Source organism: Paenibacillus sp. FSL H8-0079 (assembly GCF_037991315.1).
Classification (GTDB): domain Bacteria; phylum Bacillota; class Bacilli; order Paenibacillales; family Paenibacillaceae; genus Paenibacillus.
Window position 1 is genome coordinate 1,095,761 of record NZ_CP150300.1, and the last position, 57,671, is coordinate 1,153,431.

Sequence of the window (57,671 nt, forward strand, 5' to 3'; positions counted from 1 at the left end):
GTTCTTGAAGATTCGTGATGAACTGGATGACTTTCGTGTAAGTATTGGTGCAATGTATGTGTATTTCGTCAAAATAGATGACAAAGGTACGCCACTTATTATGGTGGACGGCATGAAGGATGCAGATAAAGCCTCACCGATTAATGAAGTAACGGATGTGCCACAGGATGCTATTCAGAAGCTGTTGCAGGGGCAAACAGCCAGTTCTTCGATTATTAACAATGAGGAGTACGGCGACTATATTTCCTCTTACGCTCCGATGCTGGATAGTAATGGGGCTGTAACAGGTGTGATTGGTATCGATACGGCGGTATCGGTGATCGGAAGCATTGAGTCAGATATCATGAAATCGAGTATTCCCTTCTATGCCTTGTTGCTACTCATTACACTTATAGGCATTGCTGTTGTCATGTGGTTTATCGTTAGGGGACTGCGACCACTTCAACCGCTGAAGGCGAGTGTTGAAAGAATGGCACAGGGTGAGCTTGCAGAAGCTAACCGAATTCTGACGTCGTATCGTTTGCGGAGTGAAGATGAGATTGGAACCACATACCAAGCGATGATACATATGTCGGGGAACTTGAATAAGATCGTGAGTAACATGGTTGAAGGTGTAGCAGTAACCACAGATATTTTATCGGAATCAACCAAGGAATTTAATCACAGTACTGAAGAGATGCTCAAGATGAGCAAGACGGTTGATCAGTCTGTTGAACAGATTAGGCAAGGGGCACATACTCAGAAGCAGGGTGCGAGCGATAGCGCGCATGCGATGGAAGAGATTGCAAAAGGCATAACGGATATTTCTGAATCCTCGATGATTGTGTCGGATGCGGCAACAAGTGCACTCGCTACGGCGGAGTCGGGTAAACAGAGCATGACACTGATGAAAACACAGATGGAGAGCATCTCGAATGTCTCAGGAGAAGTTGTAGCGATGGTTCAAGTGCTGAACAACTACTCCCAGGAAATTGGTGGTGCGCTGCATACGGTTCGTGATTTTGCGAGTCAGACGAAGCTGCTTGCGCTTAATGCATCCATTGAGGCAGCACATGCAGGAGAACACGGCAAAGGTTTTGCGGTAGTAGCGGATGAAGTTCGGAAGCTTGCAGAGGCCTCAAGCACATCCATGGAACTGATCTCGAACCTGCTGCTTCGCATTCAACAAGAATCACAGCAGATTGGCTCTCAGATGGGCGTTACCGCAACCGAGATAGGACAAGGGGTTACGATTACCGCAGAAGCGGAGCAAGCATTCGCCCATGTGGTTGATGCGTTCCAACTGGTGACCCGTCGTATTCAGGAAGTCTCCGCGGCGGCAGAGGAAATCTCGGCAGGATCGGAAGAGGCGGCAGCCTCGGTCAATACGATCTCCCAGATTTCAGCCGGGGTGTCAGATCATTCGGATGAAATCTATCGATTGATGCGTGAACAATCGGCCATGTTCAACAGGGTAGCGCAGACCTCGACCATGCTGGAGCAGCAGACCAACGAGATGAGCGAAGCCGTACGAAAAGTGAAAGTATAACCTGAGTAAAGTGTAGTAATAGTGACGCAAGAAGTAGTTAGAAAAGTGTTCCGCTCCTTGAGAAGTTGGTGTTCATCCAAAACTTCCTTCAAAGCGTGGAGCACTTTTTTGTGCGTTCATACCATTAAATGATCCAGCTCTATCGCCTGTCTGAAGCGTCGGGCGAATCGTTCTGCGGCTAAGGCGCACTCCTTGGATTCTGTCTGCACGAAGCCAATTTGCATTTTCGGTTGATCAATCCCAGCGATCTCAACCATCTTCACCAGACCTTCTTTCCATAATGGATTTTGGTGAAAGGAAAAGTCATGACCAATCGTGGCGGCAATATCGTTTCGTAACACCATATTGATCGCTTCTGAATTATTTGTTTTGAACAGAATGGACAGAGGCCCATGATCATAGGTGAATTCCTGGATGAAGTCTTCGATGAAACCATCTCGATAGAGTGCCAGCTTGTGTTCTTTTAATTGATTAGGTGTAACGCGGCTGTGCTTGGCAAGTTCAGACAGGTGATGCGTACCGACGACCAGCTTGCCCGAGTACATGGGACTGAAGTGAAGTCCATCGAATTCCCGCAATTGTTTGGCGTAGATCGCGATAAAGCCCAGATGGGTTTTGTTGTTGCGAATATCCTCGATAATTTCCATGGACCCTTTCTCTTCAATGGAGATGTTAAGTTGGGGGTGCTCATGCTTCATATCCGCAGCAGACTGGACAAGATAGGGCATGACACTTGGAAAAGTAGCCACATGAAGCTCTCCGGTAAGAGAGGAGGCTTCGGCGTTCAGGGATTTCAATTCATCAATCCGCTGTAAAATGTCCAGTGCTTTGGCAATGAATTGTTTGCCTTCAGGAGTGGGATGAGTTCCCTGCCGCGAGCGTTCGAACAGGATCAAGCCCAGTTCTTTCTCCAGACGGTGAACCGATTGGCTAATCGCCGATTGCGTGACATGTAGATGCTCTGAGGCGGCGGAGAATGATTGCGTTTTCGCAATTTCAACGACATATTCGAGCTGTTCCAGATTCATGATTTCATCTCCGTTTAGCATTAATATAACTAATGTTAACATTAGTATCTATAAATATGAATAATACATGAACAGCGATATAATATATAGACAAGCTTTATAGTTCTTTACTATATAAGTAGAACTTTAACTTTTACACCAGAAACGCAGAGTGCAGAACCAATCTGAAGAAGCAGAGCGTGCGCCTTTATCACCGGATTTTTCCCTTGAATCAAGGGAATGAAGAAAATCTGGGGATAAGAGTGATCGAAAGATGGTACTGCAATCAGCGTGATCAGGTCTAACATATATAGTTCAACTTATATAGACAATCAGATAAAGGGGATGATCGTAATGAAAGCAGCAGTATGGTACGGCCATAAAGACGTGCGTGTGGAAGAACTAGAGGTTTCAGTTGCTGAAGCAGGTCAGGTCAAAATCAAAGTGGAATATGCGGGGATCTGCGGCAGTGACTTGCATGCCTATCATCATGGTGTAGGGATTCAAGAAGGCGAGAATCATCCGCTCTCAGGACAGAAAGCACCGTTGACATTGGGTCATGAATTTGCAGGAACCGTGAGTGAATTGGGGAGTAATGTAAGCGGTATCAGTGTAGGTGACCGTGTTGTGGTAGAGCCGTTGTACCATTGTGGAAAATGTGAGTACTGTATCCAAGGTCGCTACAACCAATGTACTCAATTTGGATTCGTTGGACTGAATGGTGATGGTGGTTTTGCGGAGTACGTTGTTGTTGAAGCATATATGGTTCATCCCATCCCGGATAACGTCACTTTCGAAGAAGGTGCACTTGTAGAGCCTACAGCCGTAGCCTTTCACGCAGTTCGTCATAGCAAGCTGAAAGTGGGGAACAAGGTAGCCGTATACGGAGCAGGTCCAATTGGATTATTGACCATTCTGTCTGCTAAAGCTGCAGGAGTTTCTGAAATCTATGCAGTTGATGTATTTGAGGAACGTCTCGATCTGGCAGCCAAGCTGGGAGCGATTCCAGTGAACAGTGCCAAAGTCAATGCAACCGAAGTGATTTTGCAACAATCGGGTGGCATCGATGTGGCCTATGAAGCAGCTGGTGTGCAGCCAACGATGGACAGCGCTATTGCGGTTGTCAAAAAAGGTGGAGAAGTCGTTGTCATCGCAGCGATTCCGAATCCGCTTCAAGTGAACTTCTTCGATCTTCTGGTCAAAGAAGCGAATCTAACGGCAACGCTGGCATATCGCCACATTTTCCCTGAAGTAATTTCATTGATTGCGGAAGGATCGCTCGATGTGAAACAGGTCATCACCAAGAAAATCAAACTGGACGATATCGTGCAGGAAGGACTTGAGCTGTTGATGAGCGACAAGAGCCATGCGAAGATTTTGGTGGAGATTGGCGGTTAAAAAATCAATAGCGATGTATCATTTCAAATGCTGATTGAACATATATAAACGTAAAAAAGACCGTCATGATGGTGATCGGTCTTTTTTACGTTTCATTCTCCACTCGCTTACCACGGGTTATTGTTACCCTCCACTAGGAATCATACCGATAGCAAATGGCCTTTCCTCCAGTACCCTCGGAGCTGAATTCCACATCTTCCACAAAACCAAAACGTTCATATAACCGTATGGCATTGACCATTTGACCGCCCGTATATAAATACACCGTATTTTTGCCCATTTCTTTGGCAGAATCTACGCATTGCTGGAGCAATACTCTGGCAATCCCGTGACCTCTCCATTTTGGATCAACACCTAGCAGCCGAATAAACGGATAATCGATTGGCAATTCAAAGTTTGGATAAGCTTTGCGTGCTGTTTCGAATAATTGAACTGTACCAACGATCTGATCATCAATCTTCGCGATCCATAATTGTGTCAGGTACGGATTAACCACAGACTCTCGAATATCTTTTAGGTAGGCCTCCCACCGTTCATTTTTCTCAAATGTCTCCCGATACTCGGCGTAACTTGCAACAAGGATATCTACAATCTCTGGATGGTCTGTTTCTGTGGCAGGATGAATCGTAACGGCAGCCGTTGTCATCTTATAATTCCCCTTCTCTTATGGGTTAAGTGTGAAATAGAGTTTTCTTGCATTTTACCATAACGGATTCAATCCGATTCATTCAAATTTTCTATAGTTAACTCAGTCATTTCTATAGATCAAATCCCATCAGCGATTGAGCTGTATGGAATACAGATGATTGCGATATTCGGTTGGCGTATTGCCCTCGTATTGCTTGAACATACGCAGGAATAGCTTGTAATCAGAGAAGCCGCACTGTCCGGCAATTTCTTTTACACTGGCATTGGTGTTGAGCAGCAACTGTTTCGCCCGGCGAATTCGTTCCGTGAGGATATAGGTTTTGAGTCCGGTACCTTTCTCACGTTTCACCATTTTGGAGATATAGTCTTTGTTGAAATTAAAATTCTCTGCAATCTGACTCACCGTAATGTTCGTATGCAGATGAATATCCACCCACTTGCAAATATGGTCCACAATCGCATTGTGCGGGCGATAATCTGCCTTTATATTGCGCTCCAGTTCCTTGAACAACAGCAACAAAGCAGCGTCGGCTTCCTCCGATGAGAAGGATGACACATGCAGCAACTGCTTGAATAACTGATTGGCCATGGAAGGCACCTGAATGGTGGCATGTGTCCTAAAGCGATTGAATTCTGACTGCATGGCATCATAGTGAACCCAGTAGAAGCTCACGGGGGCGTCGCTGATCTGGTAGCCATAATGGGTACGACCGGCGCTCAGAAACAACAGATCATTGGCACGAACCACGTACTGTTCCTCGTCTTCCGCGATGTACATCTCACCTTCCAGCATCAAAATGATCTCGTGAACAGGCATGCTACGTCTCATGTGGCTCCAGTTACCTTCGGATATGAACTTGCCGCACAGGTAATGTTCCAGTGGCTTTTGCATAGGACGGATTTATCCACCTTTTCTTGGATTATGAGTCTGATGTAATTGTATTTTATTTGATAATATGAGGATATTCAAGCTCTATAGTAGATTGATGAGTATTAGTCATATGGAACAGAACACGGATTTTACCCCTCAAGAATGAATGGATATCTATTACATCCCGAGAAGGAGTGAATGTAATGATTGATACGAAAAAAGGATTTCTGGGACCGAAACATGTAGATCTGCTAAATGGTGTGTTCCAAACATCACAAGAGGTTGGGCAACGTTATCTGTTATCGCTGGATATTGATCGATTTCTGGCTCCATGCTTTGAAGCCCATGGTTTACCTGCCCGAAAAGAACGATACGCGGGTTGGGAGGCACGCACCATTAGCGGGCATTCCCTCGGACATTACCTGTCTGCTCTGGCTGTGACGTATCAAGCAACCGGGAATATTACGTTAAAAGAAACGCTGGATTATGCTGTCACCGAACTGGCGAGAATCCAACAAACGACGGGGAGCGGGTATATCGGCGGTTTGTCCGAAGAAGCGTTCCGCATCGCATTCCGCGCCGAACATATTGGTGGATTCAACATCGGTGAATACTGGGTTCCCTGGTACAGTGTGCACAAAATCTATCGCGGTTTGATTGACGCCTATAAGCTGACTGGCAACGGACAGGCACTAGAGGTGGTTACTCGATTTGCAGATTGGGCAGTAGAAGGCTTGCTTCCGATGACAGAAGAACAGATGCAGACGATGCTTCAAAGTGAACACGGGGGCATGAATGAAGTATTTGCACATTTGTATGGGATTACGGGCAAAGCCTTATACCTTGAGAGTGCTAATAAGTTCACCCATCAATTGATTCTTAGACCGTTGGAACACAAACAGGACGATCTTCAAGGCAGACACGCCAATACCCAGATTCCCAAAGTGATCGGTGCAGCCGAGATCTACAACCAGGATCACTCCCGCGAGAGTTACCGGACAGCAGCAGAATTTTTCTGGGATACGACCATTCATCATCGTTCCTATGTATTTGGTGCGACGAGTATTTCGGAGCATTACGAAGCGAAGGGCATGGAGAGTATTGGGATCAAGACAGGAGAGAGCTGCTGTACCCACAACATGATGCATCTGACGAAACAACTCTTTGCTTGGAATCCCGATAGCGCCTACATGGACTATTATGAAAACGCCATCTATAATCACATCCTCGGCACGCAGGACCCGGATACGGGGAACAAGACGTATTTTGCGTCAACGCTGCAAGGTCACTACAAAATCTATGGTACACACGATACCGCTTGGTGGTGCTGTACAGGATCAGGTATGGAGAACCCGGGCAAATATGCCGAGGCCATCTATTTCGAGGACGAACAGGACCTGTACGTCAACCTGTATATCGCTTCCCAACTGGATTGGACATCTCAGGGAATATCCCTGAAGCTCGAAACCGACTTTCCTTATTCGGAAAAGGTAACCCTGACGATCACCGGAGGCAGCGCCTCGGCCCATCTAAGATTACGCGTACCCTCATGGCTGCAACAGCCAATGACGGCAACAGTTAACGGGGATACGGAACATCCGTATACACGGATGGAACCCGGCTATCTTTCCATCGACCGCACATGGACAGCGGGCGATGTCATCACGATCACACTGCCGATGTCACTCTGCCAGTACACCTCGCGCGATGATGCCCATAAGGTGGCATTCCTGTACGGTCCGATTGTACTCGCCGGTGCACTTGGCAGCGATGGTCTGCCCGAGGATACAATTGTGGACGAAACAGCACTGAATCCCAAGACTGCACCTGTACCTGTGATTTGGACGGAGCAAGAGGATGTACGAGAGTGGATCAAAGCCGTAGATGCAGGCACGTTAACATTTGAACTTAGCAAGGATGTCACTTCCACAGGCGAAGCCGTGAAGCTCATTCCGTTCTATGATGTGCATCACGAATTTTATACCGTGTACTGGCCGTTTAACGATGAAGGTGATGCACTGGAGAAAGAATTAAATGATATTACGATCGACAGGGTCCAGGCGGATGGTCAGCAGGATGAAATTGGACATCAACTGGATAGCAACTGCCGTGGGGAGCATCATAATGGTTCTACCACGGATGGTCGTAAGAGATTGCATATGTGGCGAGAGGCTTTTGGCGTTAGCGGGGCGTACTTCAGTTACCAACTGGCAGTGGAACCTGCCGCAACTAATTATCTATGTGTGGCCTATTGGGGCGGAGATCATTCCCCATTTGAACGGGAAGGCACGTTATACGACAGACAATTCAGCATTATCGTGGATGGGACCGTCATCGGTGAGCAGCAAATTCATATGAACAAAATCGGCGAAGTATTCTATGTGACCTATGATATGCCTGAGACTGTTACATCAGGGAATAACAGCGTTACTGTGTCGTTTCAGGCAAAGGGAGACAATGGCTGTGCCGGGAAAGTTGTAGAGGTACGCACCACGCGAAGCAAACCGAAATCTATCTTTTCGTAATTAGGCACATAAGATAAGTATGGGAATGATACATGTCTACTTCAGAGGGTGAAATAAGGTAGCCATTTTCTAATTTTCTAACGAACCGTACACGCCTTAATTGAGCAATATAGGTGAGGTGGTAAAAAGGGACGAAACCGGATGATCTCCGTTTCGTCCTTTTTGCATGGCTCATTTTTCAGACAAGTCTTATATAAAAAATGACACGCATAGCTATTTTCCACGTATTATCTGATAACATTTCTTTTTCCACCATCTGCTGTTCTAGAAGACGAACTTCTACAGATTGACCACAAAATCACCTGCCAAGTTCCACGTTGTCCCTGAAAATATGAAATGGGATAAGCCCAAACCACGTATATTATGAGTATCCGAATATCCAATGTTATCCACCTGAGAGCGTTAACATCATGTACAATAAGAATAAGTTGATTAGGAAAATTACGACATGAAGCACCAGTATATAACATGAAAGGAGGTCGGATGATTGAACATGATCAAGTACATAAAATTATTGGGGTTGATCTTCGGTATTGTGGCTGTGAATGTTCTGGCATTCTCACCCGGCTTTATCGGGCTGAATTTCGGGGAGGGTGCATTTACAACTGCGCTATCCGTCACCCTTCTATTCGGCAGTGCAATGGCACTCTTATATGGCAGTTACACTTTGCTGTTCAGACAGCCAGTAGTTCTGCCCGTGAAGCATATCGAAACACATGAAGATTATGTGGAAGCCTTATCTTTTTATAGACGCATCAAAGTCCTCGAAGAAGATATTACGCTGGGGCTGTCCCAACTTAGTCGGATGAAAAAGAAAAAGGAAACACTCCTGAACGTGCTTCATCAACGGTTTGATCCCGGGGAACTGAGCTACAAGAAATTCGCTTCGGTCACACTGGAAGTGGAGAAGTTGTTATACCTGAACATTCGCAGTGTACTGAACCGGTTGAATGTATTCGATGAAGCTGACTATGCCAACATGATGAAATCCAAGTCCTCTACACTTCCCCAGAAACTTTTTCAGGAAAAGACCAAGGTATACAACGATTATCTGTCTTATGTGAAAAACGCACTCCACACTAATGAGGAGATTTTACTCAAGCTCGATCAGTTGTTACTGGAGATTTCACGTCTCGACAGCTTTGAAGCCGGAGATATTGAACAGATGCCTTGTATGCAGGAGATTGATCAGTTAATTAAGCACACCAAATTATACAGACAGTGAGGGGTTGCTCGTATGGCCAAGAAGGGAAAGTTTTTTTTCATATCGATTGTAATGCTGGTACTTGTATTCGGTCTGGTCTATGCAGGGATTACACTAACATCGAACTTTGGCAAGACGACCACACAGGTTAGCACAGAGAATGCGGGTAAGGAACTGGGCAAACTGTACGCGGACATTGCGCCGGGGACGGCGGAACCGGTTAAAGGACAGATTGATCTCGATCCCGTTGACGTGGCAGAATCTCTGCCGGATATCTCGAAATTTCCGATCGCTGTAGAGAATACAACAAATGATTACGTCGAAGTCTTCTCTTCTACAGAGAAGTCTGGCAGTGGGGTAGACGGCTGGTTAACCGAGGTGGGTGAGGAATTCAACAAAGCCAATATTACCGTTGGAGGCAAACAGGTATCGGTCAAAATACGCAATATTGCCTCCGGCACGGCTACCGATTATATCAAGTCTGGCAAGTATATGCCGGATGCATTCACACCTTCTAACGAACTGTGGGGCGAGATGGTTGAGGCCAGTGGGGTGAAGACCGAGATGGTGTCCGAGCGACTGGTCGGGAACGTTCCGGGAATTGTTATTTCCAAAGCCAAATATGATGCACTGGTTGATACGTACGGCTCCGTTAATGTGAAGACCGTAACCGAAGCGATTGCGAACAATGAACTTGCGATGGGATATACCGATCCATTTGCCAGCTCTACAGGACTGAATTTCCTGGTGACCGCGCTGAATACGTATGACAGTACCAATCCACTCGGTGAGAAGGCCGTTGAAGGATTCGAAAAGTTCCAGACGAATGTGCCGTTCACCGCTTCAACAACGATTCAGATGCGGGAAGCTGCCAAGTCTGGCAGACTGGATGCCTTTGTACTCGAATATCAGACGTATGTGAATACCGCTGATCTGAAGAGCGGATACGTCTTTACACCATTTGGCGTGAGACATGACAGCCCGCTGTATGCATTAGGGCAATTGCCGCAGAACAAGCAGGAGATTATCCAGAAGTTCGCGGAATTCGTAACCCAGGCGAAGTATCAACAATCGGCGGAAGAGTTCGGTTTCAATGGATTGCAGGATTACAAATCCGAACTGGCTACTGTAGATGGCGGCACGTTGTTGTCTGCACAGAAAGTATGGAAAGAGAAGAAGAATGGTAGCAAACCCATTGCTGCCGTGTTCGTGACAGACGTATCCGGAAGCATGGATGGCGAACCGCTCAACCGACTGAAGGAGTCCTTGCGTAAAGGTCAGAAGTATTTGGGCACGGACAACAGTATTGGCCTGGTCTCTTACTCCAGCGGGGTAACTGTGAATCTGCCGATTGCCAAATATGATACGAACCAGCAGTCCATGTTTGTCGGAACAGTCGATAGTCTGCAAGCTGGCGGCGGTACAGCAACCTTTGACGGGATCGTGGTGGCGATGAAGATGCTGGAAGATTATATGGCTGCTGATCCGAACGTGAAGCCGTTGATCTTTGTCCTGAGTGATGGCGAGACCAACGAAGGTCATACCCTCAAGGATATCCGGGATCTGGTCGAGACGTACAAAGTGCCAATCTATACGATTGGCTATAACGCGGACATCAAGGCTTTGGAGAGCATCTCCAGCATTAACGAAGCCGCAAGTATCAATGCCGATACCGACGATGTCGTGTACAAGATTGGTAACCTGTTTAACGTACAGATGTAATCTAAAGGGGGAACTATAGATGTCATTTTCAATGGAAATACCGAGCCAGAAGGAAATTCAGAAGGTGATCGAAGAAGAGGTGAAACCCGTGCCCGCCGAGGTCGCGGAGCTTCAACAAGTGGCGAATGCCAACGTAGAGATGATCATGACGCTAGATCTCGAATCCCTGGAGAAGCGCAAAGAGATTTTGCAATCCATTGACGGTTTTGGCATGAACACGATGAGATCCTCTTCTGAGAAAAACGCCTTGCTTCAAGTCTCTGTTGGACATCTGTCCAAGACGGGAGACGAGGGCGGTCAGGTCGCCAAAGGCTTGACCGAGCTCCATATGCAACTGAAGGATCTCGACCCGAGCGTGGTCGACTTTGCGAAGACCGGTTTCCTCGGAAAATTGTTCAATCCGCTTCGCGCCTATTTCCTGAAATACCAGAAGGCTGACGCAGTCATCGCTGACATCGTAACCTCTTTGGATAAAGGCAGATCTACCCTGCGTAACGATAATACAACCCTGGAGATTGAACAGCAGAACCTGCGGGAACTCACCAAACGACTGCAAAAGGAAATCCAGCTTGGCGTGCTCATGGATGAGTCCATCGATGGCCAGATTGAAGCCGCCAAGGTCCGCAACGAGGACCCCGAGAAAGTCCGTTTTATTACGGAAGAAGTATTGTTCCCACTCCGTCAACGGGTGATGGATCTGCAGCAGATGTTGGTCGTGAACCAGCAGGGCATCATGGCGATTGAAGTAGTCATCCGCAATAATAAGGAACTGATCCGAGGCGTAGACCGTGCGAAGAATGTAACGATCTCGGCACTGAAAATTGCCGTTACGGTAGCCAGTGCTTTGTATAATCAGAAGATTGTATTGCAGAAAATTGAGTTGCTGAACCAGACAACCAACGATCTGATCGCAGGTACTTCCAAAATGCTGAAGGATCAGGGGATTGCCATTCAGAAGCAGGCGTATGAAGCCAGCATCTCCGTGGATACGATGAAACAGGCGTTCACCGATGTGTTGTCTGCGCTTGATTCGATCAGTCTCTATAAGCAGGAGGCTTTGCCAAGAATGAGGGAGACGATTACTCAGTTCCGTGAACTTGCTGATACCGGGGAGCAGCAGATTCAGCGGTTGGAAAAAGGGCAGAAGCTGGGGCTGTAATCAGAAGAGAGAGAGAAATAAAATTTTTACGTAATAGATTGTTATCTTATTAGTAATTAGAAAAAGCGACCATTCCTCATTAAGCATGGGGAATGGTCGCTTTTTGGGCTTCTATGAAGATTGGTACTAACTGTCATACCCTAAACTTATTGCGTAAGAGTATAACTGTTGTTCGCATTGGTCCATTAGAACACTAGCGGTGTTTACTTTGGCATTACCCTGTTTTAGTAACGTGTAATTCACTTTGTTCTTGGATACTGCCTTTTGATACAACAGGTACCCTTCGAGCTGAGTGTAACTTGCCTTGATAAATGTGGCGTGGATTTTCTTGATTTGCGGGTTGGCAGGCTTGATTTGTTTTGCCTTGGATACCAATTTCGTATAATTGGGGATCACCGTATTCGTAAGTTTAAGGTACATGGACTTGCGGTTTGTTGAAGTTACCTGGGTGTCGATACTTTCCAAAGCGGTAAAGGCTTTGGCCTCATAAGTTTCAAGAGCAAATAACTGATTAGTGTACTCTTTAAATTCTGCATAACTCTGATCTGAATCTGAATATGTAGAGGTTGCTACTTTGGCTGCATTGGCAGAAGTGGCTGGAGAGAGAAGCACTCCGCCAAGCAAAACAAAACTGGTAATCAATGATATAATCCACGACTTCTTCAAATGTATTGTCATCCTCCTTTTGTTTGTATTCTATTGGATAACCTAACATATCAATACCAGAAATTACAGGAATGTATTTACATAATTTTGGTGGTGAAGCTTTCTTAAAATTACTCTCAATAACCCTACTATAGGGAAGTAAGGCGATTCAAAATTTCAGTCTCTCAACACGACATTGTCAGGCTTGTAATGAATGATCTTAAATAATTCCTCGGCCATGTAGGCGGGGCTGTGCTTGAATTCCTGACGAATCCACTCCATAATCATGCCGAATATCGCATGAGATTGGTAACTTGCCAATATTTCATGGTTGATGTGCGGAGGGAAGATATGGTTCAGATCCTGTAAGGCGAGATCCCGAAGAACATCACAGATCATGCGCTGGAAGTTGGATGAAGCTTCGGATTTCACAACCAGCGTATAAAATTGTGCGTGCTGATGCACATGCTCAAATATGGTAATTGCGGAAGATGGCATCAGATTGACCTCGAACTCTTCCTTATCCTGATAAGGTTTGCGAAAAGAAGTCACCAAATCTTGAATCACATCATCGATGATTTCGTTGAACAGGTCTTCCTTGTACTGATAATGTCTGTAGAAAGTTCCCCGATTTAGGTCAGCTCGCTGAACAATATCCGTAATCGATATTTCTTTAAAGGGATGTTTTTGCATTAAATGGATGAGAGCATCTTTCAGTGCAGCTTTTGATTTCTTGATTCTTCGGTCCATCGAATTCAGAGTTTCAGACATCTATTTTCCTCCTTGCTATATAAGTTGAACTAATGAATATTTACACTGGCCACTTCGATGACAGAACAACCTTCCGATCGCTGTTATCCCCAGATTTTTTAATTCCTATTATATATGGTAAATCCGGGGATAGCATATGCTTCCGATGCAGCTTTCTTCCAGAAAACTTTTAGACGAACGCTTGCGCTTCTTCAGGTTATTTCTGTTCTCTCCGTTTCGTGTAAATGTTTAGTTCAATTTATATAGTTCACTTTATTAATTAAAGTACATTCGGGCTTATAAGTGTTGTTTAACGTACAACTGGACAAGCTTTTACTGATTGAAGTGAAACGCTATGACTTATTATACTAAGGATAGGAGTTAATGAACATTTGTTTGTTAACTTATTGTAAACGAATACACAAAGGAGGATACATGGAATGAAACTTCAAGATAAAGTTGCAGTTGTTACAGGTGCTGGTTCAGGTATGGGGAAAGCAATTGCCACGTTGTATGCTCAAGAGGGCGCGAAAGTAGTCGTATCGGATATTAACGAAGAATCCGCACAAGCGGTAGTGAATGATATTAAGGCACAGGGCGGAGAAGCGATTGTCGTTCTGGCCAATGTAGCCAAAGAAGAAGATGTGCAAAACCTGATCGATACGACGGTGAGCACATACGGAACAGTAGATATTCTGATTAACAATGCGGGCATTATGGATGGCATGGAGCCGGCAGCAGATGTGACGGATGAGAAGTGGGAGAGATTGTTCGCTGTGAACACGACCAGTGTGATGCGGACAACGCGTAAAGTATTGCCGATCTTCCTGGAAAAACAAAAAGGTGTTATCGTGAACATTGCTTCGGCAGGTGGTCTACACGGCGGACGTGCAGGAGCAGCCTATACGGCTTCCAAACATGCGGTCGTGGGCTTCACCAAAAATACAGGGTACATGTATGCTGAGCAAGGCATTCGCTGTAATGCGATTGCTCCAGGAGCTGTGGCAACCAATATCAGCACATCCATGGCAGGGATTAGTCATTTCGGTGCAGGGCGGCAACAGCTTGGCATGGCAATTAACCCACGTATCGGGACGAGTGAAGAGATTGCTAAAGTGGCTCTGTTCCTCGGATCGGACGAGTCCAGCTTCGTGAACGGAACGGTCGTTACAGCAGATGCTGGTTGGAGCTCTTACTAATCCATTCAAGTGCAGTCGAGTATGGAAAATGGAAATCGTGAGTACAGTCAGGAACATCAAGGAAGCCGCATGAACATTGCGGCTTCTTTTTTTAATCTCGTCTGATGATGAAATTCAGGTCAATGCGGCCATAAACGAAAAAAAGGCACAACCTCAATTTTTCACGAGGTTGTGCCTTTCGGCAGCATAGACTTCAGCATAAGAAAACACTGTTCTTCCTTAAATATTAGCTGCGGTTACTATTTTTTAAAATTCATAACCAAGCTTATAGGAGTAGGCAGCTAGTTCTTTTTGATACTTTTCGATATTTTTCTTACCAGCAGCAATTTTGGCATTAGCTTGTTTGAGGACAGCGCTGTTTACCGTTGTTTTGGAGACAGATTTTTTAGCGAGTTGGAATCCTTCCAGCTGTGTATAGCTACCTTTGATCAAGTTGGCATGGATTTTTTGCAGCTCTTTATTTTGCGGTTTAATCAGCTTCAGCTTGGATACATATTTGGTGTAATTAGGAATCGCTGTGTTGGTCAGTTTCAGGAAAACGGACTTGCGATTGGAGGATGTAATGTAAAATCCACTTCCCAAAGCATTGAAGGCTTTCTCCTCATATACCGCTGCGCTATCCAGTAGATCCAGATAGTTCAGGAAATCTTCTTCTTCGGCTGTAAGTTCCCGTTCCGGTTCTTGTTCTGACGTGTCAATTTCTTCATAGTATTCGTCTTCCGAATATGTAGTGGTTGAGTCATCCGCAGCAGCGGCATAGGACCCTGCAGGTGCGAATACCCCACCAAGCAAAACAAAACTCATAATAATGGATAGAACCCAAGATTTTTTCACGTTACAATTTCCCCTGTCTATATATGTGATATTATTCCAATGGATAATCTAACATAGTACGACAAGGAATTACAGGTATCCATTTACAGTAATATGGTTTTTTCATATCCTTTCATGCTGTTGCATATTCGCATGCCACGTGTACGTGGAGGTAATGTACATGTGTACAATATTGTTTTGGATAATGCCGATACTTGGGAGATCAAAAAGAAGATTACATCGAGTACGTCCAAAGCGATCTCAGCTAAAGGATATCATTTTGGAATCACTAGTAATGGAGCAATATCTACAGAGGGTGGCGCTGTATTGTTGGAGAAATCCGTCATTATTGGCGTACAGGACCCGCTGAGAAACAATAAAGTGAGTGTGTCCAAGAGTCATTACACGCTGAAAATCAAGGCGATTGATACGGTATACGTATGGAATGGAACAAGCTATAGAGGGGGAAGTGAGGATGCCAAAAGCCCACTGGCACCAGGCCCAGCAGCTGGAGCTTGGAACGGATTTGCATCCTTACCTTATAGCTACGATGCAGTTGACCCAGCTGACTGGCAGACGAAACTGAATGCGAGCGGTGGTGCCGGTGCGGACAGCTTGTATGGACACCCGTTCAATGGCTGACTACCAGCTATAATTAAACGGATTGTTGGAGTTTTTTTATAAGTGATTATGATTAATTATGCAAAGTTGAAGACGCCTTGCCGTAGAGGTATTTACGGTGAGGTGTTTTCAATTCATTCAAAAAATAGTATCAAAAAAATTACATATATGTATTTACGAAGTGTAGATTATATTTACTTATATTATATGTATGTAGGCGAAAGTTCCTTGTTTAAAGCTATTTATGTACCTGACAAAGTTCGACATGACGTGAGAACTTTTTCCAAATAAAATGCTTGTATAATGGATTCATCTCTATTACAATACAATTGATAATGAGATTCAATATCATTTACAGAGAAAAGGGGAGTCGGGTTACATGTTCAAGGTAAAGAAAAAGTTATATATTTATGCAGCACTTATTCTGATGATTTCACTGCTTGCTGGTTGTGCTTCAGGTGGAAGCGCTGAGACAACGAATACGTCCAGTACGGCAGCAAGTAGTAATGAAAGTAATAATGAAAGCGGTACATCGGGTAGTACAACAGATGATCAAGCAAGAGTGATCAAACATGCTATGGGCGAAACCACAATTAAGGGAACCCCGCAAAAGATCGTGACACTGTTCCAGGGTGCGAATGATGTGGTTGTTGCACTTGGCGTGAAACCGACAGGTATTGTCGAATCATGGGTTCAGCAGCCAGTCTATGAATATCTGAGAGCAGACCTGGATGGAGTTCCACAAGTGGGTCAGGAATCCCAGCCCAATCTGGAAGAGATCAACAAGTTGAAGCCGGACTTGATCATTGCTACGAAGATCAGACATGAAGAGATCTATGAGCAATTGTCACAGATCGCCCCAACGGTAGTGACGGAAACGTTGTTTGACTGGAAAGAAACCGTGAAGACGACTGGTGAAGCGATGAATATGGTTGAGCAATCGGATAAACTGTTGTCTGATTGGGATGGCCGTGTAGCTGATTTCAAAGAGAAAATGGGTGATCGTCTGCCAATTGAAGCAACCATTACGAACTTTAGAGCCGATCAGGTCCGTATTTTCTACATGGGATACGCAGGTAAGATTCTGAATGAACTTGGGTTCACCAGACCTGCTGGACATGATGCAGACACATGGGGAGTTGAATTGACTTCCAAAGAAAACATTCCGGATATGAATGCGGACATGATCTTTAACTTTAATTCAGGCACAGAAACCGATGCGATTCAGAAAAATTATGATGATTGGACCAGCAGTCCTCTTTGGAAAAATCTTGATGCAGTCAAGAACAACCAACTGATTCAGGTCGATGAAGTGGCCTGGAACATGGCAGGTGGATACACATCGGCCAACATGATGCTGGACGATCTATATAAGCAGTTCAACCTGAACTAACTAACAGGAGCAGGACCTGCCATGCACCAGGACATTCGTTAACGAAGTGTATGGGCAGGCAGGTCTTTTGTCATTTTACAGATGAAAGAGTGAGAATATGTTTCCCCTTTTTACGAAGGCAAGTGCCAAAGTCTATGGACTGGCTGGTTTATTCATATTACTTCTAATTGCTTGCCTAGCCAGCATGATTCTGGGACGCACGCATATCACGTTTCAGATGGCATGGGAGTCGCTGCAATTCTATGATGAGAGCTCGGTAGAACATGTGGTTCTGTTGACGGAACGGTTGCCACGCACGGTTATTGCTGCTGTCGTTGGTGCAAGTTTGGCCGTGGCGGGTGGACTGATGCAGGCATTAACACGTAATCCGCTTGCATCACCGAGTGTGTTTGGAATCAATGCAGGTGCGATCTTTTTTATTGTCATTGCCATCGTTGTATTGTCCGTATCCTCGCTCACCACCATGATGTGGTTTGGCTTTGCAGGAGCTGCGGTTGCCGCGGCGATTGTATATGCGCTGGGCTCTCTCGGTCGTGATGGCCTGACACCGATCAAAATTGTACTGGCGGGTACGGCAATCTCCGCGTTATTTGCCTCGTTCACACAGGCCATTTTGGTGCTGGATGGAACCGGATTGCAGGATGTACTGTTTTGGCTTGCCGGTTCAGTAAGTGGTCGGACGTTGGAAATGTTATATCCTGTTCTCCCGTACATGACAGCCGCAGCTATTGTCTCTTTGTTCATGGGCAGAGCCATCAATCTGCTGTTGACGGGTGATGATATCGCCAAAGGCATGGGACAGAATGTACTTCTGGTCAAGGTGCTCATGGGAGTGGTTACGGTATTGCTGGCGGGTGGTTCGGTTGCCGTAGCCGGTTCGATCGGGCTGGTCGGTCTGGTTGTCCCGCATATCATGCGTGCACTGGTGGGCAATGATTACCGCTGGCTCGTTCCTTACTCTATTGTAGGGGGAGCGATTCTGCTGCTGTCCGCGGATGTGGTTGCAAGACTGGTGATCATGCCGCAGGAAGTTCCACTCGGTGTCATGACTGCACTGATTGGCGGACCTTTCTTCGTATATATCGCCCGCAAGGGAGTGACGAAAATATGAGGAAAATGTTGACTTTCCGCAACAAAAAAGACACCATCTCGGTGCAAATGGAACGAAAATCACTGGTTGTCATCGGCATATGTATCCTCTTGTTCCTCGTGGCAGGGGTTGTCGGGACCAGTGTGGGCAGTGACTTTATATCTCCGTTGGATGTGCTCAGAACGATATTCGGTCTGAACGCAGGAGAGCATGATTTCGTCGTGCTGACCCTGAGACTGCCACGAGTGTTATTATCTTTGCTCGTAGGTGCAGCCCTCGGCATGTCAGGTGCGCTCCTGCAAGGCATTATCCGTAACCCGCTGGCCTCACCGGATGTCATTGGTATCACTGGCGGTGCAGCTGTTGCGGCTGTAGGTTTTGTTACATTGCTGGGCGGTGCGGTGAGCATCAAGCTGCTACCACTGTTCGCCATCGCCGGTGCGCTTGTGACGGCATTGATCATCTACGTGCTTGCTTGGAAAAAAGGAGTCAGTCCGATCCGCCTGGTGCTGATCGGGATTGGAGTATCGGCCATTACCGGAGCAGGAACAACCTTTATGCTGATCCTGAGTCCGTTCTACACGGCAGGTCAAGCCTATATCTGGCTGACCGGAAGTATATACGGAGCATCGTGGACCGATGTCCGAACCATTCTTCCGGTTATCGTAATTGTTATACCTCTGGCGATCTGGTTCGCCCGCAGCCTGAATGCACAGGAGTTCGGGGATGATCTGGCTACGGGGCTGGGTGTGACTGTTCAACGGCATCGTTCAGCGTTGTTGTTATGCAGTGTACTACTGGCGGGAATCGCCGTCGCGGTTGCCGGAACCATTGGCTTTGTGGGTCTGATCGCTCCACATATTGCCCGGAAGCTGGTTGGACGGATGTTTGGCAGTATGCTGATTGTGTCCGGACTGGTCGGGGCTTTGCTCGTATTCGTCGCAGATTTGATTGCCCGCACAGCTTTTCTACCGCTTGATGTTCCCGCAGGGGTATTTACCGCAGGCGTAGGCGCACCATTTTTCCTGTATCTGTTGTTCAAGAATCGAAATCAAGTTTGAGGAGGAGAGAGCCGTGAGTATTCTGGAAGCCAAGGAGCTTACTATCTCCTATGGAGCAGATCCCATTATTGAAAATTTAAACCTGACCATTCCCAAGGGGCAGATCACCGTCCTGATTGGTAGCAACGGCTGTGGCAAATCCACGTTGTTGCGCACAATGGCCCGTTTACTGAAATCCAGCTCAGGTTCCGTGCTACTGGATGGCGAAGAGATTGCAAAGCTGCCGACCAAAGAGATTTCAAGGCGCATGTCCATTTTGCCGCAGGGTCCGACCGCTCCGGAAGGCTTGACGGTGAATCAACTTGTTAAGCAAGGTCGTTATCCACATCAAACATGGCTGAAGCAATGGTCCCGAGAGGATGAGCGTATGGTCAAACTGGCGCTAGAGTCAACACATCTGACAGAACTCGCCCATCGACCTGTGGATGCATTGTCCGGTGGACAGCGTCAGCGTGCCTGGATTGCGATGACCCTCGCACAGGGCACCGAAACGCTGCTGCTGGATGAACCTACAACCTATCTGGATATGACACATCAGATTGATATCCTTGATCTGTTGTTCGAGTTGAACGAACGGGAAGGACGTACCATTGTCATGGTGCTTCATGATCTGAACCTCGCGTGTCGGTATGCGCATCACATTGTGGCTGTTCACAACAAGTCCATCTACGCAGAAGGTAAACCGGAGGATATCGTTACACAAGAGATGGTCCGTAAGGTTTTCCAGATGGAATGTGAGATTGCTGTTGATCCGCTGTTTGGCACACCAACTTGCATCCCACATGGAAGAGGAAGGAAGCTGAATGGGGAACAGCGTTATACACAACTGGCTTGAGGATCAAAAAGTCCGCTTTTGATTACTTCAATAATGATTCAACCATCCACATCAACTCCATTGCATGAGCATGCAGATAACAAATTAGGCAAGCCGTTGGTAAACCATGTCCCAGGCTTGCCCGGTTTGTTGTGCCTACTATTCGATAAAAGCATACCTACATCGACTCAAATCCACGCTAAATTCAATCTTATTTTTCCTTAAAAGTTTATTATTGACAATATAGCTCGAATTGCCATAAAATAGATTTTGTATGATATTGATAATCATTATCAATATTAAATTACAATAAAAATTGATGAAAGTATGAGCAATATAAGTTGAACTAATCATTTACATGCAACGGAGAGGACAGAAAAAACCTGAAAAAGCGAAGCGTTCGCCTTTATCCCCGGATTTTTCCCTTGAGAAAAGGGAATCAAAAAAATCTGGGGATAACAGCGATTGGAAGGTTGTTCTGTCATTGTAGTGTCAGCGTAAATAATCTTTAATTCAACCTATATAGGAGCGAGTACCTTCATTCGATCGAGGAGGATTTTCAGTGTTTCCGAAAGGGATTCATAATCTGCAAAACCGACTCATTATAAGCAAAGCGAGAGAAATGGGCATCACCTGTGAGCCACTTCTTGAGGGATGCGAAGATTTTCTGAAGCTGTCTGTAGGGGACAAGCAGATCATTATTAACAAAACCAGATCTCATCGTCTGCCGTTAATTGCTGGTTTGCTCGCGAAGAACAAGCAGGCATGCAATAAGTTGCTGCATGAACAGGGCATGCCTGTACCGTCATTTATCGTGATCCCGGAGATGGGAAGCGAAGCAGCAGATTTTCTGAAAAGGCATGGCTCTATTGTAGTGAAACCGCTGGATGCGAGCAGCAGCATGGGCGTGACGCTGGATGTACGTACCGAAGATGAACTGGAGGCAGCCATTCGTCTTGCGAGTGCCCACGGCAGCAGCATAATGTTGCAGCAATATGTGACTGGAATCGATTACAGAGTGCTGATTATTAACGGTGAAGTGGCGGCTGTGAATGAGTATCGACCTGTCTATGTTGAGGGAAACGGGACTTCAACCATACGGGCGTTAATCAAGCAGTTGAATCAGGATCGAATCGAGATGACGCACATTGGCGAGTATGAAGCATTTCCCGAGGTTAATGCAGAAGCTGAACGTCTGCTGGAGGTATTACGAGCAGAAGGCATAACACTGGATGAAGTGCCTGCCGCCGGAAAAGAAATCGAGCTATACGATCTCCGTAACTCAGCCGCCGGAAAAATCAGTGAATTCTACAAGGATTGTACCGAAATCATTCATCCCGAGAATGCGCGAATGATCATTCAGGCGGCAAAGACTCTTCAGATCGATGTAGCAGGAGTCGATGTTCGTTGTCGTGATATCCGCACCCCGATCTCCAGAGATCAGGGAGGTATCTTAGAAGTAAACGCCTTGCCAGATCTGACACACCACGTCTTTCCCCATGGTGGAACAACTCGTGATGTGGTTCGGTTATACCTGGAATACCTTTGTCAGCAGCAACTCGAATATAAGACGTATAACAACGGATAAAAGGTGTATAAGCAGAATCACAGGCAGCAAGTTCAGCCTGAATCGATTATAAGGAGCGTTAGAGGGCTATGTCAGTAGAAGTGCAGATGGAATATCTGAAGATGCAAAATGAGAAGGAATCCAATGCAAGATCGTACCCCAGACATTTCCCGCTTGTCATTAGCAAGGCCCATGGGGTGAAGATTACCGATACGGAAGGCCGCGTATTTTACGACTGTCTGGCTGGTGCAGGAACATTGGCGCTGGGACATAACCATGACACGGTGGTCAACGCCATTCGCGATGTTCTGGATCAGCAGATTCCGCTACATACACTGGATTTGGCAACGCCGCTGAAGCTTTCATATATGCAAGAACTATTCTCCATCCTTCCGGAAGAAATGCGAGATAAAGCCAAGATTCAGTTCTGTGGTCCAACCGGAGCGGATGCCGTAGAAGCAGCCATTAAGCTGGTCAAACATGCCACAGGTGGCAAGTCCATTCTTGCCTTTCAAGGTGGTTATCACGGTTCAACCCAAGCGACGATGTCGATGAGTGGCAATCTGAGCAAGAAACAGCATCTGCAAAGCCTGCTGCCGGATGTTCATTTCCTGCCGTTTCCTTATGAATACCGTTGCCCATTTGGTGTTGGTGAAGGCATGACGGCCCAATTAAGCGCACAGTATATCGAAAACTTACTCGATGATTGTGAGAGCGGTATTGCGGCACCATGTGGGGTCATTGTAGAGACCGTACAGGGCGAAGGCGGGGCGATTCCGGCAGATATCGAATGGCTCAAGGAGTTACGCCGAATCACAGCAGAGCGAAATATTCCGCTCATCATCGATGAAGTGCAGACGGGCATTGGACGGACAGGCCGGATGTTTTCATTTGAACATGCCGGAATCATACCCGATGTAATCATCTGCTCCAAAGCAGTTGGCGGAAGTTTGCCGATGTCTGTCGTCATCTACAAAGAAGAGCTGGACCAATGGCAGCCTGGTGCACACACAGGTACGTTCCGTGGCAATCAGCTAGCCATGGCTGCGGGACTTGCCACACTTCGTTTTATCCGGGAACAGGATATCCTGCACAACGTAAATCTGCGTAGCGAGCAATTCATGAATCAACTGAATGCATTGAAAGAACGGTATGCACAGATTGGTGACGTGCGGGGCAGAGGGTTGATGATTGGCGTTGAAGTGGTTGATCCAGCAGGACGTAAGGATCGTCTTGGACATTATCTGCCTAATGGTGCGCTGGCTGAGTCCATTCAGCGTGAATGTTTCAAGAATGGATTAATTGTGGAACTGGGTGGGCGTCATTCAGCTGTTGTTCGTTTTCTGCCGCCTCTGAATATTACAGAGCAAGAATCGAACGCGATCCTTGCGATCTTTGAGAAATCGGTAGCTGAAGCGATTGCCCTAGCAACGGCCGCATGCTGAAGCTGTCCCTGATGAAGAGGCATGCAGTATTACTCGCGATTCTGATCGGTGCTTTTTCTCTGGTGCTGACCAACAGTGCATTTAACCTGCTGCTGCCTTATTTTGTGCAATACTATCAGATCTCTACGACAGCAGGCGGATGGATCATCGCGCTGTACATGCTGGCTATGACGTTAACGATGCCGCTGGCTTCCCTGATCGTGGACCGACTGGGCCGTAAGCAGACGTATATGCTGGGCATCACCATCTATGGAGTGTTCTCGGTGGCAGGTGCGTTGTTTTATCACTCCATCGAAGTACTGTTGCTGGTCCGTTTCATGCATGGGGTCGCGGCAGGGTTGATGATTCCGTTATCGCTTGTGCTGTTGTTTGATGTATATGGACCAGAGGTGCGGGGACGAATTACAGGAGCGTGGGGCTTACTGCTTATGCTGGCTCCGGCTGCCGGGCCAACGCTGGGTGGTTTCATCATTCAGTATGGGCGGCTTGAAATGTTGTTCTGGCTCAATGTGCCACTGGCTGTGTTTTCATTCATCGGGTGCGGTCGAGTCATTCAGACCTATATTCCTGCCCGTAGGAAAAAATGGCATCCATCCAGTGTCATGATGCTGATCGGCGCTGTAAGTGCCCTTAGTCTGGGGGTGCAGTTGTATTCAAGTCCTGTCGTGGCAGTATGGGTACCTTGGCTGCTGATTGCGCTCGGTGTGGTGTTGCTCATTCGTTTTGTCCAGACCGAGAACGGTCGCAAGGAACCGCTGATCCGGTACCAGTTGCTGCGGCGTAATGCCGTCTTTCCGCTGACCGTATTGATCTCGACCATTCAGGATTGTGTCATGTTTGGTGTGATCTTTGCATTGCCGTTGTTGTTCCAGGACGTCTTCCACCTGTCGCCGGCCCTGTCCGGTGCGCTGTTCATTCCCTTGTCGATCTGTACAAGTCTGTTCATGTGGATTGGCGGCAGCTTGCTGGATCGCGGTCGGTCCAGGCATTTTATCGCATGGGGCACGTTGTTGGTGTCGATATCGATCTTGTCGTTTGCAGTTCTGCCCATGGGAGCATCAATCTGGATCATCGGAATACTCATGGCGTGCCGGGGAATTGGCGTTGGCCTGTCAGGCATGAGTATCTCTGCTATCGGTTTACAAGCATTACCGGACGAAGACATGCACGAAGGGTCGGTGTTATCGACCACGATTGAGCGGCTGGCTTCTTCGTTTGCGGTGATGGGCATGACCCTGTATTACGATATGCGTTGGCAATGGCTTGCCGGGGCAGGAACGTCCATGGAGATGGCCAAATGGGGAGCGCTCAAAGAGATCTGTATCGGACTTGGCTGCGCCATACTGCTTACACTTCCCCTGGTCTTACTTATAACCCGAAAGAAGGTTGGCATCATTGTTCGAGATGGAAAACAAGCTCCGGTCTGAGGCTGAGCAGCAGGCCCATGAACATTCGTGCAAGCTGTTGCTGAACTGTTACATCCGTGAGCTTGCGTTAGAGAAGGAAAGCGATATTCCGATCAATCCGAATACGCTGACGTACGCTGTTGCTTTTCAAGCCAGCGGGGTGACGGTGAAGGGACAATTGGCCTATTACTCTGCTATGGGAGAGCATGAATACCTCAGCATGCAATCTGGCGGGGAAACCGTGCATTATCGCGACCTAGTTCGCTGGATCACATCTGAGCTAAGCGGGAATGGGGAACAGGGAGCGAGTTCGGATCCACATGGAATACTGAAGAGTTCTATGGAAATGAAGCGTTCACTTGAGGTGGATCTTGCACATCTAAAGGGCGAGAATACGAATCATGTAGAGGCGGCGTATGCCAGAGATTTTGCACAAAAGGTAGATAACAGTGTGGGCAACCTCACGTTGTATATCGAACAAGCAGCCGGTCTGGACATCCACGACTATCGGACATCGGAACAGTCACTGTTGTATGGTCATCCGTTCCATCCGTTTCCGAAGAACTCCAAAGGCTTCAGCGAGCAGGATGTTCAGAAGTACAGTCCGGAGCTACGGACATCGTTTCAACTCTGTTATATCGCCGTAAGGAAGGATGTTTATGTGCAGGAATGGGTGGATGACGAGGCGGTAATGGATTTGCATAATCTCCTGCGGAGCCATGTGGAGCCGATTTTAAAAGAAAAGAGCGGGATGTATGGGCTGCTGCCTGTTCATCCATGGCAATACGCGTACATATCACGGTTGTCCGAGGTACAGCACTATATTCAAGATCAAAAATTAATTCTGCTCGGCAATGCGGGGCCTACCGTCTACCCAACTTCTTCGGTCCGTACGGTTTATATTCCGGCATGGAACTGCAATATCAAGCTGTCACTGAACATGCAGATCACGAACATGATTCGCACCAATAGTGCCGAGCAGATGCGCAGAACACTGGATGCCTCTAAGTACGTCAGCCAGCATGACTGTTTCGGTGCTGAACCGAACACGCATATTGCGTATGAGACAGGCGTAGCGACATGTGCCTTTGATGATGAAGAGTTAACCAGTCTGTTTACGGTAGCTTATCGGCCCATTGAGTTCGACCCTGCGAATACGTATGTCTTATCCAGTCTAGTTGAGGCACCGCTTCCAGGGATGCGATCGCGGCTGATGACGTTGCTGTGCGGTGACCGTGACATAGCTGAGCGCTGGCTGGATCGATATCTGCAATGTTCTCTACTGCCGATTGTACGGGCGGCGGGTGAGAAAGGCATTCATTTTGAAGCTCATTTGCAGAATACCCTTGTGACCTTAAAGGATGGGTTGCCTGTTGATTTTATCGTCCGCGATCTGGAAGGGGTCAGTGTGGATGAGGAACTTATAAGTGAGCAAGAACGTGCAGTGTCCGATTTACTATTTTATTCGCGTGAGAAAGCTTGGGCGCGGACATCGTACTATTTTATCGTTAATCATCTGGGGTCTCTGATTCATGCCATGGCGCGAGATGTGAACGTCCCGGAGGAGCATTTCTGGAAGCAGGTACGTGAAGTACTTGTAGATGAATTGGAACGAACGGGCAATGCATATGTGCGACATCTGCTGACGACGGATGCATTTCTGGCCAAACAAAATTTGGTGAGTTGTCTAAGAGGGATCAGTCAGACCCCGGCTTACGTGCCGGTGAGCAATGTAATGAAACGAATAGGGAGTGAAGTGCGTGGGAGTCGTGGGATACAAGGCTGAAGCAGGCGGCAGGACAGAAGCAGTATACGTGGGTGTACAAGAACGGATCATGCGGCAGACGCTGGAGGCGATGTGGTTTGAAGGCATCTTGGACAGTCATGTAAGTGGGAGCGAGTGGAGAACCAGCGGCCTTACATCTTCCGGCGATTCTGTAGCGTACACGTGTGAAGCGGAGCGAAAGTTTTCATTTGGTCGGGTGAAGGTGAAGAAGGGATCGATTCAGAGGGAAGGCGTTTCCTGCACCGATCTGGATCTGTTTTTGGAGGAAATCGTGCTGAACGCATTAAAGGGTGCAAACGTGACGGCTTTTATCCAGGAACTGCTCGAAACGATGGCAAAGGACAGTCAGTGCCGAGCAATATTACCCTTGAACATTCCGAGTGAAGATCGGCATTATGATGCGCTCGAAAGTCACATGACCGACGGTCATTTGTACCACCCGAGCTATAAGTCGAGACTGGGATTTTCTTTGAAAGACAATCTGGCCTATGGCCCTGAATTTAACTCGGAGGTTGCATTAGTCTGGGTTGCTGTGAAAAAAGAATTGGCTCAGACCGCTGTATCCACGGGGTATACCTCTGAAGAATTGGTGGGGCAGCATCTGACCGCAGAGGACGTAGAGCGATTTCAACAGATCCTACAACAACAAGGTCGTACGGACACGGGCGAGAACGTCAAGGCATATGCGGCGAGTGCAGATCAGCTTGGTAGCAGTGCCGAGGTTGGTGAAATAACAGCTGTTCAAGATAGCTTAATAGGCTCGAGCGTTGGTAGCAAAGACAGCAAGGTGGATGGGGAAATAGGTTCTGACGCGGATGATCGCTATGTGTTCATTCCAGTTCATCCATGGCAATGGGAGCATCAGTTGGAATCGGTATTTGCCCGTCAGCGCATGGATGGGGACATCGTGTATCTTGGTCCATCGTCTTCGCCCTATCGTGCACAGCAATCGATTCGTTCGCTCTCGAACCGGGTAAATCCGGAGGCACCTTACATCAAGCTGGCCCTTAGCATCACCAACACATCGAGCACACGTATTCTGGCACAGCATACGACCCAGAACGCGCCACTGATCAGCGATTGGCTGGATGAACTTGTTCGTGAAGATGAGCTGTTGCAGCAGGCGCAGTTTGCCATTTTAAAAGAAATCATGGGACTGTCGTTCCGTTATGAGCAGTTGCCTGCAACGCAGTATGGACGGGCCTACGGCACACTCGGTGCGATCTGGCGGGAGAATGTATCGGTTCATCTGAAGGAAGGCGAGACGGCGTGGCCGCTGAATGCACTGATGTTGGTGCAGCCGGATGGTGTTCCGTTTATCCAGAATGCTGTAGAACGACATGGTGTGGAAAAGTGGAGCGAGGCCCTTGTTCGCACAGTTACACTGCCGATTATTCATTTGCTCTATGCACACGGGATTGCGCTGGAATCTCATGCTCAGAATATCATTTTGGTGCTGGAAGATGATCTACCGAAACGAATCATTATCAAGGATCTGCATGATGGTGTTCGCTACGTACCGGATCAACTGTTGCACCCGGAACGGGCACCGAAGCTGAACCCCGAGCCAGAAACTCACCGTAAATTCAATCGGTATTCCTTCATCTATGCCGGAGATGTGTCGGAAGTCCGCGATTATACGTATGACGCATTCTTCTTTATCTGTATGACAGATATTGCGTTGGCTTTGGAGAAGTTTGGATTGTCCGAAGAAGCGTTCTGGCAACTGTGCGCAGATGTAATTGTAGATTATCAGAAGCAGCACCCGGAGTATATGGAACGGTTCGTTGCATTTGACCTTTTTGCCGAAGATGCACTGATCGAAGAGATGACGAAGCGCCGTCTGTATGGGGATGGAGAGTTATATTTCCGCAAGGCGAGCAATCCGCTCAAGATATCAAAGGATGCACTTGAATCACAGGGAACACCCGAATTAAAAGGAATCGTCGAATGAGGATTAACACGCTGAAGGAAAAGATTGCACGTAAACAGCCAGTGTATGGCCTTTTTGTATCCATTCCGCATCCGGTCATCATCGAGATGATCGGCCATGCGGAGTATGACTTTGTCATTATTGATCTGGAACATGCCGCAACATCGATGGAATCGGTGGAAGAGTTGGTTCGTGCAGCGGAACTGGTCGGCTTAACCCCGTTGGTTCGGATTTCGAAGGTGGAGCGAGCGGAGATTCTTAAAGTGCTTGACTGTGGCGCACAAGGGATCGTCATTCCGCATGTCGAGCAAGTGGAGCAGGTGGAAGAAGCGGTTCGTCACGCTTACTATCATCCGGTTGGCATGCGGAGCTTGAATAGCGGTCGTCCCGGTGTATTCGGTAAATATCCGCTCACGGGATATATCGAGGAAGCTAATGAACAAGTGATGGTTGTACCGATGATCGAAAGTGCGGAGGGCGTGCGGCAAAGTGCACAGATTCTGTCTCACCCTCAGGTGAACTTTGTATTGGAAGGGGCGGCAGATCTGTCGCAATCCCTCGGCGTGCCATGGCAGACCGAGCACCCAGATGTGAGACGTGCGCTGGATAAATTGCATGCTATCGCGCATCAGTGCGAAGTACCTTATGCTACGGTCACTAGAGGCGTGGATGACATGTCGCTCTGGGCTGAGCGGGGAGTACATATATACGTGCTTGGTGATGATCGGAATACGGCGTTTCGGGCATATGCCCAAAAACGGAATGACTACAGGAATGCGGGTGGGCAGATATGAAACCTAGTGTATGGCATGCGATTGATGAACTGCAATGCGGGACGGAAGACCCGGTATGTGCTTACGTCTATGATCTGGCTGGCATTCAGGAACAGGTACGTCAGATGTTAGACAGCATGCCTGGGAACACACAGTTGTTCTACGCCATTAAGGCGAATCCAGATCCGCGGATCATTGAGGCGTTGCTTCCATTGGTGAAGGGCTTTGAAGTGGCTTCAATTGGAGAGTTGCTCAAGGTTAGAGCTGTAAGCCAAGCAGTTCCGATTCTGTTCGGTGGTCCGGGTAAAAAGGAGAGCGAGCTGAGGCTAGCCATCGAGAATGGCGTGAGTTACATCCATGTGGAAAGTTTGCTGGAGCTGCGGCGCATCATCGCGATTGCGAAAGAGCGAGAGAAGGAGCATGTTCAGGTGGAGGGGAGCAAGCAAAAGCAAGAATGGAACCGGAAATCGGAGCAGGGATATATGCAAGCGTACGGCGAGGAACGGATGCAAGCGCAGGAGGTTCGCATTCTGCTCCGAATAAACCTGCGAAGCAGTACGCTACCTCGGACGAAGATTGTTATGGGCGGTGGGCCGAGTCCTTTTGGAATCGATGAAGAGGCGGTGGAAGAAGCCATCGAACTTATTTGTGTGGAAGGCGCGGGTTTAGTTCGGTTAAGCGGGTTCCACTTTCACTCCTTGTCCAACAATATGGACGCCAGGCTGCATGCCGAGATGATCGAACTGTATTTGCAAAAGGTGGAGCAGTGGCAGCAGCAGTATGATCTTCCTGTGGAAGTGGTGAATGCAGGAGGTGGGTTCGGTGTCACGTATGATGGTAGTCCCGGATTCGACTGGCCCTTGTTCACTTCTCTGCTGGAGCAAAGTGAAGCCAGAGAGCGCCTTGCTTCACGCGGAGGCCAGCTGTATTTTGAATCGGGTCGACTGCTGGTGGCAGACCACGGGTATTACGCCGCAGAGGTTACGGATATCAAAACCTCTCATGATCAGTATTTTGCTGTGTTAAGGGGAGGTACGCACCACAATCGTTTGCCTGCTTCATGGGGACATAACCACCCGTTTCAAATTATGGAGACGGACCGATGGAAGCATTCATTTGACCGACCAGAGGTAGGAAATGGTCGAGTCCATATCGTAGGTGAGCTGTGTACACCGAAGGATCGCATGCATTCCGATGCGGAGATAGCGCTGCTACGGGTAGGAGACATTGTTGTATTTGAAAAGTCTGGAGCTTATTGCTGGACCATTTCGCATCATGATTTTCTGGGGCATCCGCACCCGGCATTCCATTATCTAACGGAGGACAATAATCATGTCAACACTGATGAAGCGTTCCAGTCTGCAAGCCGCTGAACGCGGGATTATGGCTGATCTGATGAATTCATTCTTGTCGGAGCAATTGCTTCCACTGGAAGGGTATTCGTTCATTGATTTTGCCGCGGCCCCTGCACCGTTCCGTCGATTGTACAAGGGATATGACAGCGAAGAGCATAATCAGAATGTAGCTTCTCGCTATAGATTACACACTCAAGGTGTACTGTGTCTGGTTGAAGCAGGGGTGAGACAGGGGACTCAATGGGTTCAGGGTTCACCGATCTATGAGGAGAAAGCAGATGGAATCTGGGTTCTCCTTGATTCTCCGGTAGAGGTTGGACGTGCGGTGTTACAGAAGGTTTTGTCGGATGAGGCTTATACGCAGCCCGGAGTGGCAGAGTTTCTTGCTAGTCTCGACATTGCTGTGGAGCAGTATGCTCTGGGCTGGGAACAAGTCCAGTATCTGTCCGCCAATGTCCCGGCGTCTGCTTATGAGTGGTTTATCAAGGGTGAGCGCGTTGCGGCATTGCGGGATCGTCCATTTCACCCATCGTCCAAAGCCAAGGTGGGATTCAACGCAGAAGATGTAACACGCTATGCAGCGGAATTCGGGAAGGCGATTTCGCTGCGCTGGGTGGCTATACGGCTGGATGCCGTGCAGCAAGGGTGTGAAGATGGGCTGTCCATTTTGGACGTGTTAGACGATGTTCAGCGCGGAGTGGTGGAAGCCGAGTTTGCCCAAAAAGGGATCACGTTGGATGAATATCTGCCGATGCCTGTACATCCGTGGCAATTGCAGCATATGATTCTGCCCCGTTTCACTGGGGAGATCGAAGAAGGCAGCATTGTCGTATTGGACCTAGAAGTGGGCGACGTACAGGCAACATCCTCTCTACGCTCGATGGCTCCGTCAACCGAATCTAATCTGATGCTCAAGCTACCGGTTAGTGTGCTGTCACTGGGGGCTGCTCGCTATCTTCCCGTAGTCAAGCTGCTGAATGGTCTTGCTGGGGAACGGATGCTCCGACAGGCCGTTGCGTGTGACGAGACGTTGAAGGACAAGGTGTTCATGTGCGAAGAGCAGAACTGGTGGGGCTTTATGCCAGAATCCATGGGACTGTTCGATGATCATCCACGCCATCTGGCTGCACAGATTCGTGTGTATCCCGCTGAATTGCTTAATGAAGCCTACAAAGTCATTCCAATGGCTGCACTGGGTGTGAATCTGGAAGGTAACCATCTATTAAAGGACATTCTGGGTGATGATCTGAGCAGCACGAATGTTCTCGACTTTTATGCCAGTATAGCTACGACGTTTTATGATATCGTGATGCGTCTGTTCAAGGTGGGTGTTGTACCTGAGATTCATGGTCAGAACTGTTGTCTGGTGTTACGAGATAATCAGGTAAAAGGTCTCTTGTTCCGCGATCATGATTCCGTGCGTCTGCATCAGCCTTATCTGGACAAGCATGGGATCGCAGACCCTGCTTATCATATTCGCCCAGGCTACTCGAACAGCTTGTATAACGAGACGATTCAGAAGCTGATTTTCTATGTGCAATCTTTGGGGACGCAGGTGAATCTGGCTGCGATCATGGAGGCACTCAGCGAGGTGTATCACATCCCGGAAACGAAGTTATGGGAGATCACGGAGCAGGCTTGGAAGGAAGCGCTGCAACATGTGCAGCTTCCCCAATCCGACCGGGCCGCGCTCGCTCATGCGATATTTGAGAGCGAGGAATGGCCCGTGAAGTTAGTTGTCCGTCCGCTGCTTGAAGCGGATGGGGTGCCTGGCGCGATGCCATCGGGCAAAGGCGTAGGGTGGAACCCTTTTTACAAGGGATAGAGGTTGAGTAGTGTTGGTGTAGGAGTGTATAGAGAAGAAGTGGCGTGCTAAAGGATGGATCTAGAAGGTGACCCGTTTGATGGGTTGCCTTTTTGGCTTGTTATCATTGAGAGTTGAAATGCTTGGAGGGATAAAACGTTCATCATTCTGGCTAAAAAATCTTGTGAAATGGAGGTACAGGAAAGAGACTGATGGTATAATCGGGTTATGTGTTATAGTCATACTTGTGTATTATCGAAAAGGTTTTCGGAAAAAGCGACAGCTACGTTGTAACCGTAATCATAATTTACTTGAAGAAAGTGAGAATCTACCATGAATCAGAAGAGGTTTTTTAATGACGGATGGCAATTTGCGAAAAGCAAGCTGGATGTTACGGAACCTGCGGGTCTGGTGTATGAACCTGTAGAGCTTCCCCATGATTGGCTGATATATAATACGCTCGAACTGTATGAAGACAGCATCGGATGGTACCGCAAGACGTTCCATTATACGAAGGATGAGCGGCAGCTTTTGCTTTGTTTTGATGGCGTATACATGGATTCTTCGGTGTATGTGAATGGGCAGTTGGTTGGAGAGTGGAAGTATGGCTATTCTGCTTTTGAACATGAGATCACGAAAGCACTGGTGGAAGGCGATAATGAGATTATGGTCAAAGTGGTACATCAGAGCCCGAACAGCAGATGGTATTCCGGGGCCGGAATCTATCGCCATGTGTGGCTGAAGACGAGAGATCGTAACCATATCGTCACGGATGGAACGTATGTATCCATCAAGCAGCAGGCGGATGGCTGGCAGGTGGAATTGGATACGGAGCTGAACCTGGAACAGAATCAGCAAGCAGAACTGGTGCATACGATCTTGTATGAAGGTCAAGTGGTGGCATCCAGTCAAGCGAATGTTACGACTTTGGCGAGTGAGAATGCGGTTATATCTGCAGATAGCCAACAGATCATTGTGGAGAATCCAAACTTGTGGAGCCCAGATGCACCGCATCTGTATGAACTGGTGACGGAGCTGCGGTTGACCTCGGATGATCAGGAACAACGGACAGTTGAATCGGTATCACAGCGCATTGGATTCCGGGATATCAAGCTGGATGCCAATGAAGGGTTCCACCTGAACGGGGTCAAGATGAAGCTGAACGGTGTATGTGAACACCATGATCTCGGGGCGCTGGGAGCTGCTTTTAACCTAACGGCACTGCGCAGAAGATTCGTTTTGCTCAAAGAGATGGGCGTTAACGCCATCCGCACCGCGCATAATATGCCTGCCAAAGAGTTCATGGAACTCGCCGATGAGATGGGTATGCTGGTTGTGTCGGAAGCCTTTGATATGTGGGAACGTGCTAAAACCCCATACGACTATGCGAGATTTTTCCCAGAGTGGGTGCATACCGATGTGAAGAGTTGGGTGAAGCGCGACCGTAACCATGCCAGCTTGATCATGTGGAGTATTGGGAACGAAATTTACGATACCCACGCCGATGAACGTGGACAGGAAGTAACCCGAATGCTGATGGATTATGTGCTGGAATTTGATCCAAAAGGCAATGCAGGCGTAACGATTGGTTCGAACTACATGCCTTGGGAAAATGCACAAAAATGTGCGGACATCGTGAAGCTGGCAGGCTACAACTACGCGGAAAAATATTACGACAAACATCATGAAGAGCATCCGGACTGGATCATCTATGGTAGTGAGACTTCTTCCGTAGTACAGAGTCGTGGCATCTATCACTTCCCGTTCGAACAGCCGATTCTGGCAGATGATGACGAGCAGTGCTCGGCTTTGGGTAACAGTACGACGAGCTGGGGCGCGAAGTCGGCGGAATATTGCATTTTGGCAGAACGGGATACACCGTATTCGCTGGGTCAGTTCCTGTGGACCGGATTCGATTATATCGGAGAGCCGACACCGTATCATACGAAGAATTCGTATTTTGGACAGCTGGATACAGCAACGTTCCCGAAAGACTCCTATTACATCTACCAAGCGGCTTGGACGGATTATAAGAAAAGTCCGATGGTTCACCTGTTCCCTTACTGGGATTTCAGCCCGGGTCAGATTATTGATGTACGCGTGTGCAGCAACGCGCCGAAGATTGAGCTGCAACTCAACGGTAAAACCATTGGCACGTACGATATCGATCATGCGAATGGAACACAGCTGTCTGGCTGGTGGAAAGTGCCGTATGAAGAGGGCGAGCTGAAAGCGATCGCTTACGACGAGAACGGTAAGATCATTGCAACCGATGTGCAAAGATCCTATACGGATGCGAAGAGAATCCGTCTGCAAGCGGATCGGGAGCAACTACAAGCGAATGGCACAGACCTCATTTTTGTAGAAATTGATGTAGAAGATGAGGCAGGTAATCCGGTTCACAATGCGAACAACCGCGTGCAAGTTCAGGTGAGTGGTGCAGGTCGATTGCTGGGTCTGGATAATGGGGACAGCACCGACTATGATCCATACAAAGGATTGAGCAGAAGACTGTTCAGCGGCAAACTGATGGCGATCATCGGAGCGACAAATGAAGCTGGAACGGTACGGATTGAAGTTTCTTCCGAAGGGTTGGAAGGGGCTACGGCTGAGTTTGAATCGCAGGTTGTGGATGGGGAACTTGATAGTGAGAAGCAAGTTCAACCTGTCTTCGTGAACAATGAAGAACGTCCAGTGCTTACGGGAAATGCTCAGGAGATTCCTTTGCGGAAAATCGAGATCATCAGTACTGCAGGACAGTTGCTCGATCCGTCCAACCCGGAGCTGGTCGTAACCGCCAAACTGTATCCTGAGAACACCTCCTACCGGGATATCGAGTGGGCTGTTGTGAATGATGCGGGGATCGAGTCCAACATTGCCAAAGTGGAAGCTGTTCAAGCAGAAACGGGCGACAACGGTGAGCATCAACATGCGGTGAAGGTATCAGCTATAGGTGACGGGGAGTTCCGACTTCGCGCAACCAGTACCAACGGTACGGATAAAACGAAACTCATCTCCCAGCTGGAGTTCAAGGCGGACGGTCTGGGTACAGCATACAAAGATCCATACGGCTTCATCACGGGCGGACTGTACGATTACACCAAAGGTGAGGTAGGTAACGGTAATGAGCGCGGGGTAGCGACAAGTCGTGACGGAGAGACGCATGTAGGCTTCCGTAATATTGACTTCGGACCATACGGCTCCGATACGATTACCATTCCGATCTTTACGTTGTCTACTGAGGAGTACTTCATTCAGATCTGGGAAGGTATGCCGGATGAAGAGGGAAGCACGATGATCGCAGATGTGGTGTATGACAAAGAGTCCATTTGGAATGTGTACCAGGAAGAGACGTACCAATTGTCCAAACGCCTTAGCGGGATCACGTCGATCTGTTTTGTGTTGAAGCAGAAGATTCATATTAAAGGGTTCTCCTTCGAACGTCAGAGTCGGGCCTTTGAACAGAATGCGGCTGCATCCTGTGATCATCTCTACGGAGATACGTTTAAAATTGAAGCTGATCGAGTAGAAGGTATCGGGAACAATGTGTCGCTGGAGTTTGAAAACATGGACTTTACGGCAGAAGGTACATCGAAGCTCGTGATTTATGGCCATTCACCGATTGATAAGAATACCATTCATATTCGTTTTGCAGGTGCGGACGGACAGAGCAACCAGTTGGTTGAGTTCACACAGTCGGGTGGATATGAGGAGCGGGTGTTTGAGCTTGAGCAGGTGACAGGTGAGCAAAAAGTAAGCTTTATCTTCCTGCCAGGCAGTCAGTTTGACTTCGGCTGGTTCCGATTCGAGAAATAATGAAGCTTCACTAATGGCGAGAGGGATGCAAGGGTCCTTTTCAACCTCAACGTGTTAATGGAGCAGCTACAGATGCGATGTATTAATTAATCATCTGTAGTTTATGAAGACACAAAAACCTGCGAAGCCGAGGCTTTGCAGGTTTTTGTGCGACCATATAAAGGTGAAAAATTATGGAATTAACTTTACAAAGCATTGGACAGCTCAATCAGGTTTCCGTCAGGATCACGTACATACACCGAACGAATGGGACCCAGTGCACCGGTACGTTCCACTGGACCTTCTTCGATTTTCGTATGATGTTGTGTGAGATGGAGAATCACTTCTTCCAAGGGTGTGCTGACCAGAAAACAAAGATCTGCCGAACCCGGCATAGGGCTATGAGCTTTCGGTTCAAACTCTTTGCCCCGTTCATGCAAATTGATCTTCTGCTGTCCAAACTGTAATGCTTTTCGGCCTTGGCCGAATTCGACTACCTTCATACCTAATATGTTGGTATAAAATGAAAGGGTTGCTTCCAGATTCTCTACGGTTAACACGAGATGATCAAGTCGTTCTATTTGCATGCATAAGCCTCCTTCGAATTGGATCAATTGTTCCTGTAGAATGAGGGGTGTATATAGTAGCATGTCATTTATTATACCTTAGAGCTCAGTTAGATCGACATCGTATGAGAAACACAATTAAGCAGGATGAATAAGGGAGGTACATATGAAAATTATTTTTAGTAGTTCGCCTTTGGATGAGAAGAAGGTAGATGAAAGTTATGAACAGGAGTATGTATGTGCCAAGGAACTTGGCTTTGAGGTGGGACTGGTTCATCTGGAAGAATTAATAGTGAACAAGCGTCCGGAACTCGCTGTGAGACGACTGAAGAAAGCAACAGAACGAGAGGATGTACTGTACCGGGGCTGGATGCTGACACCAGAAGCGTACGGGCTACTATATAAGGCGCTGGCATCGAAAAATCTATATCTTATTAACACACCAGAGCAATACAAGCATTGCCATTACCTACCAGAGTCATATGACGTAATTAAAGGATATACACCGCACTCGGTCTGGGTTCCTATGTCAGAGATTCAGGCTTCACCAGATGCCGTTAGGGAGGCTACGCGAGGATTTGGTAATCAGCCAATTATCGTTAAGGATTATGTGAAATCTCGTAAACATGAGTGGAAGGAAGCCTGTTACATCCCAGATGCTGCGGATGAGGAACATGTGAAGCGGGTTGTGCATAACTTTGTGACGCTGCAAGGTGAAGAATTGAATGTAGGGCTTGTATTCAGGGAGTATGTTCAGTTGGAGTTTCTGTCCTACCACGACCAGAGCGGTATGCCGTTATCACGAGAGATGCGGGTGTTTATGTTAGACGGTAAGCCTGCATACATCTCTAACTATTGGGATGAAGGACAGGACGAAGCGTTTAGAGATGCACTCACTTCATTTCTGGACATTGCACAAACGATTCAAAGCCGTTTCTACACGATGGATTTTGCCAAGGTGGAAGGCGGATCTTGGATTGTTCTTGAACTCGGTGACGGCCAGGTGGCGGGGTTACCGGATTATGCGGATCCGTTGACGTTTTATGAGCAATTGAAGAGAGCATTAGTGTAAACAACTAAGAAGAGTTAACTCATGGAGATCATGAATTAACTCTTCTTTAAGTTAAGTTCAAATGGAATATTCGATACGTGTGGTGTGGATTCTTAATTATTAGTTACTGAAAAATAAAGTATGAACGGAAGCGCTAAAATAAAAAGACCGATAATGATAGCGAAGATGATACTCTTTTTATTCATTGTGTGCTCCTTTCAGAGATAAAGCATATCTGATAAAATTCAATTCATAATTAATATCCAATTATATCATATTTTGGAGGAGGATCTAATGAAGCGCTTCTGGATATTGTGTGTGTTGATACTCGTATTGTCAGGTTGTGGTCAGAACAATAGAGAGAAAGCCATTGAATATCTAACGCAAAATCAGAGAAACGATGCATCACTCATTGTATTTACCGACCGTCTTTCGGAGCGGCCATTTATTGTTGATTTACAGACGCAATTAAATGAAGTGAATAACGAAAATTTGAGATCAGAAGGCCCAATTACCAGTGTGAATTTTTATAATGTGCGTGATGAAAATAAGTTTAATTATGAGAAGATTTTCGGTCTGAAATCATATCCGTACATGATCCTGTTCGAGAAAGGCCACATCACATTGGAAACGCAGGAACCGGAAGAGATCGTTCAGTATTTTAAACAGAAGTAAGACTCTACAAAAAACGTGCACGAATATGCAAAATATCTGGCTATTAAATGTTCCATGCCTACTGAATCTTTAACGAGAAAATGAATCCTCCGTTTGATTCCAATCGACTTCTTCACTTGTTAAAATTTAGGTATAACTACTATGGTCAGGTTGGCGGTGAAGATAGGATGCAACGTATTCAGGTACATCCCGATGTGCTGGACGAGAAAGCTCGATTGGTCCAGCAAAAGAAATTAGAACTCGATCGAATCGTTAGAGAGCTGGAGAAATCCATCTATATGTTGCAATCCGAATGGTCGGGTGTGACAGGAGAGCGTTTCTTCTGGGATTTTATGCAGGTGAAAGAAGTGTTCCCGACTACACTCGGGCTGTTGGATAAAATCCAGAATGAGTTTACGTTTATCGCGAGGAACTTCAGAACAACGGACGGCTCCGGCGAGGTTGCGCTGTACATTCCAGAAGAACTAAAGCCAAGCTTCGGCACCGGACTGGTCGATAAAGCAATTGGTGACACCGTTACGGGACTTGGTGAGACGGCAGAAGCGTTCATTTATAATCCGTTTAGTACATTAACCAGTCTGGCCTATGCCATGACTATGGGTAAGGTAGTTGACGTTGGACGTGGCATTGGATTCGCATGGGATGCGGCCTGGGGCACGGGAACGGCAAGGTCTGACATCGAGGAGTTTATTGATGAGCAGAAGAAGCAGCTCGATGAGGATAAGTCGGGTTATTATAAAGGTGCCATGGTAGGCCAGGCTTTCTCTTATTTTCTCTTTGGCAAAGCCTTGCACTCGAAGGATCACAATGAATCGGGTGGAGCAGTGGAGGGTAAAAAGGAGAAGAGTGAGGGAAATAGTCTGAATCATGATGGAAGGCTAAGAACGGAAGGCACTAAAACCACATACACAAATTTATTCGGAAATGAAATATCTTGGACAAATCAAGGTCCTAAGGATATAGATGCAATTATTGAGAAAAATTTAAGAAGCTTAAAAACTGGCGATATTTTAGAGGGGCAAGTTGCAGAGACAATAAAAGAGACAGGTAGATTACAAGGTACAGGTATAGAATTGAAATTGCAAAATAAGTTGAAAGCAGGCGATATCGATATTCTAACAGACTCGCATATTATTGAGGTCAAGAAGTCTTTAAGTGCCTTAGATGAAAAGCAACTGGATAAGTTGATCAATCCATCAAATAAAAATTATTTTAACTATGACAATCGAGAAGTTATATATTACATTGAAGATGTAACTGTAAAAAATAAAACTCAATCTGATTTAGTTGGAAAATTAAAAGATCAAAATATAAAATTAATCAGCTCATTAGACGAATTGAAGGAGGCTATAAGTAAATGAGTTCAGTAATCATTCTAAAAAAAATCTCAAATTATTCTCCGGAGCAGACTCTTGAGGACTTTAAGTATGCAGCACAGAGAGCGAATATGTATTGTTTTCATTTAGCAGTTGATCATGATACAGATAACAACTTTCAATCTGCAGAAGGCACACTATCTGAAGTGGATGAAGAGACCCTATCAAATACTGATGATGAAGAAACTATTAGGTACTTCACTTTTAACGTGAATAAAGTTGTCGAAAATTCATATGATAGTTTTACGTGGCTCACCCAATCAACAGATTACTTTTGGGCAGCGGATGTTGTAAATATTAATCATGAATATGAATTTATTTATAGGTTTGTAGTAGAGTATTTTCAAGATAACACGGAAGATTACTTATGGTTTGATGATGCTGAGTGGTATTACACAGCTGACGATATCTTGAGATTAAGTCAAAGGCCGTACAACCCAAAGTGGTGTAGCGAAAAGGTTGTATAAGTTACGAGGGTGGAGGATTATTCTAGATGGTTCTACTCCGCTATTTAGAATGAAATAATGATACTACTTAAAAGCACTTCTACCATACAAACGTAGAGGTGCTTCTTACTATATAATCCTAGGAGAACAGCTCGCCATGATACTAAAAAAACGACTTTTTATAATCGGATGCTGCATTGGATGTGTATTCTTATTTGTTCTAACTTATAGCCTCTATAAAGAGAAAAAAATGTATGAACAGTATCTAACGATGAATGTACAACAAGATATGGTTGATACGAAGAGTGCGATTATAAATAATGATATTTTGTTTGACCGAATACTGGAGGATGGAGAACAAGCCAGCCAGCTCTATTACAACTTTACAGATATGACGAAGATTATGAATAAGTATAACTTGATGAATCTAAGTTTCAGCGAAGAAGCCAACTGGCTGGTAAAACCCGCAACTTTATTCACGAACGATCTAGGTCTAGATGATGTAATGCCACCTACGCTTTACCGCATGCGAATGACGTTCGAGAGACTGGAGATAACCAGTTATCCTGTAACAACTGAGCTTAAAGCAAGAATTAAGGGGTATCAACAGTTAAATTATCGATGGCTGAACATTGTTGGGGATTTTGAATCCAAGGAAATTAACGGTTATAGAATACATCATGTATGTCACGATTCAAGTTGGGTACTTACTTTGGGCAGGAAGCAGATTGATAATGTTAATTTCATAATAGCTCATACCCAAAGTGGAGTACTCCTGCCGTTCAGAGGCGATAGTGAGTGCTCCTTTTTCTTATATTCGAACAACTAATGAAAATATCCCCATACTGGACGATAATAGAGTAGAGAACATTTTACCTATTCCAAATCATTAGCTGATATCACCTACATATCCACAACCATCCTATATCCACAAGAGGTACATTCATGAAACAAGGCATATATGAACAGCTTATCAACACCATCACCAGACAGGAGATTTCGGCGCTGGACCCGGATGTGTATAACATTGGGACCGAGAAGCTGGATGCAGAGGAAGCGCGCAAGCTGCTGTCCACATATTTGGCGGCGGTGACGCGGCGAGCGCTCAAGATTGTGCGGGAACAGACGGAAGATAAGACGGCAGTGTTGGCGCAGATCCGAACGTGTAATGAGATTATTGCTACCCTCAAAGGCACTCTGGGGGAAGAAGAGTACAACGAATTGCAACTGGATGAGCAGGGGGAAGTGCTGACCCATGTGTATTCCAAGCTGAACAGCATTCGTGCGGTCCGGGATACCAAGATCGTTCGTCCAGATACACCGATCTCCCAAAGCTCTTTGTTCACAGGTGCAAAGTCCGAACCGAGTATGTTATTAGAGTTGCAAAAGGAGATCGTGACAGCCGATCGGATCGATTGGCTGGTATCGTTTTATCAAATTCAGCGGGCTTCGCCTACTTCTGGAACAGCTTCAACAATTCACGGCGAGCGGTGGCAAGCTGCGTATCATCACAACTACATACATGGAAGCAACCGACCTGAAGGCCATTACTGAACTCAGCAAATTACCTAACACAGAAATCCAGATTTCGTATGATACCAAAGTGACACGGCTGCACGCCAAAACGTACATTTTCCACCGTGATACTGGATTCACCACAGCCTATGTCGGCTCCTCTAACCTGTCCAACCCGGCACTGACCAGTGGTATGGAGTGGAACCTTAAGGTGACGGAGAAGGATTCACTCGATGTGCTATGCAAGATTGAAGCGACCTTCGAGAGTTACTGGAATGACCGTGAATTCACGCGATATGTGGCTGAGGATGAAGGACATGAGGCACAGTTGAAGGCGGCTCTGAATCGTAGAAAAGATCAATCCAACCACTTTCACCTCGACATCCAGCCTTACGATTATCAGAAAGAAGTGCTGGAACAGCTTCACGCCGAGCGTACGCTGTACGGACGAACCCGCAACCTAATCGTCGCCGCAACAGGCGTTGGCAAAACGGTCATTTCAGCCTTCGATTACAAGCTATTCCGGGCAAGCCATGTGGGAGCCAAGCTTCTTTTTGTCGCCCATCGGGAAGAAATCTTGAAGCAAAGCCGGGACACGTTCCGGTATATCCTGAAGGATATGAACTTTGGTGAGCTGCATGTCGGGAATCACCGAACGGAGGCGCTGGACCACCTGTTTGTTAGCATTCAGAGCCTTAACTCCATGAAGCTGACGGAGATCACCAGCCCAGACTATTACGATTACATCATCGTGGATGAATTCCACCATGCCGCTGCTCCTTCGTACCAGAAGCTGTTGTCCCACTACGAACCGAAGATCTTGCTGGGACTCACCGCGACGCCTGAACGGATGGATGGCAAAGACATTACCGCCTACTTCGATCATACGATTGCCGCCGAGATCCGTCTAACCGATGCCATTGACCGGAAGCTACTGAGTCCTTTTCAATATTTTGGCGTCACCGATACTGTCGATCTATCCCAGGTGAAGTGGTCGCGTAAAGGCTATGACTTGAACGAACTGGAGAAGCTCTATACCCATAACAAAATCCGTGCCAACCAGATTATCCAAAGTCTGAACAAATACGTAACCGATCTGGATGATGTGAAGGGACTTGGGTTCTGCGTTGGGGTGGATCATGCAATGTATATGGCAAAAATATTTGACGAAGCCGGCATTCCATCCATGGCCCTGCATGGCGGGTCGAACGAACAGGAGCGTCATTCTGCGAAAGGACAGCTGGTGGACGGGGAACTGCGCATGATCTTTGTCGTTGATCTGTACAATGAGGGCGTGGATATCCCTGAGGTGAACACCATCCTGTTCCTGCGTCCTACCGAGAGTCTGACCGTATTCCTGCAACAGTTGGGACGTGGACTACGGATGGCGGATGGTAAAGAGTGCCTGACCGTGCTCGACTTCATCGGGCAAGCGCATCAGGAGTACAGGTTCCAGGATAAGTTCCGTGCTCTGATCGGCGCCACCAAACATTCCATCTCGTACTACGTCGAGAATGGATTTTCGAACTTACCACGCGGTACGTTCGTTCAATTGGAAAAGCAAGCGAAGGAATACGTCATGCGCAACCTCAAGCAGATGAGTCGTAATCGCAGGGCTCTGATCCAGAAGCTGCAAACGTTCCAACAAGACACCGGACTGCCGCTGACCTTGGCTCATTTTGTAGAGCATCACGGGATGACTCTATATGAATTGTATGGTGGACGTACGGGCAAAAGGTATTTCCGTGGCATGTTGGCCGAAGCCGGATTAACAGCACCTATTGAAGATGAACACGAGGAGTATATTCGCAGATTGCCATCTGTGTTGAGGATCAACTCCCGAAGCTGGCTGACGTTCCTGATCGACTTTATTGAAAAAGGCAAAGAAGCAACCACCGACGATGAACAGCGCATGCTCATCATGTTCTATTACACCTTCCATCGGGCTGCGCCCGAGAAACTAGGTTTGAGCAGCATCGAAGAGGGTTTGCAGCGTGTGCTGTCTTGTGAGGCAATCCGAGCAGAGCTTGTGGATATTTTTAAATATAATCTGGCTCATCTGCGATTTGTGGATAAAAGCAATTCGTTCCCGTACACTTGTCCACTGGATATCCACTGTATGTACTCCATCGACCAAGTGCTCGCCGCCTTCGGTTACTGGAATGCCCAGCAATCACCCGCCTTCCGTGAAGGTGTAAAATATTTTGCAGACGAACAGACGGATATTTTCTTCATTACGTTGAACAAATCAGACAAAGATTTCTCTCCATCTACGCTGTATGAGGACTATGCGATTAACGAGCGTTTGTTCCACTGGCAGACTCAAAGCAGGGTGTCGGAGCATACGGCTACCGCGCAGCGGTATATCCATCATCGGGAGACGGGCAACCGAATCGTGCTGTTCTTGCGGGTATAAGGAAGAGCATGGCTATACATCTCCATTTGTCTTCCTGGGCGAAGCGGACTATGTAAGTCATGAGGGGAACAAACCGATGAGCTTTGTATGGCGATTAAGGGAATAGATGCCTGCGAAGATGGTGGCGGTAGCGAATAAGTATATTGTTTGACAGAGCAACGTGAGGAACCTGCTGTGAAAAGCAGGTTTTATTATTCAAAATTGTAATTAATGGTGGAAATGTGTGGATTTCTGTTGGATAATGATTCTATAAGCCTAGTTCTCATTCGATAGTCTGATCTATTAGAACTACGTGTGAATAGAGATAAATAAGGAAGGTGATAAAGACATGGAAAGTGATGAAGTACATACCTCAAGTAAAAAAAGTGGAAATTATAAATTTTGGATCGTAATGGGATTTATATTGATTTTGCTTGCCGTGACAAACCCAAGTAAAGAAGATTTCGTTGAGTGGGTCGTAAACTCTTCAATAGAAGAGTCAGATAATGAATGGGTCAGCGCAGGAATCAATCTGTTTGGGAGTTCAGTTATTAATGGCGTTACTACGCAACAAGATCTAGTATTCGTTTCTATTTTCCAAATGGAGTTTGGAACAGAAAAAACTTCCACATTGGGTTTCGGAAAACGCTTCTTTATTAGACTTCCTTAATTCTGAAGAAATGAAATTACTGCTATACAGCTAATTGGATAGGAGAATAAAACGATGAAGTATTTACTAGTCATAATGTTGATCATTGTAATTACAGGCTGTGATTCTAGTACCGATTTGACTAATAAAGAAAATACTATAACTACTGAGTCAAGTACATATGAGAGTGTTGAAAATGAGAAAAGCAATGTGGAGTGGACCACATATCATAACAGCAGATTCGGCTTCAGTATTAGTTATCCTGGTGATTGGATAGCAGGAGAGGAATCAGATAATGGGGATGGGAAGCAGCTATATGTGGGCAACCCGGATATTGATATTCGCGTATATGGTAGTCATGTTTTCGAAGGTATAGAAGATTCAGTATCAGAATCGATGAAATATCAAAGTTTAAAACTCGATAGCGGGGTAAAGGCAGATATGTGGGTTGGTTATGAGGATGGAATGGTTTTACTGGAGTTATCCTGGATGTCTGATGATGAAATTGAATACAACTACTACGTTAAAGTATCAAAAGATTTTTTTGATGAAAACGAAAAAACTATACTTCGTATTGCTAAAAGTATGAAAGCCATTTAAAAGGTAAATCGGTTATATTTTTATAAGTTCTAAGGAGAATAAGTGAATGAATGAAATAATATGGCTCGTTATTGGTGTTGTTACATTATCTGTTGTTGCTGGACTATTACAGCCTTCTAAAAAGAAAAAAAGAAGAAAGTCCAACCCAGCCAAGAAACAGACTACTAAAAAACCTGTGAGTAGAGGATTTAATCGTGCCTCCTCTACGTGTAGATCAGACGAAGTGATTCTAACTTTACCACTAGATAAAATGACCGGAGCAGAGTTCGAACGTTTACTTACACTCTATTTTAGAGACAACGGTTATAACGTAAAAGAAGTTGGCGTTGGGGGTAAAGATGGAGGAGTAGATCTGGTTATTACGGATAAGCGCGGTGAAAAAACAGCAGTCCAAGCCAAATGTTATGCCGATCATAATAAGGTGCAAGTAATGACTGTTCGTGAGCTGGTAGGTGCGAAAAGGAATCATGACTGTATTTTGTCTCTAATCGTGACCACATCTGATCTTACGGGTCCAGCAAGAAAAGAAGCCGATCAATTCAAAGTGGATTATTGGCACGGTGGTTTAGTAGACAGCAAGCTACGCAGTTGGGGTAAATGGGTGCCATCCAATAGAAAAATGAAAATTGCACCGATTAAGAACGAGCAAGCGTCATCTAAGACATTATCTAATATCAAATGTAGTTGTGGTTCTTTAATGGTTAAACGTAAGAATAAAGCTGGGGCGGAATTTTGGGGATGTAGTAGCTACCCTACTTGTAGAAAAACGAAAGCTATCTGAATGACCTCAATAAAATGACGGTGAAACAAAGGCGAAGCAGCTTGTAAGCTGCCTTGCCTTTGTTATTTTTATGTTCAAGATCATTTTAATATTTCACGTATCACATTTTTGGTTAGTTGAATACTGTCAGGGGAGGAATCTCTTAACATTTCTAAAATCTCCTGTATAACTACTTCTGACTCTGTGAAATGAAAATCCTCGTCTACATAAGCGAAAAGCTGTATTAAGTTTACTTCAAGTGACTCAGCGATCTTTGCCAGGTTCACCAAAGAAACATTCTTTTCTCCACGTTCGATCTGTCCTATGTATGAAAAATGAAATCCACCTTTTTCTCCGAGGGATTCCTGTGAATACCCTCTTTCTTTGCGTAGTGCGCGAATTCTGGCTCCGACTAGCTTCAAAACTTCTCTGTCCTCGTTCATGGTATTCACCTCTCTATGTTCAAAAGTGTAGACAAGTTTCCTCAAGGTAAACACCGAACAAAGAATACAAATAATTTATTTGATTACTATATGTATCATTTTATTGTATAATACTGGTATTAACTCTTTGGAGGGATGACAATGGCAAGAAATTGGTCCATAACCGAAGCACATTGTAATCACCAAGTAGATTTTACCCCACGTTTGCAAGACCATGATATCTCCACACAATCTAGGTCCAAACATATTCCTGCTTACCATATGCTACGTACCACAATAATGGCCTATCACCAACATGCTAAGTATCATCTCCAACTTGCCGCCATCATGTGTAATCACAATCAGTTTAAAGTCTGCCTAATTCTATGTAATTGGGCTCTAGCCTCCATGATTAAGGCGCTTTATATCCATAAGCATCATTCAGTTCATCCACCCAAGGAACTCACCATGAACGAAATCTTGCCTCTAGTGCATACTGACACTGAACCCGGATTGGATATTGCCTTGTTTGTCGGTACGATACAACATATGTCATCTTTGGAGGACTGTCCATATGATCAGCCACTAAAACCAAACAACATCGAAAGGCTTATTCAACGAACGGAAGAGAGATTGGATGATTTATCTGCACGTTTGATGAAGGATTCATCAGAGTAAGATTTATTTTTTGAGTAGCATCTTAGGGTTAAATGCTTGAGTAATCTATGTTACGCTTACAAGATGACATCATCCAAATAAAGGATATATGATGCAGAGATTACAAAGAACTTTCTTTGCTTTGCATCTGGAAAGTAGGTGTACATTTTGAAAAGAGTAATTGCTATCGTGTTTTTCATATTATCTATAATGGAATTGGTTACATTAATCCTAATTGGTAAAAGCTTGATGACTGGGTACATGGAACCGAGTACGTTTAGCGGGATAATTTCATTCCCACTATGCACTACGTACCTCTCGATCTGGATGTTTTTTTCACGGCAAGAATTTACCGGAGGACGAGTCGCGGGACAGATCAGTTTGACAGCGGCATCGTTGACGTTGTGCCCATTGGTGTGTTTGTTGATCATTTTCTATTAAATCAACCCATCCCTCCCCATAGTAAATGGTATAATGGCAAAAATGGAGATTCTGGCTCGAAGGCTCTCACAGCAGAAAGGATGTTATGCCACATGCCTACATACAACAAATTGGTGCGGGACAAAATTCCGCATATTATCACATCCAGTGGCAAGGAATGCCGCACACGTATTCTGGACCCGGAGGAGTATAAGCAAGAGTTAAGAACGAAGCTGCAAGAAGAATCGGATGAGTATGTAAATGCAGCAAGCGATCAGGAAGCGCTGGAAGAGTTGGCCGACATGCTGGAGGTGATCCGGACGCTGGCGGAGGTGCATGGTGCGAATGCGGCCCAGCTGGATAAGCTTCGGGCAGACAAAGCTGAGGAGCGTGGTGTATTCCAGGAACGGGTGTATCTGATCGATGTCGACGAAGCTTAACGTTAAACTGATTACAGATAACTTGGCAGACGAACTGATTGCCCGGATGCAGCATGCATCCGGGATTTATATTATGACGTCCTTTATTATGCATTCCTGGGTGAAAATACTGGCCCCGCACTTAAGCGGGCGGCGGAGCGTGGGGCGGAAGTACGGATGCTTGCAGGAGATTATCTTTACATAACACAGCCAGAAGGATTGCGGGCGCTCTGTGAGGTTGATCCACGAATTGAGACACGTTTGTGGCGAAGTAGGGGCACTTCTTTTCACCCGAAAGCTTATCTGTTCGATGCCGATTGTACATAAACCATAATCGCCTGATACAAAAACCTCAAAAAATCCTCATTGCCAAACTGATCAAAATAACCCGCATAGCGACGATCCGTCGTATAGGCTACTGCAATACATCTCAGAATCTCATCATCACATACCATGAACTGCTCCAGACAACTCTTCCATTCACGCACTAACGATTGCACCTCACCAGAATCAGGAGACAGATCCTGGTGCTTCGCCAACTCCCGAAATACCTGCTCCATGTTGACCGAAAACTGGTGGTAAGCTTGTTCTTGCTCTTCTACAGACAGCTGGCTCACATTAGCTTCAAACTCCTGATATTTCTCGGTATCTCCATATACAAACTTCGCCTCCGATTCATATTGCTCTTGAATGGACAGAATGGAAGAATCGTCAAACAGATGAAGATGAGAGAGATCGGTTCCATCCAGATACTCGTCCAATTGGTCGATGATGGTTTCGAGCTTTTGTTTGCGTTGAACGAGTGTGCTGCGATGCTCTCTTAGGGTATCTTTCTGTTCTTCTTTGGAAAGTTGCATCATGGAGGCAATGTCTTTTAAGGAGAAATTCATTTCTTTGAACAAGAGAATCATCTGCAGATTCCCCAGTACCTCTTGATCGTAATACCGATAGCCGTTGTCCTCGACTTTGCTTGGTTTTAAGAGATCCGTTTTATCGTAATAATGTAATGCGCGTTTCGTGATGCCAGTAATCTGAATGATATCTTTAACGGTGAAATAGGGTGTCTTCATTCCAAAATTCCTTTGTTTCAGCAAGGATGACACTTGCCGGAGTGATGGTTGCTTCGGTAATTGGTGTACCTGTTTTGTTCAGATAATATTGGATTAAGTGATAACCGCAGGCATAGCCAGCCGCATAGGGCAAACCTACGGGCGTGAAGTTTTGCATGATGGCAAGTTCATCGCCGTATAGATAGGGATTAATCTGCTCAAAACCGGTGACATGCAGCTGGTCTTTCATCTTCGGTTTGATTACTTTATTCAAAGTCTCCATATCCGTTTTAGCTACCCAGGGGCCTAGCAACTCTTCTCCATACAGGGATGTCGCAAAACTCTCGGCCAGCCCCTCGCTAACAACCATTTCGCCAAGCGTAACATGTTGATCCCACTGGATATGTTGATATCTCACATTATGATTGCATTCATGAGCTAACACGGATTGAATACGAGGTAGAGTATACCTATTGGGGATCAGGTTCGCAATAATATAACCCGGTATTCCACCATCTCCGCTGATGCCTTCGTTCATGGTGAGTGAAGGACTGTTCTTATCGCCTAATAAAATCGTGTATAGATATTCGGAGACCGATAGCTCAATCCCGTGATCTGTAAAGGTGGATAGACTCCTACGAACAGCTTCATGACACTGTTGCCAAAATGCTTCGGAAGAGATCGCTGCTAACGATTCGTTAATCTCAGGTGTGATATCTGCGGGAGCGATATTCATAAAGTTATTCATCATGATCACGTCGAAGCCATTAGGTTCGCTTGATCGAAAAGGGATCTGTTGAATGTTCCATTTGTTCATAAAGGGACTCATCATTCGCTCGCGGTATAACTCCAATTTCTCCTCGGGTGCAGCCTGGATGATCTTTTCATAAATTTGATCTGAGCGTAACGCGGTAATTTTCATCGTTAATCTCTCCTTCATGTAAGCTTGAGATCATTATCAAGTATGACCTTACGTTACAGTCAAGCATTGATGTTACACTGCTGGCTCTCTGAATGATTCTGCATCTTCATTGCGAATATCAGACCAGACAGGATATAGATCAGGTTTTCATTGATCCCTCCACCAACAAATAACTTCACAAAACGCTTACAAACTTTCAATTCTACCCTACCTTTTCCGCTGTGAAGCTGAGATAATGGGAGAGGAATAAGGTATGAAACAGACGCGACAACCATGTTCATCAACAGCCCAAAAATAAAAGCTGCATATCCATAGGAGGATTATTAATGACGACACAACCATTGAATCTGATCCAATCCACGGAGGGCCAAGCGTTGCTTGCCCAAATGTATGGACAATCACAAGTAGAGGAACAGACTGCACGTTACACGAAGCTGAACGCAACGTTCCAAGAATACTTTGGCGCGCAAGAAGGAAGCAAGTTGTTTAGCGCGGCAGGACGTAGTGAGATTGGAGGCAATCACACGGATCATAACCATGGTAAAGTGCTGGCGGGCAGCATTACGCTGGATACGATTGCAGTGGCAGCACCAACTGCGAAGTCGGTTATTACGTTTTACTCAGAAGGCTACGACAAGAAATATGTAATCGATCTCACGGATCTCACGCCAAATACAGAAGACGATGGCACAACAGCATTGATTCGCGGTATGGCTGCGGGATTTGGAGAATTCGGATATAAGGTTGGCGGCTTTCAGGCGTATCTCTCAAGTAACGTGTTCTCGGCATCAGGAGTGAGTTCCTCGGCCTCATTTGAGATGCTGATCTGTACGATTTTGAATCACTTCTATAATGATGGCGCAATGGATGTTGTCACTTTGGCCAAAATCGGTCAGTATGCGGAGAATCATTATTGGAACAAACCTTCCGGTTTGCTGGATCAGATGGCTTGTGCGTACGGGGGACTCATTGCTATTGATTTTGAAAATCCTGCACAGCCGGTCATCGAGCCTGTTCAGTGGGATTTCCAACAAAATGGCTACTCATTGGTCATTGTGAATACTGGTGGCAACCACGCTGATCTGACGGAAGATTACGCTGCTGTGCCGTATGAGATGAGAGCGGTTGCTCAGGCGCTGGGCAGTGAGTATGTTCGGGAAATTACAGCTGACGCCATTTATGCTAACCTCAAGAAGGTTCGTGAAGCGGCTGGGGATCGTGCCGTGCTGCGTGCACTTCATTTCCTGGAGGAAAACAATCGTGTCGACGGTCAGGTTCAGGCGTTGCGGGATGGACGTTTTGCTGATTTCCTGAAACTGATTACGGCGTCCGGTAACTCGTCATGGAAGTGGTTGCAGAATGTATATCAAAGTGGTGCTGTGAAGGAACAAGAGATTGGCATCGCACTGGCACTGACCGAGAATTATCTGCAAAACCTGGGTGATGGCGCTTGTCGTATTCATGGTGGTGGATTCGCAGGGGTTATTCTGACGATCCTTCCAAACGAAAAAGTTGAAGAGTATATGTCTTGGATGCACGGCATGTTGGACACGCCGATTATTGTTGTTAATGTGCGTGCACAAGGTGCAGTATGCCTGAATGCATTGATCGCTAACGCGAGCTAAACGCAGTCAGATTAATAGTTCTAATATGATTCAACGAAGTCCGGGCCATGCCCGGGCTTTTTGGGTTTTTCATTTTTTGAAAAATCTCCAAACCTTGAAGGTCCGTAATGTGTTATTTATATAATGGTTTAGTTAGGTGGGTAGTGTTCATCTGGGTGTCGTTGTGGGTGGAATGAAGATGTAAACCAGGAGCTGACTGTGGTGGTGTACAGTGAATTACTGTGCCTGCTGCTCGTAATCCAATCGATGAATCAGGAGGGCTTCGTATTTCACGTATATCTGGTTGGAGTGAGGAGCTAGCATTATGATTGTAGAGGCAGTGATGAGTGTAAAGATGTATACAAAGCGTCGCTGCCTGACAAAGTTATAAACCATTACCTTCACATATTTATGCAAATTGCTGAAATTATTCTGGTAACAACGTCCTATAATTTATGATGTGTTAGGTTTACTGCCTGAAATGTATAAAGACTTTTTACTCATTTCTTATATGTCGTATACACGATTCACAGAAGATGGACTATAATGATTCTACTTCTTTGGGAAAAAGAGGAATGGATTAGGCTGAGGGGCCTTATTATTACAAGTGAAAGAGCCATGTATCTTTACAAGGCCCTAAAGTTAGAAAGGTTAAAGTTCTTATAATTTACTTAAGAGGTTTGATGTCATCAGGCACTGAGCCTGTTTTGACTTCATAAGTATCATAATCCACCATTGTAAATATTTCCTGAGTCTTATTTCCTTTTACATACCCCGTCAGTGACACACTTACTTGATTTTTTGGTCAAGTAACTCTTTGGGTACAACGGCTGTTTGAACTTCAAACGTGTCATAATCAATGAGGATGGAAATTTCAGTTTCTTTATTATTTTCAACATGACCACTCAAACTGATATTGTGACTAAGATCTTTTGGCATAAATTTATGATCAGTGAATTCCACTTCAGTATTATAGTGATCAATAAAGTATTGATGACCCACTTGAGTTGCTTCTTCAATAATTTTATCTTGATTCGGCATAGAATTACATCCTCCCAATATAAGGGCTAAGATTATAAGTGTGATAGATACAAATTGAATATTTTTAAAAATATTCTTCAACCTCCTATATATGTGAACTTAACACTTTATAAATATACTTTAACTTTTTAGTTCAGTAAACAGAGAGGAGTTTTTATGGATAACTATATAACTGATAAAACATATAAGGAAATTTCGGAACTGGCCTATCTTAATTTAAATGAAGGGGATTACCCTGATACGCTGGATTCAGCTAATTGGAAAGTGGTTGAGCCAGATGGAGCAAAATTGCACAGAAAGTCTGGGTTCGACGCAATTGTTTTAAAGAATGATCTTACAGATCAGATTGTCATCGGTTATCGGGGAACGGAACCGGAAGGGAAGTTGACTGATAAAATCGCGGACTGGGAGACGGACGCTTTGGATGTCGTGGGGGGCAGAACAAAAAGGCTTGAAGATGCCGTAACCGACCCTGAGCGTCATAATATCTTCAAAAATAGTCCATTCAAACTCATGATGGATAATTCAAGTTGGGAAAACAATCAGTTTCATCAAGCTGAAGAATTGTATGAGGCTGTACAGAAGGCTTATCCTGATTCAGATATTTCGCTAACAGGCCATTCTCTTGGTGGTGGTTTGGCTCAATATGTAGCTGCTCGTCATGATGTGTCTGGTATGACGTACAGTGCTCCAAGTGTAATAAATCTGCTGGATGATATAAGTTTGGCTAAGGTGAATGAAGGTCACTTTGACAACAAAATGGTTAATGTGGTTCATCCGAGTGATTCTGTAGGAGCTGGTGGAATAAGTGAATATGATAGGCACGTTGGACTTACGGTGTACAAGGGACAGGATTTTGATACCGCTAATGCGATGTATCAGAACTGGAAGTTTCAACTACAGTTAAAGGTTCCTTTTCAACCTCTCGGTGCAGGCTCGCCGATGTTGGTTCATGACGTTGGAATAGATGTAGATCTGGATAAGCTGTACATTGGAAATATCGTTAGATTATTGGATTCCTTCTCGAAGGACGAAGGCAAGGGGTACCATTCTATGAAGCAATATGAATTTGATAAGGATGGCAACTTAATTGGCCCGTTAATTGATCGGAGTACGGGAGAGACGCTTGATATTTCTCCAAGATGGACTGCACATCAGAAAGCAATGGCTGTGTTCTCTAATGTGATGTCTGGTGCAGTAGCTTCGTTTATATCCGGAGTAGGTAGTTCTGGTGGCGGTAAGATTCAATTAACACCGGAAGAATTAGCGTAGTCTGCTCGGGAAATGAGACTGAGTTTGAGCGGATTTTCCAACGATGCACAAGCTTCTATTCAGATGTTCCAGACCCATATAGCAACGAGCGAAAGTCAGTCGTTTACACCGATTGCTTATAATGCAACAGCTACTTTGCAACAAATTAACCGTTGGTACCAGGAATCCATAAGTGAGATTGCAGATTATATTGAACGAAAGAGAGAAGATTTTGTAATCGCTGATCAGCAACAATAATAATGGGATTTATATAGATAGATTAACAGGAGGAAAGTGGACATGGGCAGAATATCCGTATCCCTGTCGGATTTACGAAGAGCCGTTCAACAATGCGAACAATTGCAGCAACGACTTGTACAACAGGAACAGAAGATGCGTTCGATTCATGGGAGGTTGCAGCAGGACTGGGTAGGAAGATCGGCAGAGGAGTTAACTTATAAGATGCAGTCTTTTGTAGAGGGAGCATCTGTGAAACTGACTGAACTTGAAGCTCATAAGGAGGAATTAAAGCGATATATTCGCAAGATGGAGGAAGCAGACAGAGAAGATCAAAGAAATCGCAGCAGGATACAGTGATTGTCTATATCTGCTCACACGTAAATAGTTAGATAGGAAGTAATCTTCCCACCTAACTATTTTTGCTTCGTTCATACAATTGTATCGATTGAAGTCACTTGGGTAAGCAGCTATTACTAATTAATGTAAATCAGTATTATTCTTGTTCAAAGTTTGAATTTTCTCTTGGATATACTGGTGGTAATCGCGGAAGCTACTGATGTGATGCAAAGAATCGGAGTTCTCAGACTGAATCTTAATTTTACCGTCCTGAGGTAAATTTTTCATCTCAGCCACGACGGATTTGGAACCTTGGATATCACGGGACATCTCCTGAATTTGCTGTAATAATGCTGGATGGCCTTCATGCTGGAGCATTTCGGCGAGGGGTCTCATTTCCTCCAGCTTCTGACTCGACCGTTCAAGCGTGGTCATTACTTTGTCTCCATCTGTACTTGCACTAAGTGAAACCATCCGGTGGATATGATCTTTCTCCATACGCTCAAGCGCCTCAAGATGGGAAGCTTCCAGTCGTTTGGGATCGCTCCAACTCTCCGACCGAACGGTGTTATTCTGTTGCTGGGAAGCATTATTCGCAGTGCCATTACCACAGCCCCATAACAGAGTTGAGCAAGTTAACACGGCTCCAACGGCGATGAACCTTTTTAACCTCATACTGTCACTCCTTCGGTAATTTCCTGAAGGTAGTATGAGCTATATTATCCAAAATCATGCTTCTTCTCTTCATTTCTTTCCCAGTATGTAATTGGATAACCTTTTAAAATCTCGAGAGTACATATCTTCGCTAATTTTTGTAGCCTGTATTTTCACGCACAGTTTCAACGTTATGTAACGAGGTGATGCATTATGAATCTTTATACTAACAACATCTGGCGCTGGACCATCAATCTTCTGTATCCTGCCATTATCTTTGTCTTCCAAAGTTGGGGACCGATATTGGATTCATGGACGGGTCCAATTTTGTTTGTCGCGCTGTTCTGCTTTCTATGGAGCGATGTAAAAGACATGTTCCTCTCAACGGGACTGACATGGTTTATGGCCATTCCGTGCTGGTGGTATCTTATCGAGCGCCCGAAACCATCATTCGGTGCGGAGAATTTTGCCGCACATCTATGGTTAATTGTACTTATGTACATTTTCTTCGTGCTCATTCCCCAGACGTTAATCTTGACTACTCGGTTGCGGGTAATGAATTATTATAAGAAGTGAACGTCAATTTAGAATAGGTGGCCGCAACAAGGATTAGGAGGTAACATATGAATCGTCTCAAAAGAATCAACAAGCCATACTTCATATTCCTCATCTGGAACGTACTCATGATTGGTGCTGTACGAGGGTTAACCTTTCAGCACGAACCCGGCAGAGGGGTGTCTGGCAACGGTAATCTAGGGCTTTTAGTGTTATTTCCATCTCTTCTGACCTTTCTCATTCTATGTATCTGGACGATGTTTCTATCCAAATGGTGGTTGCATGATCAGCGTCAGCGCTGGGGAGGGAAGATGCATGCCTCAATACCCCTGGTTGCTTTCCTACTGTGTGTGTTGTCAGTCTTTCTGGAGTTACACATCATCAATGACTTACGCATACAACTCAACGGATTTACGAATGATCCGGATTCCGCAGTGTACCGTTTTGGCTGGCTGAATCAGTACACGAACACCTTGTTTTACAATGTTCCGATCCTGCTGTTCGGTCTGTCTTTTTCAATATTGACAGGTTGGCTGATGGAATGGAAATTTCGCAGGACTAGATATGCATGATTCGAACTGCAAACGTAATACCTTAGAAACTTAAAACCCCTTATCCGTCGGTTCATACGGGCAAGGGGTTTTAAGTTCTTGTTACACTTTCCTCTTATACTTCCCTGTATACGGGATCGTGAGGTGGATTTTCAGATCGTGGATCGAGTCTTCGGTAAGCATCATCTTGCTCCCGTTGTTTGATAACTTGCGCCAGAGCTTCGGATTTTTGCGATACAGCTTCTCCTGAAGACCGTAAATATCCACACCACGCTCAAGGCCGTGACGATAGGTCTGCATGATCTGCTCCCGCAACTTCACTTCACTAATCTGGATCATCTCTTCATAAGAGGTGGGCACCAAGTATTCGTACAGGGCAGTGAGGTAGTGGGCATCAATGTTGAACGTAACGTCTTCACCCTGAATGACAGGTTTAATTTTGATCTTAGGCAATCCTACACTGAGTGCTCCATAGATCGTTCCATCCTTCTGCACAAGCAAGGGAGCACGCCGCATGTCTTTGATTAACCAATGATAACCGGGAAGCTGACTGCGTGGAAAGTATTCAAAGTCATAGCCAGTCTTCTCGAAAAAGGCCCCTTCCACCAGAAACAAATCATGTTTCTTTTCATTCTCAGCCCACTGGGTATTGTTCAATGCAAGACTCGGCAGATACGTCGTTGTAGCTGGATCATTATGCGTTGCAATGAGCTTGAAGCTGAGCACGGGCGGATACAACGATTCTTCCATATAAGTAGGGAGCGGATTGTGAAGAATACTATCCAGCGGTGACATATTATAGATGGACGTTGCGCTCAGAATTTTCTCCAGTGGTTCGCGGGTTCCATACACCCAAGTTGTATAACGGGATTCTGGAAAACGTCCCAGCATATCGAACACTTCTTTGATATGTTTACTGGTGAGCACACCTTCTGCCATAACGATGGCGGTCACATGCCCCCAGGCCATGTGTAATTGAGCCGTACGGAACAGCTCGTTCAGCGCCAGACTCATGGTTTTCCCTTCGGCATGTCCAACCCATACTGGTGGGGTATCTGCACTTTTGGTCGAACTTTCACTTTTGGCGACACTGGCAAAATCCAGCGTTTGCACATACAGATGATACATGCCGTCCTTATAATCAATCCCAAAGGCTTTGGCGTAGTCTACCTGTTGGATTTCAAATGCACTCCAGCATCCACTCG

At 45.9% G+C, this 57,671-nt stretch carries 51 protein-coding genes and 1 pseudogene (2 of these 52 running past the window's edge); 39 read left to right on the plus strand and 13 right to left on the minus strand.

Going from position 1 to position 57,671, the window contains the following annotated elements; translation table 11 throughout:
- On the plus strand, positions 1 to 1,528 hold the 3' portion of the coding sequence (locus tag MHI06_RS04805) for a HAMP domain-containing methyl-accepting chemotaxis protein (RefSeq protein ID WP_340400649.1). It extends 227 nt beyond the left edge of the window; only the last 1,528 of its 1,755 coding nucleotides appear in the window; its start codon lies off the left edge, out of view; the stop codon is at positions 1,526 to 1,528.
- A gap of 116 nt (positions 1,529 to 1,644) precedes the next feature.
- On the opposite strand, the gene MHI06_RS04810 is transcribed toward MHI06_RS04805, so the two are convergent.
- Positions 1,645 to 2,556 (minus strand): LysR family transcriptional regulator, encoded by a 912-nt coding sequence (locus MHI06_RS04810; protein ID WP_340400650.1) that lies wholly within the window; start codon positions 2,554 to 2,556, stop codon positions 1,645 to 1,647.
- Between the two features lie 333 nt (positions 2,557 to 2,889).
- On the opposite strand from MHI06_RS04810, the gene MHI06_RS04815 reads away from it, so the two are divergent.
- The gene (locus MHI06_RS04815) at positions 2,890 to 3,933 is read left to right on the plus strand and encodes a 2,3-butanediol dehydrogenase (RefSeq protein ID WP_340400651.1); all 1,044 of its coding nucleotides are present in this window, start codon (positions 2,890 to 2,892) and stop codon (positions 3,931 to 3,933) included.
- A 133-nt stretch (positions 3,934 to 4,066) separates the two neighbouring features.
- Here MHI06_RS04815 and MHI06_RS04820 read toward each other — a convergent pair whose 3' ends face one another.
- Positions 4,067 to 4,579 carry a GNAT family N-acetyltransferase gene (locus tag MHI06_RS04820; protein WP_340400652.1) on the minus strand — a complete coding sequence of 171 codons (513 nt, stop codon included), beginning with the start codon at positions 4,577 to 4,579 and terminating at the stop codon, positions 4,067 to 4,069.
- A gap of 129 nt (positions 4,580 to 4,708) precedes the next feature.
- On the minus strand, positions 4,709 to 5,473 hold the full coding sequence (locus tag MHI06_RS04825; RefSeq protein ID WP_340400653.1) for an AraC family transcriptional regulator: 765 nt from the start codon (positions 5,471 to 5,473) through the stop codon (positions 4,709 to 4,711).
- A 182-nt stretch (positions 5,474 to 5,655) separates the two neighbouring features.
- Here MHI06_RS04825 and MHI06_RS04830 point away from each other — a divergent pair, with 182 nt between their 5' ends.
- The 4 genes from MHI06_RS04830 (at position 5,656) to MHI06_RS04845 (ending at position 12,062) form a co-directional block, all read left to right on the plus strand.
- Positions 5,656 to 7,977, plus strand: coding sequence for a beta-L-arabinofuranosidase domain-containing protein (locus MHI06_RS04830; protein WP_340400654.1), 2,322 nt, complete (start codon positions 5,656 to 5,658; stop codon positions 7,975 to 7,977).
- Between the two features lie 493 nt (positions 7,978 to 8,470).
- Positions 8,471 to 9,202 carry a hypothetical protein gene (locus MHI06_RS04835; RefSeq protein ID WP_340402051.1) on the plus strand — a complete coding sequence of 244 codons (732 nt, stop codon included), beginning with the start codon at positions 8,471 to 8,473 and terminating at the stop codon, positions 9,200 to 9,202.
- 12 nt (positions 9,203 to 9,214) lie between these two features.
- Positions 9,215 to 10,903 (plus strand): VWA domain-containing protein, encoded by a 1,689-nt coding sequence (locus MHI06_RS04840; protein WP_340400655.1) that lies wholly within the window; start codon positions 9,215 to 9,217, stop codon positions 10,901 to 10,903.
- Positions 10,904 to 10,922: 19 nt separating this feature from the next.
- Positions 10,923 to 12,062 (plus strand): toxic anion resistance protein, encoded by a 1,140-nt coding sequence (locus tag MHI06_RS04845; protein ID WP_169483125.1) that lies wholly within the window; start codon positions 10,923 to 10,925, stop codon positions 12,060 to 12,062.
- A 126-nt stretch (positions 12,063 to 12,188) separates the two neighbouring features.
- Here the strand turns inward: MHI06_RS04845 and MHI06_RS04850 are convergent, their stop codons facing one another.
- Both MHI06_RS04850 and MHI06_RS04855 read right to left on the minus strand, forming a co-directional pair.
- On the minus strand, positions 12,189 to 12,728 hold the full coding sequence (locus MHI06_RS04850) for a hypothetical protein (RefSeq protein WP_340400656.1): 540 nt from the start codon (positions 12,726 to 12,728) through the stop codon (positions 12,189 to 12,191).
- 156 nt (positions 12,729 to 12,884) lie between these two features.
- Positions 12,885 to 13,478 carry a TetR/AcrR family transcriptional regulator gene (locus MHI06_RS04855; protein WP_340400657.1) on the minus strand — a complete coding sequence of 198 codons (594 nt, stop codon included), beginning with the start codon at positions 13,476 to 13,478 and terminating at the stop codon, positions 12,885 to 12,887.
- A 419-nt stretch (positions 13,479 to 13,897) separates the two neighbouring features.
- Here MHI06_RS04855 and MHI06_RS04860 point away from each other — a divergent pair, with 419 nt between their 5' ends.
- The gene (locus MHI06_RS04860; RefSeq protein WP_091034565.1) at positions 13,898 to 14,656 is read left to right on the plus strand and encodes an SDR family oxidoreductase; all 759 of its coding nucleotides are present in this window, start codon (positions 13,898 to 13,900) and stop codon (positions 14,654 to 14,656) included.
- 246 nt (positions 14,657 to 14,902) lie between these two features.
- On the opposite strand, the gene MHI06_RS04865 is transcribed toward MHI06_RS04860, so the two are convergent.
- Entirely contained in the window at positions 14,903 to 15,490 is a 588-nt protein-coding gene (locus tag MHI06_RS04865; protein WP_169483122.1) for a hypothetical protein, read from the minus strand.
- 162 nt (positions 15,491 to 15,652) lie between these two features.
- Between MHI06_RS04865 and MHI06_RS04870 the strand changes: the two genes are divergently transcribed.
- The 14 genes from MHI06_RS04870 (at position 15,653) to MHI06_RS04935 (ending at position 36,333) form a co-directional block, all read left to right on the plus strand.
- Positions 15,653 to 16,111, plus strand: coding sequence for a hypothetical protein (locus MHI06_RS04870; RefSeq protein WP_340400658.1), 459 nt, complete (start codon positions 15,653 to 15,655; stop codon positions 16,109 to 16,111).
- Between the two features lie 358 nt (positions 16,112 to 16,469).
- The gene (locus tag MHI06_RS04875; protein ID WP_169483120.1) at positions 16,470 to 17,483 is read left to right on the plus strand and encodes an iron-siderophore ABC transporter substrate-binding protein; all 1,014 of its coding nucleotides are present in this window, start codon (positions 16,470 to 16,472) and stop codon (positions 17,481 to 17,483) included.
- Positions 17,484 to 17,580: 97 nt separating this feature from the next.
- A complete protein-coding gene (locus tag MHI06_RS04880) occupies positions 17,581 to 18,594 on the plus strand; it encodes an iron ABC transporter permease (RefSeq protein WP_340400659.1) in 1,014 nt (337 codons plus the stop codon).
- Positions 18,591 to 19,634, plus strand: a complete 1,044-nt coding sequence (locus MHI06_RS04885; RefSeq protein ID WP_340400660.1) for an iron ABC transporter permease — start codon at positions 18,591 to 18,593, stop codon at positions 19,632 to 19,634. Before MHI06_RS04880 ends, MHI06_RS04885 begins: the two co-directional genes overlap by 4 nt.
- 13 nt (positions 19,635 to 19,647) lie before the next feature.
- Complete coding sequence (locus MHI06_RS04890; RefSeq protein ID WP_340400661.1) at positions 19,648 to 20,469, plus strand: ABC transporter ATP-binding protein; 822 nt, start codon at positions 19,648 to 19,650, stop codon at positions 20,467 to 20,469.
- Positions 20,470 to 21,010: 541 nt separating this feature from the next.
- Positions 21,011 to 22,036, plus strand: coding sequence for a hypothetical protein (locus tag MHI06_RS04895; protein WP_340400662.1), 1,026 nt, complete (start codon positions 21,011 to 21,013; stop codon positions 22,034 to 22,036).
- Positions 22,037 to 22,104: 68 nt separating this feature from the next.
- Complete coding sequence (locus MHI06_RS04900; protein WP_340400663.1) at positions 22,105 to 23,460, plus strand: diaminobutyrate--2-oxoglutarate transaminase; 1,356 nt, start codon at positions 22,105 to 22,107, stop codon at positions 23,458 to 23,460.
- Positions 23,461 to 23,471: 11 nt separating this feature from the next.
- Entirely contained in the window at positions 23,472 to 24,887 is a 1,416-nt protein-coding gene (locus MHI06_RS04905; RefSeq protein ID WP_340400664.1) for an MFS transporter, read from the plus strand.
- Positions 24,865 to 26,652 carry an IucA/IucC family protein gene (locus MHI06_RS04910; RefSeq protein WP_340402052.1) on the plus strand — a complete coding sequence of 596 codons (1,788 nt, stop codon included), beginning with the start codon at positions 24,865 to 24,867 and terminating at the stop codon, positions 26,650 to 26,652. The genes MHI06_RS04905 and MHI06_RS04910 overlap by 23 nt, the downstream gene beginning before the upstream one ends.
- Positions 26,627 to 28,606, plus strand: coding sequence for an IucA/IucC family protein (locus tag MHI06_RS04915; RefSeq protein ID WP_340400665.1), 1,980 nt, complete (start codon positions 26,627 to 26,629; stop codon positions 28,604 to 28,606). The genes MHI06_RS04910 and MHI06_RS04915 overlap by 26 nt, the downstream gene beginning before the upstream one ends.
- On the plus strand, positions 28,603 to 29,379 hold the full coding sequence (locus tag MHI06_RS04920; RefSeq protein ID WP_340400666.1) for an aldolase/citrate lyase family protein: 777 nt from the start codon (positions 28,603 to 28,605) through the stop codon (positions 29,377 to 29,379). The genes MHI06_RS04915 and MHI06_RS04920 overlap by 4 nt, the downstream gene beginning before the upstream one ends.
- Positions 29,376 to 30,731: a type III PLP-dependent enzyme gene (locus MHI06_RS04925; RefSeq protein ID WP_340400667.1), complete on the plus strand. Its 1,356-nt coding sequence runs from the start codon at positions 29,376 to 29,378 to the stop codon at positions 30,729 to 30,731. Before MHI06_RS04920 ends, MHI06_RS04925 begins: the two co-directional genes overlap by 4 nt.
- A complete protein-coding gene (locus MHI06_RS04930) occupies positions 30,691 to 32,538 on the plus strand; it encodes an IucA/IucC family protein (protein ID WP_340400668.1) in 1,848 nt (615 codons plus the stop codon). Before MHI06_RS04925 ends, MHI06_RS04930 begins: the two co-directional genes overlap by 41 nt.
- Before the next feature lie 312 nt (positions 32,539 to 32,850).
- Complete coding sequence (locus tag MHI06_RS04935) at positions 32,851 to 36,333, plus strand: glycoside hydrolase family 2 TIM barrel-domain containing protein (protein WP_340400669.1); 3,483 nt, start codon at positions 32,851 to 32,853, stop codon at positions 36,331 to 36,333.
- 185 nt (positions 36,334 to 36,518) lie between these two features.
- Here MHI06_RS04935 and MHI06_RS04940 read toward each other — a convergent pair whose 3' ends face one another.
- Positions 36,519 to 36,899 (minus strand): VOC family protein, encoded by a 381-nt coding sequence (locus MHI06_RS04940; RefSeq protein WP_340400670.1) that lies wholly within the window; start codon positions 36,897 to 36,899, stop codon positions 36,519 to 36,521.
- Positions 36,900 to 37,044: 145 nt separating this feature from the next.
- Between MHI06_RS04940 and MHI06_RS04945 the strand changes: the two genes are divergently transcribed.
- From MHI06_RS04945 to MHI06_RS04985, 9 genes and pseudogenes are all read left to right on the plus strand, one after another.
- Entirely contained in the window at positions 37,045 to 37,950 is a 906-nt protein-coding gene (locus tag MHI06_RS04945) for an ATP-grasp domain-containing protein (protein WP_340400671.1), read from the plus strand.
- A gap of 273 nt (positions 37,951 to 38,223) precedes the next feature.
- Positions 38,224 to 38,604, plus strand: coding sequence for a hypothetical protein (locus MHI06_RS04950; protein WP_340400672.1), 381 nt, complete (start codon positions 38,224 to 38,226; stop codon positions 38,602 to 38,604).
- A 167-nt stretch (positions 38,605 to 38,771) separates the two neighbouring features.
- Positions 38,772 to 39,965 carry a WXG100 family type VII secretion target gene (locus MHI06_RS04955; protein WP_340400673.1) on the plus strand — a complete coding sequence of 398 codons (1,194 nt, stop codon included), beginning with the start codon at positions 38,772 to 38,774 and terminating at the stop codon, positions 39,963 to 39,965.
- Entirely contained in the window at positions 39,962 to 40,447 is a 486-nt protein-coding gene (locus MHI06_RS04960) for a hypothetical protein (protein WP_101314662.1), read from the plus strand. Before MHI06_RS04955 ends, MHI06_RS04960 begins: the two co-directional genes overlap by 4 nt.
- A 136-nt stretch (positions 40,448 to 40,583) precedes the next feature.
- Positions 40,584 to 41,255, plus strand: a complete 672-nt coding sequence (locus MHI06_RS04965; protein ID WP_340400674.1) for a hypothetical protein — start codon at positions 40,584 to 40,586, stop codon at positions 41,253 to 41,255.
- A 116-nt stretch (positions 41,256 to 41,371) separates the two neighbouring features.
- Positions 41,372 to 44,463 (plus strand): annotated as a pseudogene (locus MHI06_RS04970) (DUF3427 domain-containing protein).
- 222 nt (positions 44,464 to 44,685) lie between these two features.
- Positions 44,686 to 45,006 carry a hypothetical protein gene (locus MHI06_RS04975; RefSeq protein ID WP_340400675.1) on the plus strand — a complete coding sequence of 107 codons (321 nt, stop codon included), beginning with the start codon at positions 44,686 to 44,688 and terminating at the stop codon, positions 45,004 to 45,006.
- Positions 45,007 to 45,060: 54 nt separating this feature from the next.
- On the plus strand, positions 45,061 to 45,585 hold the full coding sequence (locus tag MHI06_RS04980) for a PsbP-related protein (protein ID WP_340400676.1): 525 nt from the start codon (positions 45,061 to 45,063) through the stop codon (positions 45,583 to 45,585).
- Positions 45,586 to 45,631: 46 nt separating this feature from the next.
- Positions 45,632 to 46,366 (plus strand): restriction endonuclease, encoded by a 735-nt coding sequence (locus tag MHI06_RS04985; RefSeq protein ID WP_340400677.1) that lies wholly within the window; start codon positions 45,632 to 45,634, stop codon positions 46,364 to 46,366.
- An 80-nt stretch (positions 46,367 to 46,446) separates the two neighbouring features.
- Here MHI06_RS04985 and MHI06_RS04990 read toward each other — a convergent pair whose 3' ends face one another.
- Positions 46,447 to 46,788, minus strand: a complete 342-nt coding sequence (locus tag MHI06_RS04990) for a helix-turn-helix transcriptional regulator (RefSeq protein WP_340400678.1) — start codon at positions 46,786 to 46,788, stop codon at positions 46,447 to 46,449.
- Positions 46,789 to 46,929: 141 nt separating this feature from the next.
- Here MHI06_RS04990 and MHI06_RS04995 point away from each other — a divergent pair, with 141 nt between their 5' ends.
- The 3 genes from MHI06_RS04995 to MHI06_RS05005 all read left to right on the plus strand — a co-directional run bounded on the left by MHI06_RS04995 (position 46,930) and on the right by MHI06_RS05005 (position 48,468).
- Complete coding sequence (locus MHI06_RS04995) at positions 46,930 to 47,445, plus strand: hypothetical protein (protein WP_340400679.1); 516 nt, start codon at positions 46,930 to 46,932, stop codon at positions 47,443 to 47,445.
- Positions 47,446 to 47,957: 512 nt separating this feature from the next.
- On the plus strand, positions 47,958 to 48,284 hold the full coding sequence (locus MHI06_RS05000; RefSeq protein WP_340400680.1) for a nucleoside triphosphate pyrophosphohydrolase: 327 nt from the start codon (positions 47,958 to 47,960) through the stop codon (positions 48,282 to 48,284).
- A complete protein-coding gene (locus tag MHI06_RS05005) occupies positions 48,268 to 48,468 on the plus strand; it encodes a hypothetical protein (protein WP_340400681.1) in 201 nt (66 codons plus the stop codon). The genes MHI06_RS05000 and MHI06_RS05005 overlap by 17 nt, the downstream gene beginning before the upstream one ends.
- Positions 48,469 to 48,562: 94 nt before the next feature.
- Here MHI06_RS05005 and MHI06_RS05010 read toward each other — a convergent pair whose 3' ends face one another.
- Both MHI06_RS05010 and MHI06_RS05015 read right to left on the minus strand, forming a co-directional pair.
- Positions 48,563 to 49,333, minus strand: a complete 771-nt coding sequence (locus MHI06_RS05010; RefSeq protein WP_340400682.1) for a MerR family transcriptional regulator — start codon at positions 49,331 to 49,333, stop codon at positions 48,563 to 48,565.
- Positions 49,308 to 50,234, minus strand: coding sequence for a DUF2268 domain-containing protein (locus tag MHI06_RS05015; RefSeq protein ID WP_340400683.1), 927 nt, complete (start codon positions 50,232 to 50,234; stop codon positions 49,308 to 49,310). The genes MHI06_RS05010 and MHI06_RS05015 overlap by 26 nt, the downstream gene beginning before the upstream one ends.
- 326 nt (positions 50,235 to 50,560) lie before the next feature.
- Here MHI06_RS05015 and MHI06_RS05020 point away from each other — a divergent pair, with 326 nt between their 5' ends.
- On the plus strand, positions 50,561 to 51,859 hold the full coding sequence (locus MHI06_RS05020; protein ID WP_340400684.1) for a galactokinase family protein: 1,299 nt from the start codon (positions 50,561 to 50,563) through the stop codon (positions 51,857 to 51,859).
- A 768-nt stretch (positions 51,860 to 52,627) separates the two neighbouring features.
- Here MHI06_RS05020 and MHI06_RS05025 read toward each other — a convergent pair.
- Entirely contained in the window at positions 52,628 to 52,879 is a 252-nt protein-coding gene (locus tag MHI06_RS05025) for a hypothetical protein (protein ID WP_340400685.1), read from the minus strand.
- Positions 52,880 to 53,035: 156 nt separating this feature from the next.
- Between MHI06_RS05025 and MHI06_RS05030 the strand changes: the two genes are divergently transcribed.
- From MHI06_RS05030 to MHI06_RS05040, 3 genes are read left to right on the plus strand one after another with little or no spacing between them, the layout of a single operon-like run.
- A complete protein-coding gene (locus tag MHI06_RS05030) occupies positions 53,036 to 54,151 on the plus strand; it encodes a hypothetical protein (RefSeq protein WP_340400686.1) in 1,116 nt (371 codons plus the stop codon).
- A 24-nt stretch (positions 54,152 to 54,175) separates the two neighbouring features.
- Positions 54,176 to 54,388 carry a hypothetical protein gene (locus MHI06_RS05035; protein ID WP_340400687.1) on the plus strand — a complete coding sequence of 71 codons (213 nt, stop codon included), beginning with the start codon at positions 54,176 to 54,178 and terminating at the stop codon, positions 54,386 to 54,388.
- Positions 54,389 to 54,430: 42 nt separating this feature from the next.
- Positions 54,431 to 54,727, plus strand: a complete 297-nt coding sequence (locus MHI06_RS05040; protein WP_264934620.1) for a WXG100 family type VII secretion target — start codon at positions 54,431 to 54,433, stop codon at positions 54,725 to 54,727.
- A 120-nt stretch (positions 54,728 to 54,847) separates the two neighbouring features.
- Here the strand turns inward: MHI06_RS05040 and MHI06_RS05045 are convergent, their stop codons facing one another.
- Positions 54,848 to 55,381: a hypothetical protein gene (locus MHI06_RS05045; RefSeq protein ID WP_264934619.1), complete on the minus strand. Its 534-nt coding sequence runs from the start codon at positions 55,379 to 55,381 to the stop codon at positions 54,848 to 54,850.
- Between the two features lie 192 nt (positions 55,382 to 55,573).
- On the opposite strand from MHI06_RS05045, the gene MHI06_RS05050 reads away from it, so the two are divergent.
- Positions 55,574 to 55,936, plus strand: a complete 363-nt coding sequence (locus tag MHI06_RS05050; RefSeq protein ID WP_340400688.1) for a hypothetical protein — start codon at positions 55,574 to 55,576, stop codon at positions 55,934 to 55,936.
- Between the two features lie 47 nt (positions 55,937 to 55,983).
- Positions 55,984 to 56,487 (plus strand): hypothetical protein, encoded by a 504-nt coding sequence (locus MHI06_RS05055; RefSeq protein WP_340400689.1) that lies wholly within the window; start codon positions 55,984 to 55,986, stop codon positions 56,485 to 56,487.
- 81 nt (positions 56,488 to 56,568) lie between these two features.
- Here MHI06_RS05055 and MHI06_RS05060 read toward each other — a convergent pair whose 3' ends face one another.
- Positions 56,569 to 57,671, minus strand: the 3' portion of a protein-coding gene (locus tag MHI06_RS05060; RefSeq protein ID WP_340400690.1) for a Ger(x)C family spore germination protein. It continues 61 nt past the right edge of the window; the window shows 1,103 of its 1,164 coding nt (coding positions 62-1,164); its start codon lies off the right edge, out of view; it ends in the stop codon at positions 56,569 to 56,571.

Coding starts and splice junctions, on each gene's coding strand:
- MHI06_RS05000 (WP_340400680.1), top strand. CDS start 47,958: ATGCCTACATACAACAAATTGGTGCGGGACAAAATTCCGCATATTATC.
- MHI06_RS05030 (WP_340400686.1), top strand. CDS start 53,036: ATGGATAACTATATAACTGATAAAACATATAAGGAAATTTCGGAACTG.
- MHI06_RS05020 (WP_340400684.1), top strand. CDS start 50,561: ATGACGACACAACCATTGAATCTGATCCAATCCACGGAGGGCCAAGCG.
- MHI06_RS04910 (WP_340402052.1), top strand. CDS start 24,865: ATGGAAAACAAGCTCCGGTCTGAGGCTGAGCAGCAGGCCCATGAACAT.
- MHI06_RS05025 (WP_340400685.1), bottom strand. CDS start 52,879: ATGCCGAATCAAGATAAAATTATTGAAGAAGCAACTCAAGTGGGTCAT.
- MHI06_RS04860 (WP_091034565.1), top strand. CDS start 13,898: ATGAAACTTCAAGATAAAGTTGCAGTTGTTACAGGTGCTGGTTCAGGT.
- MHI06_RS04905 (WP_340400664.1), top strand. CDS start 23,472: ATGAAGAGGCATGCAGTATTACTCGCGATTCTGATCGGTGCTTTTTCT.
- MHI06_RS04920 (WP_340400666.1), top strand. CDS start 28,603: ATGAGGATTAACACGCTGAAGGAAAAGATTGCACGTAAACAGCCAGTG.
- MHI06_RS05015 (WP_340400683.1), bottom strand. CDS start 50,234: ATGAAAATTACCGCGTTACGCTCAGATCAAATTTATGAAAAGATCATC.
- MHI06_RS04975 (WP_340400675.1), top strand. CDS start 44,686: ATGGAAAGTGATGAAGTACATACCTCAAGTAAAAAAAGTGGAAATTAT.
- MHI06_RS04885 (WP_340400660.1), top strand. CDS start 18,591: ATGAGGAAAATGTTGACTTTCCGCAACAAAAAAGACACCATCTCGGTG.
- MHI06_RS04960 (WP_101314662.1), top strand. CDS start 39,962: ATGAGTTCAGTAATCATTCTAAAAAAAATCTCAAATTATTCTCCGGAG.
- MHI06_RS04820 (WP_340400652.1), bottom strand. CDS start 4,579: ATGACAACGGCTGCCGTTACGATTCATCCTGCCACAGAAACAGACCAT.
- MHI06_RS04880 (WP_340400659.1), top strand. CDS start 17,581: ATGTTTCCCCTTTTTACGAAGGCAAGTGCCAAAGTCTATGGACTGGCT.
- MHI06_RS04900 (WP_340400663.1), top strand. CDS start 22,105: ATGTCAGTAGAAGTGCAGATGGAATATCTGAAGATGCAAAATGAGAAG.
- MHI06_RS04835 (WP_340402051.1), top strand. CDS start 8,471: ATGATCAAGTACATAAAATTATTGGGGTTGATCTTCGGTATTGTGGCT.
- MHI06_RS04830 (WP_340400654.1), top strand. CDS start 5,656: ATGATTGATACGAAAAAAGGATTTCTGGGACCGAAACATGTAGATCTG.
- MHI06_RS04840 (WP_340400655.1), top strand. CDS start 9,215: ATGGCCAAGAAGGGAAAGTTTTTTTTCATATCGATTGTAATGCTGGTA.
- MHI06_RS05040 (WP_264934620.1), top strand. CDS start 54,431: ATGGGCAGAATATCCGTATCCCTGTCGGATTTACGAAGAGCCGTTCAA.
- MHI06_RS04935 (WP_340400669.1), top strand. CDS start 32,851: ATGAATCAGAAGAGGTTTTTTAATGACGGATGGCAATTTGCGAAAAGC.
- MHI06_RS05055 (WP_340400689.1), top strand. CDS start 55,984: ATGAATCGTCTCAAAAGAATCAACAAGCCATACTTCATATTCCTCATC.
- MHI06_RS04845 (WP_169483125.1), top strand. CDS start 10,923: ATGTCATTTTCAATGGAAATACCGAGCCAGAAGGAAATTCAGAAGGTG.
- MHI06_RS04955 (WP_340400673.1), top strand. CDS start 38,772: ATGCAACGTATTCAGGTACATCCCGATGTGCTGGACGAGAAAGCTCGA.
- MHI06_RS04965 (WP_340400674.1), top strand. CDS start 40,584: ATGATACTAAAAAAACGACTTTTTATAATCGGATGCTGCATTGGATGT.
- MHI06_RS04810 (WP_340400650.1), bottom strand. CDS start 2,556: ATGAATCTGGAACAGCTCGAATATGTCGTTGAAATTGCGAAAACGCAA.
- MHI06_RS05050 (WP_340400688.1), top strand. CDS start 55,574: ATGAATCTTTATACTAACAACATCTGGCGCTGGACCATCAATCTTCTG.
- MHI06_RS04815 (WP_340400651.1), top strand. CDS start 2,890: ATGAAAGCAGCAGTATGGTACGGCCATAAAGACGTGCGTGTGGAAGAA.
- MHI06_RS04945 (WP_340400671.1), top strand. CDS start 37,045: ATGAAAATTATTTTTAGTAGTTCGCCTTTGGATGAGAAGAAGGTAGAT.
- MHI06_RS04855 (WP_340400657.1), bottom strand. CDS start 13,478: ATGTCTGAAACTCTGAATTCGATGGACCGAAGAATCAAGAAATCAAAA.
- MHI06_RS04930 (WP_340400668.1), top strand. CDS start 30,691: ATGTCAACACTGATGAAGCGTTCCAGTCTGCAAGCCGCTGAACGCGGG.
- MHI06_RS04940 (WP_340400670.1), bottom strand. CDS start 36,899: ATGCAAATAGAACGACTTGATCATCTCGTGTTAACCGTAGAGAATCTG.
- MHI06_RS04990 (WP_340400678.1), bottom strand. CDS start 46,788: ATGAACGAGGACAGAGAAGTTTTGAAGCTAGTCGGAGCCAGAATTCGC.
- MHI06_RS04950 (WP_340400672.1), top strand. CDS start 38,224: ATGAAGCGCTTCTGGATATTGTGTGTGTTGATACTCGTATTGTCAGGT.
- MHI06_RS04985 (WP_340400677.1), top strand. CDS start 45,632: ATGAATGAAATAATATGGCTCGTTATTGGTGTTGTTACATTATCTGTT.
- MHI06_RS04825 (WP_340400653.1), bottom strand. CDS start 5,473: ATGCAAAAGCCACTGGAACATTACCTGTGCGGCAAGTTCATATCCGAA.
- MHI06_RS05005 (WP_340400681.1), top strand. CDS start 48,268: ATGTCGACGAAGCTTAACGTTAAACTGATTACAGATAACTTGGCAGAC.
- MHI06_RS05010 (WP_340400682.1), bottom strand. CDS start 49,333: ATGAAGACACCCTATTTCACCGTTAAAGATATCATTCAGATTACTGGC.
- MHI06_RS04980 (WP_340400676.1), top strand. CDS start 45,061: ATGAAGTATTTACTAGTCATAATGTTGATCATTGTAATTACAGGCTGT.
- MHI06_RS04925 (WP_340400667.1), top strand. CDS start 29,376: ATGAAACCTAGTGTATGGCATGCGATTGATGAACTGCAATGCGGGACG.
- MHI06_RS04875 (WP_169483120.1), top strand. CDS start 16,470: ATGTTCAAGGTAAAGAAAAAGTTATATATTTATGCAGCACTTATTCTG.
- MHI06_RS05045 (WP_264934619.1), bottom strand. CDS start 55,381: ATGAGGTTAAAAAGGTTCATCGCCGTTGGAGCCGTGTTAACTTGCTCA.
- MHI06_RS04995 (WP_340400679.1), top strand. CDS start 46,930: ATGGCAAGAAATTGGTCCATAACCGAAGCACATTGTAATCACCAAGTA.